We start from the raw sequence: 57,671 nt of genomic DNA on the forward strand, positions 1-57,671 counted from the left end.
GCCCTCGGGACAAAGTGTCTCGAAGTTGTTACTTGTCAAGTTCCTGCTTTTTCGGGGCTTTTGCCAGCTCCGGCGGCTGTTTTTCTTTCCAGTCATCCAGCAGGGACATAATCTGTTCTTTCATTTTAGCGGGAGTGACCTCCTTGCCAAAATACTTTTCCAGTTCCGCAGTAGAAATAATCACGCCTCGATCCTCCTTTTTCTGTTCTGATAAGATGCCGTCAATGACATCGCCGTTGAGCTTGCCTTCCTTATCCAGCTCCCGGAGCCGTTTAGCTTGGGCCAGCGAGGGCGAAGCCTGCTCCCCGTCAATGGAAACGGCAATAAGCCTCTGATTTTTCGGTTTGATGTAGGACAGTTCCACGGCAGGCATAAAGCCCATATTTTTATCGTCTACCTTATCCAGAAGCTCCGGCACAAGAGAGTTGAGCCGCAAGTAGCGCATGACCTTTTTATAGTTCATCTCATGCGCCTCGCCCACAATCTCAACCGAGCGTTTTCCAACATCGCCTTCCGCAACGCCTTTCAGCCGCCCGCCCTGATGCTTAATGTCCTCAACCTCAAGTTCCAGCAGCGCGGCCAATTCACTGGGGAGCATCCCGTCACGCTGCTTGTTGCTGTCCTTCATGGCCTGCACCGCTTCGTGGTCGGTCATTTCACGGACAATAAAGGGCATTTCCTCCAGCCCCGCCAGTTCACTGCCGTGGGTACGGCGATGGCCCGCTACAATTTCATAGCCGTTTCCGTCTTTCTCCGGGCGGGCAAGACCGGGAACCATTACACCGTTTACGCGGATAGAAGCAACGATTTCCTGCATCTTCGCATCGTCCCGTACCTTAAAGGGGTGCGGACGGAATGTGTGAAACGGATGAACCTCGGAAAGTTTCAGATAAACCAGCTTGCCTTCCTCAACCGGGCGGGGCGGTGTAGTCGGCTCGGGAGCTGTCTGTTCCGCAACAGTCTCCTTCGGTGCCGTATCTTGTGCGGGCTTAATGGGCTCCTTGGCATCCGGAGCCTTTCCATCACTTCGGGACACTTTGTCTCGTTTAGACGGTTTGAGCTTGTCAAGGGCCGCCTTATCCGCCTTGGGTGGGCGGCCCTTGCGGGCCCCAGCCGATTTCTCCGCTTTCTGATTTTCAGTCGCGGCCTTTTCCGCTTTCGGCGGACGGCCACGGCGCGGCTTTTTCGGCTCCTCTGTATTGGCGGGCTGCGGTGTTTCTCCGGGGGCTGCCGCCTCCGGCGTTTCGGGTGTTTCCGCCTTTTCGACTTCGGCGCGGGCGTTCTGTCTCTTTTCTGCCATAAGCTCATTGATTTTGTCAAAGGACACAACCACATCGCCGGGCTCAGGTATGGCAGGCCCGGTCTGTTCCTGCTGGGGCTCAGACGCTGTGGCCTGTTCGGGTGTGGTGATAGGCTCGGCAGCCTCCGGGGAAGTATTCTCCGCAGGGCCCGTATTCAATTTTTCATCGGCCATTTACGATCCTCCTTTTCGTTAAAGTTGCACAAATTTGAACGCTAAAATTTTGTAGTTATTTTTGTGCCTCCTTTCCGTCTATCCACGCAAAAAAACCGCCCGTTTTTCATGCCGGACGGCTTTTTGCGTAATGTGATAGATCAAATATTATTTTTTCTGGTTTGTAGGCTCCGAAAAGCCTTGTATTTACAGTGTTCCTAATAGGAAGTAATCATAGTACTTTGGTCTTAAAAGCTTAAATTCGTGTTGCCATCATTTTTCTGAATATTATAATAGCTATTACAACCCATGCAATATTTCAATTTATTAAACCTATTTCATTTTTGGGAGGTAGCTCAATGGATAAGCAAAAAAGTAATGACAAGGGCCAATTTAAAAGTAATTTTGGTTTCTTGATGGCTGCTGTAGGATCGGCTGTCGGTCTGGGCAACTTGTGGGGTTTTCCATATAAGATGGGAAATGGCGGAGGTTTCGCCTTCTTAATCTTATATCTGTTAATGGCTATATTTATCGGCTATCCTTGTATGCTGGGAGAGTTCTCCATCGGCAGAAAAGGACAGAAGGCGGCCATTGGTTCTTACGAAAAGTTAGATAAACGATTCACCTTTAATGGTTGGATTGCGACAATCGTACCATTTTTCCTGCTGACATTCTACTGTGTCCTTGGCGGATACGTACTGAAGTACTTGTTAGCAAATATCGGTGACATCTTCGGCGCAGGCTGGGGTGTCAATGGAGCTGACAGTGGAACGTACTTCGGCGCTTTCGTCGGCAGCGGCGCTCCTGCGTTGATCTTTACAGCCATCTACATCATCGTTACAGTCCTCATCGTAATGGGAGGTGTATCAGGCGGCATCGAAAAATTCTGTACAATCGCCATGCCTGGCCTGGCCATACTGTTAATTATTACTGTAATCAGAAGCTGTACCCTTCCTGGCGCAGCAGAAGGATTGGAATTCATCTTCAAGCCGAATTTTGAAGTATTTAAAGGAACCGGCTGGATCACAGTGCTGGCTTCCGCCGGAGGACAGATTTTCTTCTCCTTATCCCTCGCATCTGCCTGTATGATCGTTTACGGATCGTACTTAGACAAGAAAGAAAACCTGGAAAAGAACGCGATTTTAGTTCCAATTATGGACACTACCGTTGCATTGCTGGCAGCACTGGCTACCATTCCTGCAACCTTTGCCGCTGGCATGGAACCTGCCGCCGGACCTGGAATGCTCTTTGTAACACTGCAGACGGTGTTTAACTCCATGGGTTCAGCTGGTCCAATCTTCGGCACGATTTTCTACCTGCTGGTACTCTTTGCAGCACTGACTTCTTCTATCGGTATGTTAGAAGGTGCGGTTTCCGCCTTCATGGATCGAGCCATCGACAAAGGAAAGAAACCAAGCAGGGCAAAGATCAGCTGGTCCATTATCGCAATTACAACGATCGGCTCTATCATCGTTGCAATTGACGCCCTGGGCGCAGGACCTCTGCCAAAACCTTTCGGTCTCGGTACTTGGTTAGATGCTTTTGATCTATTTGCAGAAGGCTTCATGATGCCAGGCGGCTGTCTGATTATGACCATCATCTTGGGGTGGATTCATCCGAACTACATAGATGATGAAGTCAGACTCAGCAGCGGTTACAAGTCAAAAGCATTCGTCAACTTCTGTCTGAAATGGATTGCACCAATATTCCTGGTATTTATCCTAGTTGGCCAGATGAACAGTTTCTTTGCTTTTGGCTGGTTCTAAACCTTAAATCTTACCTAATAAGATTAAATAAATGCAATCAAGGACGATGACCTCGCGGATGCGAGGTTGTTGTCCTTTTTGATAGATAAATAACAAACTCGGCATAAATTGTGAAGAGACAACAAATAACCGTGCACTTTTTGTAATTATCTGATAATTTTGTATTTTAAATGTATACATGTTGACACTTATCTCTAAGAAGGATTATAATACAGTAAGAAATAAATTATTATTTTTGATGCATTTATTTAATCTTATTAGGAGGTAGTTCAATGGAACAGAACAAAGGCAAATTTAACAGTACCTTTGGATTCCTGATGGCATCCATCGGTTCAGCTGTTGGCCTAGGCAACTTATGGGGTTTCCCATACAAAATGGGCGCAAGCGGCGGCTTCGCATTTTTACTTATTTATCTCATTTTAGCAGTCTTTGTCGGTTATCCACTCATTCTGGGTGAGATTACCTTAGGTCGTAAGACTGGCAAAGCGGCAATCGAAGCATACAGAGATTGCGACAAACGCTTTACAATCAACGGATGGTTTGAGACACTCGTACCATTCTTCTTGATTTGTTTCTACTGCACAATGGGCGGCTATGTAATCAAATACATGATCGCGAATTTAGGCGACATCTTCGGCGCAAGCTGGGGTACCGGACGCGTTGATGCAAACGCATTCTTTGGCGGATTTATCAGCAGCGGTATGCCGGCAATCTTATTCGGCGTATTCTTCCTGGTTCTGACCGTACTCATCGTCATCGGCGGTGTATCCGGCGGTATCGAGAAGTTCTCCAAGATCGCTATGCCGGCACTGTTCATCATGCTGGTCATCGTCGTTATTAGAAGCTGCACCCTTCCGGGCGCAGGCGCTGGATTAGAATTTATGTTCAAACCGAACTTCGAGGTATTCAAAGGACTAGGCTGGCTGAAAGTTCTAGGTGCAGCAGGAAGCCAGATGTTCTTCTCACTTTCCCTCGCATCAGGCTGTCTCATCGCTTATGGTTCTTACCTGGGCAAAGACTCCAACATGGAGCAGAATGCAGTCATCATCCCTGTTGCAGATACAGTAGTAGCAGTATTAGCAGGTATGGCAGTAATGCCGGCAGTATTCGCTTACGGCATCGAGCCAGGCGGCGGCCCTGGACTGCTCTTCGTATCCTTACAGGCAGTATTTGACAACATGGGAAGCACTGGTCCGATTTTCGGCTTCATCTTCTATGCACTAGTATTCTTCGCAGCACTGTCTTCCTCCATCGGCATGATGGAAGGCGGCATCTCCGCTATGATGGATGCGCAGCAGAAGAAGGGCAAGAAGGTCAACAGAACCATGCTGACTCTGATCATGGGCTTTGTCGCATTAGTCGGATCAACCATCGTATCTGCAGACGGACTGGGTTCAACGGGTATGTGGAATCCACTGCTTGCAACACTGGGAGCTGACTCAGGCAAGGTTTGGCTGGACGTATTTGACCTCTTCGCAGAAGGCTTGCTGATGCCTCTGGGCGGACTGCTGATGGCAATCATGTTCGGTTGGACCAGACGTAATTATCTGGCAGACGAAATCGAGCTCAGCGGTAAGTTCAAGAGTAAAGGATTTGTTGATGTCTGCTTCAGATATATCGGTCCTGTTTTCATGATCTTCATCTTCTTTGTACAGCTCAACTCCTTCTTCGCATTCACTGACAAGTTCTAAAATACATAGGAAAAGCTCTCAAAACGGGATTCCCAGAATCCCGCTTTTGTTTTGCCTCCACAGTCTCATAACAATAATTATGCATTTTTTGTTTTTGAAAACAAAATCAAATCGCAAATTTATGTATACATTGACAATTTTTTTCATTGTATGTATAATGATACTTACGAAATTATAATTGATTTGGTATTTGATTTTAGGAGGTAGTTCAATGGAACACAATAAGAAAGGCCAATGGGGCAGCAGCTTCGGCTTTCTGATGGCCGCAGTCGGCTCGGCTGTTGGCCTTGGTAACTTGTGGGGATTCCCATATAAGATGGGAATCAACGGTGGATTTGCATTCTTGCTGATCTACATCATCTTGGTAGTGCTTGTCGGTGTCATCATCTGTTTGGCAGAATTATCATTGGGACGTAAATCCGGCAAAGGCGTCGTCGGCGCTTACGAATCCATCGACAAGAAATTCGGTTTTGTCGGCTGGTTCGGCTGGATTTCACCGCTGCTCATTTTAGGATTCTATACAATGCTGGGCGGCTATTGTATCAAATACGCTATCGCCAACCTGGGCGATCTGTTCCATGCCGGCTGGGGCGTGGGAGATGCGGATAGCGGCGAATTTTTCTCAGCCTTCTACGGCGACCAATTACAGACAGCTATCTTTACTGTAATTTTTGTCCTGCTCACTGTATTAATCGTAAGGGGCGGCGTGTCAGAAGGCATTGAACGATTTTCTACTATCGCCATGCCCGCTTTATTCGTGTTGCTGGTTATCGTAATTGTGAGAAGCGTTACCCTAGAGGGTGCTTCTGAAGGCCTTTCCTTCATGTTCAAACCAAACTTCGAGGTATTCAAAGGAAGCGGTTGGATCAACGTTCTGGCATCAGCCGGCGGACAGATGTTCTTCTCTTTATCCCTCGGTATGGGCATCACCGTTACTTACGGTTCCTATATGAAGAAAAGTGAAAACTTGGAGCAGAACGCACTTCTGATTCCAATCGCAGATACGATTATCGCAATTATGGCAGGTTTGGCCATCATGCCGGCAGTTTTCGCTTCCGGTCTTGATCCTGGACAGGGGCCTGGATTGCTTTTCGTAACATTGCAGACTGTATTCCAGGCTATGGGTTCAGCTGGTCCAATCTTCGGATTCCTGCTCTACTTCCTGGTATTTATCGCAGCCATTACATCGTCCATCGCCCTGCTGGAGGCAGTCGGCTCAGTGGTCATGGACAAGCAGATTGAAAAAGGCAAAAGACCTAACAGAAATCTGGTCACCCTTGGCATGGGCGCAATTGTCGCAGTCGAAGCGATTTTGATTTCCCTTGACGGATTGGGTTCCAACGGATTCCCACAGTTTTTCAAACAGGATACTTGGCTGGACGCCTTCGATCTGGTGTCAGAAGGGATTTTGATGCCGCTGGGTGCACTGCTCATGGCAATCATCTTCGGCTGGTTACGTCCAGGATATACCGATGATGAAATTGCAATGGACAGACACGGCTTTAAAATGAAGAACTACTTCCGTTTCTGTATCAAATGGATTGTACCGCCAATCATGCTGTTGGTATTGGCAGGACAGATTGATTCCTTCTTCAAACTAGAATGGTTCTCATAAACGCTGCATCATTCACTTGAATCGAAAGTACAACAAAGGGCGCAAGCCGCGACTGATTTCTCAGTCACGGCTTGCGCCCTCGTTATTTGAATTCAAGCATCTGTCTTCGGGAGTCAATAGCTCACCTGCTGGACAGAATAGTATGATAAGTCTTTTACTTCTCTGCCAGCTTTCGGTACCCTTCGTATTTTTCCTTCGCATCCTCTTCTGTCATGTCAAATAGTTTATCGGCGATTTGCGGGAATTCCTTGGCCAAGGAGGCATATCTGTTCTGCCCCATGATAAACTCTCGGAATGACTTTGTCGGCGCCTTAGAATCAAGTATAAACGGATTCTCCCCTCGCTTCTTCAGCTCAGGATGAAACCTGTACAAGTGCCAGTATCCAGCTTCCACTGCGTCTTTGATATTTTTCTGCGATTTGCCCATCCCTTCTTTGATACCGTGGTTGATGCAAGGCGCATAAGCGATAATCAGCGACGGTCCCTCATAGCTTTCGGCTTCTGCAATGGCTTTCATAAACTGGTTCTTGTCAGCGCCCATGCCTACCTGGGCGACGTAGACGTAACCGTAAGACATGGCCATCATGCCCAGATCTTTTTTCTTAATCTTCTTACCAGAAGCGGCAAACTTGGCAATCGCAGCGGCCGGCGTCGCCTTCGAAGCCTGACCGCCGGTGTTAGAGTAAACCTCCGTATCGAATACCAGGACGTTGATATTTTCCCCAGATGCCAGAACGTGGTCCAGTCCGCCATAACCGATGTCATAAGCCCAGCCGTCGCCGCCTACTGCCCAGATGGATTTTTTAACTAGATAGTCTTGATCCTGCACGATTCTGTCACAAAGCTGCACGATGACAGGGTCCTTGCTCTGAAGATGCTCTACTGCTTCAATCACTTTGTCGCTGACTCTTCTGGACTCTTCACCGTTGTCCTTATATTCCAGCCAGTCGTTTAAGGCCTTCCTCAACGTATCGTCGATATCCAGCTCCAGCAAGCGCTTCATATTCTGTTCAATTTTCTCCCTCATCTGCTTTGTTGCGAGAACCATGCCGTAGCCGAATTCCGCATTATCCTCAAAGAGAGAATTTGCCCAAGCCGGTCCTCTGCCCTTTTCATCCTTGCAATACGGCATCGACGGCGCAGATGCACCCCAGATGGAAGAACATCCTGTGGCATTGGCGATCATCATGCGGTCTCCGAAGAGCTGCGTGATGACCTTGAGATACGGCGTTTCACCACAGCCTGCACAGGCGCCGGAAAACTCAAAGTATGGCATGGAGAATTGACTGCCTTTGACCGACTTCTGCTCAATGGACAGCTGTTTTTTACGCACAGTCGTAGCATATTCCCAGTTAGAGGCTTCCTTGACTTCCTCGTCAAAAGTCACCATCTTCAGCGCCTTATCTTTTGCCGGACAGATATCCGCACAGTTTCCACAACCCATGCAGTCGAGAGCAGAAAGCTGCATTCTGTAATGCAGACCTGCAAGACCGGCCCCTTTCGCTTCAATCGTCTCAAAAGCTGTCGGTGCGGCGTCTTTCTCCTTATCGCTGAGCAGTACCGGACGGATTGCCGCGTGAGGGCATACGAAAGAACACTGGTTGCACTGTATACATTTTGTCCGATCCCACCGCGGCAGATACGCGGCGACACCGCGCTTTTCGTATCTGCTGGTTCCCAGAGGAAACGCGCCGTCGGCTCTGTCCACAAATTTGCTTACAGGCAGACTGTCGCCCTCCTGACGACTCATGGGCACTAAAATTTCCTCGATAAATTTCGGCAGCTTCTGGTTCTCTCCTGCCGCATCTTTCGCATCAAGCCATGAGGCTGGAACTGCTACCTTCTGAATGGCGTTGATGCCCCGATCTACAGCCTTACAGTTCATCTCGATGACCCGCTGTCCCTTCTTACTGTAAGTCTTCTCGATACCTTCTTTTAGATACCGTATCGCGTCCTCCACGGGAATGACTTCTGTCAGCTTGAAAAAAGCGGCCTGCATAACCATATTGATTCTGCTGCCCAGACCGATTTCCTGCGCAATTTTTCCCGCATCTATGGTATAGAAGCTGATTTCCTTCTCAGCGAGATCCCTTTTCACCTTGGCCGGCAGTTTTTCTTCCATTTCCTCTGGCCCATGCAGGCTGTTGAGCAAAAATGTTCCGCCCTTTTTTAAATCCTTCAGCATATCGTACTGCCCCAGATAAGCCTGATTATGACAGGCCACAAAATCCGCCTGGTTAATAGAGTAAGCTGACTGTATCGGGCTGGTTCCAAATCTCAAGTGCGAAATCGTCACCCCGCCCGATTTCTTAGAATCGTAGGCAAAATATCCCTGGGCGTACAGGTCAGTCTGATCGCCGATAATTTTGATTGCCGTCTTGTTAGCGCCTACAGTGCCGTCAGATCCCAGTCCCCAGAACTTGCACTTGATGGTGCCCGCAGGTTCTCTGGAAAGATCAGCGTCGTAAGGAAGGGAAAGTCCGGTCACATCGTCTTCAATTCCTATTGTGAAGTGGTCCTTCGGACATGGCTGACAGAGATTAGCGTAGACGGCTTCTACCATGCCAGGTGTCACATCTTTTGAGCCGAGTCCATATCTGCCGCCATAAACTTCTATTCGATCCTTTTCATCGTACAGCATCGTTTTGACATCTTGGTAGAGAGGTTCACCCATGGCACCAGGCTCTTTCGTCCTGTCCAGAACAGCAATTTTCTTTACCGTCTCAGGCAGTACCTCCATAAAATAGTTCTTTACAAAAGGTCTGTACAATCTGACTTTGATCAGGCCGATCTTTCTGCCTTCTGCTGCCAGCTGATTCACCGACTCCTCGATGGTATCACAGGCTGAACCCATGGCCACAATGATATGTTCTGCATCGGCCGCGCCCACATAGTCAAAAGGTTTGTAAGACCTGCCTGTCAGCTGGCCGATCTTGTCCATGTATTCTACTACAATTTCCGGCAATGCATCGTAGTATTTGTTAGCGCTCTCTCTGGCCTGGAAAAAGATATCCGGGTTCTGCGCGGTGCCTCTGATGACAGGATGTGCAGGGTTGAGGGCTCTCTCCCTGAACTTTGTCACAGCGTCCTGGTCGATCAATTCTTTCAGGTCATCATATGCCAGGGCTTCGATTTTCTGTACTTCATGCGAGGTCCTGAAGCCGTCAAAAAAATGCAGGAAAGGAAGACTGCTTTTGATTGCAGCCAGATGCGCCACCGCACCTAAATCCATGGCTTCCTGCACGGAGCTTGAGGCCAGCATAGCAAAGCCTGTCTGCCGGGCTGCCATAACGTCCGAGTGATCTCCAAAGATACAGAGGGCATGGCTGGATACGGTCCTGGCCGCAACATGAAAAACGGCCGGAAGCATTTCTCCAGCAATCTTGTACATGTTGGGAATCATCAGCAGCAGCCCTTGGGATGCTGTATATGTAGTCGTCAGCGCGCCTGAAGATAGGGAGCCGTGCACCGTACCGGCAGCGCCGGCCTCAGATTGCATTTCAGCGACCCTGACGGTCTGTCCAAATATGTTCTTCTTTCCATATGCCGCCATTTCGTCAACGACTTCAGCCATCGTCGAGGACGGTGTAATCGGATAGATTGCCGCCACATCGGTAAAGGCATAGGATACCTCCGCTGCAGCCGTATTTCCATCCATTGTTCTCATTCTTTTTTTAGTCACAGTGTTTCCTCCAATTTTCTCTATATGTACAAAAAAGCAAACAATGGAAACACTTTAATACAATATCGCATCAATGTCAATATTGTATTTCAAATAATACAATATACATTTTTATACACAGCTTATACATCAATTGCACAAAAGCAAAAGCATGATGACACCCGGCACCCCTAAAATACCTACGGTCAGTGAATTCACCACGTTAATCGGTATCATGACCCCGATATTCATGCCAATGAAATTTATTACAATGATTAAAACTGCACCTAATACACTGTTGAGCAGAAGGCGCAGGATGACTTTCAGGGGCACCAGCAAAGCTTTTCCCAATAAAAATATCAAAATCAGTGCACCGCCAAAGGTCAAAAAAACTCCCATTTCCGTTCCCATATTACATCTCCTCCTGTGAAAACAGCCGACGCTGCTTCTAAAATAATTGGTACCTTGTATAAAATATGCCAAAGTGGAATAAAATAGAATTAAATAACTTTGAAGGATGTGATAATTTGAAACCTGATGAAGAATTAATCGTTACCTCAATAAAAAATGCCCGCTCTGAGCTGGAGCAGGCTGTTAATCTTTTCAATGAGATGACCGACTTCACCGCCATAGACTACGCTTCATACAATCTATTGGCAGTAAAGGCCAAATATTCATATTTGATGCAAATTGCAAAAGAAAAAGGATTATCGGTCGGATAAAAAGCGTGCACAACGAAACGATACAAACTTTGGAGGGCTGTACGCTACAGCTCTCTTCTTCCTTCCATAGCCTTGAGCAAGGTGACTTCGTCGGCGTATTCCAGATCGCCGCCCACAGGAATCCCGTTGGCAATTCGACTGACTTTGATGCCAGAAGGTTTTATCAGCCTGGCGATATACATGGCCGTGGCCTCGCCTTCAATATTAGGATTTGTCGCTAATATGATTTCTTTCACATCACTATCCTGCAGTCTGACGATAAGCTGCTTCAGATTGATATCTTCCGGGCCCACTCCGTCCATAGGTGAAATCGCCCCGTGAAGGACGTGATAAAGGCCGTCGAATTCCTTAATCCGCTCCATAGCCATGACATCTCTTGGGCTTTCCACCACGCAGATCACATCCTGCCTGCGTGTTTTATCCTCACAGATACTGCACGGGTCCTGATCCGTCAAATTTCCACAGACAGAACAGTACCGCATCGTCTGTTTTGCTTCTAAGATGGAGTGGGCCAAGGCCTCCGCTTCCTTATCTTCCATAGAGAGAATATGAAAAGCCAGCCTCTGGGCCGTCTTTCCGCCGACACCTGGAAGCTTGGACAGTTCATTGATCAATTTTCCTAAAGGTCTCGGATACTGTCTCATTATACTAGTCCTGGAATATTCAGTCCTCCCGTGATTTTGCCCATCTCTTCATTTGAAAGCTCTTCCATCTGTCTCATGCCTTCATTCACGGCAGCAACAATTAAGTCCTGCAGCATCTCTACATCATCAGGATCTACCACTTCTTTATCGATAGTCAGATCAGTAATCTCTTTTTTACCATTTACAGTTACGCTGACAGCGCCGCCGCCGGAAGTCGTGGTAATTTCTTTTTCTTCAATCTCAGCCTGCGCCGCTTCCATCTGACGCTGCATCGCCTGCATCTGCTGCAGCTGCTTCTGCATATTTCCTGCGCCGCCTCCGCCTGTCTTTGGCTTCTTGCCAGCTCTCATACCTTTTCCCATAATTATTTCCTCCTATTTATAATATATCAGTATTTTCATTCAACCTTTACATCGAGGCCCAATTTTGCACTGACCTCTTGCGCCAGATTCAGCACATCCTGATCCGGAGACGAATCTTCTCTCTGATTCTCCGTCCTGCAGACCAGCTTCAGTCTTCTGCCTACGATCTTCTCCATCAAATCACAGATATGCATCTGATTCGCTTCTACATATTGCTTCGTAAACTCGTTCTGCGCGATGATTTTGAACTCCTCACCGTTGATAGCCGCAAGAGTGGTTCCCGTCCTAATCAGGTTGAAGCTGCCCTTGAGCCCTTCTCCTTCTGCAAAGATTCTTGCCCAAACTTCCTCAAGATCATACTCGTTTCCATCAAAGTCCTTCGCCTCTGACTGCTGTGGGGCTCTCTCCGCTCCTGCCGGTCCTGTCTGTCCTGTGGGCTCCGCCGCTGGTTTTGCAGCCGTCGCCTTTTTGGGTCTGGCCGTCACCTGTGGTCTCCCCTGCGTCTGTGTCATCCTCGGTGCCGCCTGCGCTTCGGCCGAAATCCCCGAAGCGATGGTCACGATGGCCAGCTCTAGCAAAATTCTCGGCTGAGTCGAATACCTGGCGTCGTTGATGGTTCTTGAAAGGGTAACAATGCCGTGATTGATCTCATCCAGGGATACCTGATTACTCTGATTCCGCAGTTTTTCTATGTTTTCGCTAGACATGTTCAGCATGTCCTCAGCGTTTTTGATATACTTGGTGATGAGCAGACTTCTATAATGGCTCATCCAGTCCTTCATCAGCTGCTTGACGTCTTTGCCTTCCTGCAGCGCTTCGTCCAGAAGAACCAAAGCACCGGCTACATCGTGAAGAGAAACTCTATCCGTCAAATCCAGAAAAAATTCTTCAGATACTGTACCTAGAAACTCCAAGACTGTATCTCGGTCAAGTTCTTTCTCTCCGCCGGCCAGGCACTGATCCAAAATACTCAGTCCATCTCTGACAGAGCCGTCGGCATTGGCGGCCAGCAAACGCAGTGCGCTGTCAGTAACCTGCACTCCTTTTTCGCTGCAAATGCGGCTCATATGGTCGATCAGGACTTTCTCCGGCACGCGTTTAAAGTCGAGGCGCATACATCTTGACAGAATCGTCTGCGGCAGCTTCTGAGGGTCGGTTGTCGCCAAAATGAACATGACATTCTCCGGCGGTTCCTCCAAGGTCTTCAGCAGCGCATTGAACGCACCTGTAGACAGCATATGGACTTCATCTATGATATATACTTTCTTTCTGCCCACAGCAGGGGGGTATTTGACACTTTCCCTCAGTTCCCTGATATTGTCCACGCCGTTGTTGGATGCCGCGTCGATCTCCACCACGTCCATGAAGGTACCTTCTTTGATAGCGATACAGTTTGCACAGTGTCCGCAAGGCCTGTCCTCATCATCCAGACAGTTGACTGCCTTCGCCAGAATTCTCGCTGTCGTCGTCTTGCCCGTTCCTCTAGTCCCGCAGAACAGATAAGCGTGACTGACTGAATCCGTAGCTATTTGATTCTTTAAGATTCTTACGATATGGTCCTGCCCGATAACTTCGGAAAAAATCTCCGGCCTCTGGGCTCTATATAACGCAGTGTACACTGGCATTCCTCCCTTAAAAAGCTGTTCCTTTATGATGCGTCTATGTTCAGAGACGATTTGCAATTGGTCCGAGTTCGGACTAAGTGCGAATGTCTCAAGGTGCACATATCTTTCTAATAAGACTCAAGACGCCTATTTTCCTATGTAATACAAAATTGCCCTTTAATAGCTCCGCAGGTGTTGGAGAAGGCTGATCTGCGGCACATAAGAACTTCCGCTTATTGCTGCTTCCTTCCGGACCTGACAAGGTTCACGGCATCTCATTGCGCAGGACCCAAACCATACCAGGCGAAGCTATTAAAGGGCAATATTTAATTTGTCATACATATTATTATATTGTTTTTGCGAGGCTATGTCAAGAAATGTTTCATGAGAATTATTTTCGTCTGCTTCAAAAATGATACTGTCTCAAGTTAGTGAAAAAAAAATTGTTCTGGGTGACATCTGGTTATAATAGTTACAATAACCTTACGCTTTTTTGGTATATCCGCGCATCCCTGCGTAACCGGACTGCCGTCAGAAGAATTCACCAGGGGGTATATCAGGATTCGGTTACTTTTCGTACTAATTTCTCTATTTCAAAGGCCGTCCCCAGTCCGTAAAAATAACCAGAAGCAGTGCATTTATAGATTTTGTAAGCAATTCCGGCCGTTTCCCGGCAGAATGGCCTTCCACGCGCTGTTGCGTTACGCGAAACATTTGGCAAAGCATCAAAAAACCTAACTGTAATGTAAAGACAGCCTGGTGCATACCCCTCTCCCGTATATAGCAGGGCAAGCCAATGAGCAAATCCGCTTTCATTTTCGTTATTTTTCGTTTTACTTGCACATTTTTGGATTATTGTAAACCAATCCGCCTTCATTTTTAAATTTCGACTTCTTGCTTGCGCGCAGGAGGATAGAGTCTGTATAATGGTGTAAATTAAAAAAATAGAGCACATATCTATTAAATCGGTTAAAATGTTAATAACGACAAAAACAAAACCGGAGGTAATAGATATGGCTCAGATTAATTTTACACTAGAATACGATTTTTTGGTAGGGCTTTTTAAAGATTCGAAGGAAGAGGCCTTTGCAAAAATCATGGAGGAAATCCTGAACCAGACCCTGCTGGCCGAATCAAGGCAGCAGCTGGGCGCTGAGCGCTATGAACGCAGCGACGGACGCAGTGATTACAGGAACGGGAGCCGTATACGAAGCCTTACGACAAGGATCGGGAAGATCCAGCTGGAAGTGCCCAGGCACAGGGACCTCCCCTTCAAAACGGTCCTTTTTGACCAGTACAAGCGGAATGAGCAGGGCCTGATCCTTTCCATGATGGAGATGGTGGTCCAGGGTGTCTCGACGCGCAACGTGCAGAAGATAACCCAGCAGCTGTGCGGCGAATCCTTCTCAAAATCAGCCGTCTCGGAAATGTGCCGGGAGCTTGACGGGCCAGTGAAGAAATTCCGTGACAGGCCCCTTGGCACCAGCTGCCCGTTCGTCATGGCGGATGCAATCTACATAAAGGTGCGGGAGGAACAGCGCATCGTTTCCAAGGCGGTGCTCATCGCAGTGGGGATCAATCCGGGCGGCCGCAAGGAGGTCCTGGGATTTGACGTATGCGGGGCGGAGACGGAAGGGACATGGAGGGACTTCTTCACAGGGCTGAAGGACAGGGGCCTGTCGGGGGTGGACATGGTGGTCTCCGATGCGCACAAGGGGCTGCGGAAGGCTGCCGGGGAAAGCTTCGAGGGGAGCACGTGGCAGAGGTGCCAGGTCCATTTCCTACGCAGCCTGATGGACGCCACGCCAAAGAAATACCAGCAGGGCCTGTCAAGCGAGCTGCGCGAGATGTTCACCGCACCCAGCATAAAGATGGCACGCGGGAAGAGGGACTCGATCATTGCAGATTATGCGGATGTGGCAGGAAAGGCAGTGGAGCTGCTGAGCGAGGGCTTCGAGGACGCGATGGCGGTGATGAACCTCCCCAGCAAATACAGGGTTTCACTGAGGACGGGCAACATCATCGAGAGGGAGAACCGGGAGATACGCAGGAGGGAGAAGGTCATCGGGATCTTCCCGAATCGTGAGTCTGCCCTCAGGCTGATAGGCGCCGTCCTGCTTGACGACCACAATGACTGGTCATCATCGCAGAAGCTCTTTGATATGACGGAGTATTATGAAATGAAGAAGCTTACAGCCCGATAAGCTGTAGTGTTGTTAACTTCGCAGGCGGCAAATGCCGCCTGCATATACCGATATTAATTTACACACAAATTTGGACTTGACTCGCAGGAGCAGAATTCGCATAGTTTCGAAGCGGTTTGCCCTTTTTGAGGGCCGATTTCGAAAAAAAAATTGTAATTTACTGTACTGTATAGAAGATTTTGGATCAGAAACCAGGAATCTGCAAAGGGAGTGGTGCCGGTAAATCCGTAAAAATCAAAAATGAAGGCGGAAACATGGGTGCGGGCGCCGTTTTGTGCCATCAGCGGCCGCTTTTTGAAATATGAAGGCGCGCTGATTTATTTCCTTAGATATTTCAATTTGTATAGGCGCTAATGTCTTTTTTTGAGGTCATAATACGCATCCAGAGGACTTGCTATTTTTCCGAAATCATAAGGCTTCGGTGTGATCGTGTTTTTTGCTTTTCAAATGTTACCCCATTCCTATGCCACGCTACGTAAAATCGACTAATTTATATTTTATAAAAATCAGTCGCAAATTATTGTAAATTTCAGTTTCTGCGCCACCTGATGCGCATCTCCTCTTCAGCAATGATAATCCTGCCCTCCTCGTGGAGCTTTGCCAGCATAGTTTTGATGGTGCAGCCGTTGAGACAGTATTGGCCCAGGTTAAAGGCCAAATCATATTTCTCGAAGAGCGCCGCCATCAGATCGTCAAAGGCCAGACCGTCCCCGCCGCAGAGTGCCTCTACGTCATTCATGGTGTCCAATGTATTTTTGATATTAGCCTCTGCCAGAGGAACGATATCCTCACATGGAGCGGCGTGAGAAGGGATGAACAGAGCAGCCGACAATCCCTTTACCATCTCCAAGGTCGCAAGATAGCTTCCTACGTCAAAGATGTGGGAGATTCGATACTTGTCCAGAGTCTCCTGCCCCATCAGGCAGTCTGCCAGAAAGACAACGTCGTCGTCAGTGCGGATGCCGAACTGTCCGTCAGAATGGCCTGGCAGGCTTATGACCGATAGACCCTGTGGCAGCACCTCCTCCGTCAGCTCCAGCGCCTGACATTCCTTTGCCATCAAAAATTTATTCTGCAGTTCCTTTGGCGGATAAGCGCCGAAGAGAAATGCCGGTTCCAGCAGCGGTCTTTTGATAAAGGCGAGGTCGCTGCCTGCACCGTAAATCTTGCAGCCCGTCCTCTGCTGCAGCAACTGGTTTCCGCCGATGTGATCCGCATGAAAGTGCGTATTGATGATCATGGACAATTTCCAGCCCTGCCCCTCGATCGCTTTCAGCGCTTTCTTTCCCGCATCCTTGTCGTTGCCGCTGTCGATGAGACAGACCTCCGACTCGTTGATCCTGTAAAGTCCCATCTTCGCAGGACATTCTATGTAATAGGTCTTTTCTCCAACCTGAACCAATTCGTACATGTTATTTCACCACCTTATATAGCTCATCCGCTTCCGGCGGGGCAATCTCAATCTGCCGATCTCCATCGACCAGGTACAGTCCCTTCTCTTTCTCGCAGACCTGTCCGATACAGCTCACTTCGATACCGCCCTTCTGAATTGCCGCCATCAGCCGTTCTGTTTTTGCCTCTGGCGCAACGATGAGCATGCAGCCGCTGGAAATCAATCTCAGCCAGTTGATGTCAAAGTGCTCTGCGATTTTGATCGTTACGGGATCTGCCGCCACCTGCTCTTTCCACACCTGGCAGCCCAGCCCTGCAATGTGGCACATCTCCCAGACCGCGCCCAGGATACCGCCTTCTGTTACATCGTGCATGCCGGAAGTGCCGATCTCGCCGGCAATGAGGCCTTCCTTCACAACACTGACCTGATCGAGCAATGCTTTGGCGCTCACCAGTTCTTCATCGGTCAGCACTCCCGAAAGCTCCTCTTCAAAATCAGAGGCGATGATCCCTGTCCCCTCCAAGCCCGCCGTCTTGGTCATTAGGATGTAATCCCCTGGCTTCATGTTATGGGCGCTCTGAGAGTCCCCTGCCAGACCTCTGCCGATGGCCGTGGAGACGATGACGGGCTGATTCACCGCCGCTGTTATTTCGGTATGGCCGCCGATAATCTCGACGCCAACTTTTTCTGCAGCCGCTCCCGCCTGCGCCATAATCATAGAAATGTCCTCTTCTGTCGTCCCCTCTGGAAGCATCACCGTCAAAGTGATGCCAAGAGGTTCTATGCCATTGCTGGCAATATCGTTGCAGGAAATGTGGATTGCCAGTCTGCCGATATCATTGATCGCCGCCGTAATCGGGTCGGTGGAGACCACACACTCATATTTGCCGTAGTCGATGACCGCACAGTCTTCACCGATACCGGCCCTCGTTTTGACTTCCGGCCTCTTGTATTTGATTTTGTCGATGACAATCTTCTGCAGCATGTTACTGTCGAGTTTTCCTACTTTAAGCATTTTCTATCTCTCCCGTTTCCAGCCATCTCTTTATGGTTTCTTCATCTATAATTGGAATGTTCAATTCTTTTGCTTTTTTGTTCTTTCCCGTACCGGACTGCAGATCGTTGTTGATCAGATATCCTGTCTTTGTGCTGACGGAGCCGGACACTTTTCCTCCAGCCTTTTCAATTTCTGCTTTGAGCGCATCCCTGTTCTCATAATGATTGAGGGAACCCGTAATGACAAAGGTGATGCCGTCTAGGAAGTCCGCAGTCTCTTCCTCCGTCTCGTCCAGACGGACTACTTTGACGATGTCGTCTACGATCTTCTTTTTCGACGGATTGCCAAAGTAGGCGACAAAGGCGCTTGCCATGATATCACCGATGCCGTCGATGTCAACCAGTTCTTCCTGGGTTAAGGTGACAATCTTCTCCCACTTTCTGTGGCAGGCTCTTGCAATCAGACGAGCGTTTGCCACGCCGATTCCTGGAATACCCAGCGCGTATAACAGCCGTTCCGGCGTAGTGTCCTTCGCTTTCTCCACAGAAGCTTTCAAATTCTCGAAGGACTTTTCACCAAATCCTTCCATCTCCGTTATCTCTTCCTGGAAGCGTTCTACATGAAAGACGTCGGCCAGTTCCTTAATCAGCCCTTTGGCAATCAGTTTCTCGATGGTGGCCTCAGAAAGGCCGTCGATGTTCATCGCGTCTCTCGACACGAACAGGGTAAAGCTCTTGATCTGCTTCGCCAGACATTCCGGATTGGTGCAGAAAAGTGTCTCCACACCGTTATCATTTCTAATCTCCGCCTTGTGCTGACAGACTGGACAACTGTCCGGCACATGGATGCTGTTACTTGCAGTCAGGTTTTCTGCAATCTGCGGAATGATCATATTGGCTTTGTAGACTGTGATGCGATCCCCCAGGCCCAGCTTCAGATCCCGCATGACGCTGATATTGTGCACCGAAGCGCGGCTGACCGTCGTCCCTTCCAGCTCCACCGGATCAAAGATGGCCACAGGATTGATCAGACCTGTTCTGGAAGCGCTCCACTCCATCTCTTTCAGAATCGTCTCCGCCAATTGATCCCGCCATTTGAAGGCGATGGAATCCCGTGGGAATTTTGCCGTACTTCCCAGACTCTGACTGTACAGAATATCGTCAAAGGTCAGCACCAGCCCGTCAGACGGCACATCGTTATTTTCGATGGCTTTTTCGAAGTATTCCACCGCCTCGATAACGTTATCAGCGGTGACGGTTCTGAACTCTACGATATCAAACCCCTGGCTCTGCAGCCATAGCATCTGCTTCTCTCTGCTGTTTTCAAAGTCGATGTTTCCCGCTTCTACCAAACTGAACGCGAAGAAATTGACGTTTCTCTTGGCAGTAATCTCATTGTTCAGCTGCCTGACGGAGCCGCTGCAGAGGTTCCTCGGATTTTTGTATTTCGCCTCCGCATCTGGAATGGACGCGTTGATTCTCTCAAACTGGCTGTATGTGATGACTGCCTCGCCCCGCAGGACCAGCCGTCCGTCAAAGGGAATCTCCACCGGTACGTTAGCAAAGACCTTGGCATTGTTGGTGATGACCTCGCCAACTTCACCGTTGCCTCTGGTCAACGCCTTGACGAGGGTGCCGCCCTCATAAGTCAGAACAATGGTCAGCCCGTCCAGCTTCCAGGAAAGAAGACCTTTTTGATTTCCCAGCCAATCGCGCAGCGCCTCCCGATCCTTGGTCTTATCCAGGGACAGCATGCGGCTTGCATGCTGTTCCTTTGGCAGATCAGATAGCACTTCATAGCCCACGTTCTGGGTAGGACTGCCTGCCATGATGATGCCCGTCTCCCGCTCAAGCTCTGCAAGCTCGTCATAGAGCTTGTCATATTCAAAGTTAGACATGATCTCTTCTGCGTTGTGGTAATAGGCCTTGGCCGCCTGATTCAAAAGTTCTATTTTTTCCTTAATTAAAGACTTCTTGTCTTCCATATGCACTACCTTCCAAATTTGTATATTCAATATTATTGTCGCCATACAGAGCCGCTTTATACCATGACTATTCCTCTAAAAATAGAATCGCAAGACATGATTCAATGATTTCTGCCTTGCGGCAACGCCGTAAAATCGTGAAATCATTATACCATGACTATTCCTTTAAAAATGGAATCGAAAGTCATGATGCAATGATGATTCCGCTAAAGCTTTTTTAATGGCGCGATGCCTTTCGCCATCTTCTTCTGACCTGCCGCATCGAAAATAACAGTCAAAGTCTTGCCGTCCTGGTCGATAATCAGTCCCTCGCCGAATTTTGCGTGGCGCACTTTGTCACCGACAGCAAATTCCTCATCGCCGGCAGACGCGTTGGCTTTTGTCGCCGCCTTAGCATATCGCAGAGAGTCGTAAGGCTTCGGACTCTCTTTTGCTGCAAATCCATCGAAAGAACCTGTGGAGACGCCCAGGCCGGAGTCTCTGGTCTTTCTCACATAAACTGCATCGCCATCGAGCAGACGCTTATCCAATTCTCGCAGGAACTGAGATTCTCTAGTGTATTCAGTACGGCCATACAGCGTCCGCACAGATGCGCTGCAGAGGATCAGCGTCTCCTTGGCGCGGGTCATGCCCACATAACAGAGCCTGCGCTCCTCCTCCATCTTGTCACTGCTGTCAAAGGCCTTGTGTCCCGGAAAGAGGCCGTCCTCCAGTCCCGGCAGGAATACCACAGGAAATTCCAGTCCTTTGGCGCTGTGCATGGTCATCAAAACCACGGCATCCTGGTTGGCATCGTGATTATCGACTTCCGCCATCAGCGTGATCTTTTCCATGAACTCTTCAATATTGGGCTTGTCAGCCTGTTCTTCATAATCGTAAATAACCGATTTAAATTCCATCAAGTTCTCAATACGCCCTTCCGCTTCCACCGTATTGGCATCTTCAAGGGCTTTCATATAACCAGTCTTCACCAGTAAATTATCGTAGATATCCGAAACTCTCAAATTGTCTCTCTCATCGCGGCAGAGATTGATGCACTCCACCATGTTTTTGACACCGCTGTAGGCTTTGCCCGGCAAAGTGTCCAGCACCTCTTCATCAGAAAGGGCCTGCAGCAGACTTTCCCCGCGTACATTGGCATAAGCCTGGATTTTTTCTACCGACTTATCACCCATGCCTCTCTTTGGTTCATTGATAACACGTCTCAGGGAAAGATCGTCATAAGGGTTGACCACCAGTCTCATGTAGGCCATCATGTCCTTGATTTCTTTTCTGTCATAATAGCGCAGGCCGGAAAGTACCCTGTAGGGGATGTCCCGCTGCGTCAAGGCCTCTTCAAAATGCCTGGATTGGGCGTTGGTTCTGTAGAGAATGGCAAAGTCGCTGTACTTCTTGTCGCGTCCTTTCAGCAGGTCAATTTCCTGTGCCACGTACCTGGCTTCGTCTTTCTCCGTATCGGCTCTATAATACTTGATTTTGTCCCCGTCTTCTCTGTCCGTCCACAGCTTCTTGCCTTTTCTGCCGCGGTTGTTTTCGATGACGGAATGGGCTGCCGCCAAAATATTGCCGACAGACCTGTAGTTCTGTTCCAGCTTAATAACCTTGGCCTCCGGGAAATCCTTCTCAAAGTCCAGGATATTCCTGATATCGGCACCCCTCCACTGATAAATGCACTGGTCATCGTCACCCACAACACACAGATTATGGTGACCTTCCGCCAGCATCTTAATCAGCTTGTACTGGATATGGTTGGTGTCCTGATATTCGTCCACCATGATGTATTGGAATTTTCTCTGATATCTAAGTAAAATCGCTTCGTCCTGCTCAAAGAGTCTGACCGTGTTCAGCAGCAGGTCGTCAAAGTCCATGGCGTTGTTCTTCTTCAGTTCGTCTTCGTAGGCTTTGAAGACGCTGTAGATCACCTTAGTCTTATAATTATCCTCTACCGCATCGCGATATTCGTCAGCCGACACCGCTTTTTCCTTATAATCGCTGATAATGCTGAGAAGGTACGGCGCGCTGAACTCCTTGTCGTTAATCCCCTGCTCTTTGAGGATGTTCTTGACGATGGTCTTCTGATCTGTCCCGTCGTAGATGACAAAATTGTGGTCGTAGCCGATGACCTCGCAGTTGTAGCGAAGCATGCGAAGGCACATGGCGTGGAACGTCATGATCCACATGTCGTCACATCTGCCTACCAATTCTTCCACTCTGCTTCTCATCTCTCCGGCAGCCTTGTTGGTAAAAGTCACCGCCAAAATATGATAGGAAGGAATTCCCTGTTCTATCATATACGCAATACGTTCCGTCATGGTGCTGGTCTTGCCAGATCCTGCCCCAGCCAGGATCAGAAGCGGCCCCTCCACCTGCATTGCGGCTCTTCTCTGTTTCTCATTCAATCTCTCTAAGCTCATCTATATTCATTTCTCCTTCGTCTTTTTCCGCATTCTATTTTAACACAAAATGTGATGGGGTGCTATGACATTCTGCCTTTTGAGGGGAAACCGGCAAATCTGCCATAAAAGCTTGGTTTTTGATTATTTCAGGCACTTCTTTGAAAAATCAAGCCTATATTTCAACAAATTTACCAAAAAAAGTAAATAAACGCAATAGTATAGAAAGATATATCATAATTATATTTTGTAAAAAATGAGAGATTTGAGCAGAATTGAGTTCAGTGATTGCCTTTTTGCTGCCTGGGGAGTCTGAAAAAAACTGAAATCTGCCATAAAAACCTCTAAATTACGAATTTCGGGCACTTTTGGATGATAGCAAGATGCCAAGATACAGCATGGCCAGTTGTATCTCCTTAAAATACAACGATTCTAAGATAAAAAAAGAGCCGCCAATCTAACGGCAGGCAGCCCCTTTTCGCTTATTGATGTATTACTTCTTAGCCCTTCCCAAGAGACGCAGCAGATACAGGAACAGGTTGATGAAGTCCAGGTATAGCTGCAGGGCAGAGAATATGGACGCCCGTGCCAGCATTGCCTGATCACCCTGATAGCAGTTGTAATAGGTGCGAATCTTCTGGGTGTCATAGGCCGTGAAACCTAAGAATACTGCAATACCGACCAGACACACAATCCTGTCAAAATCTCCCAAATCCAGGAACAAGGATAGAAGTCCGCAGGCGATCAGGAAAAGCAAACCGCTTATCAAAATAGGACGCATACGAGAGAGGTCCTTCTTGGTGACATGTCCGTACACCGCCATGATGCCAAAGTACGCCGCCGTCATCGCAAAGATCAGAATCAGGCGCATCATCTCGTACATCAGGAAATAGGCGGAGAACACCACGCCGTTCAGCACCGCATAAACGAAGAAGAGCACCCGTGCCGTACTCACCTGCAGCTTCTGAATGCGGGCCGAAAGAATCAAAACGACTGCAAGTTCCGCCACCAGCAGCACAATCTGCACATAAGGAATCGCGAAGATAAAGATGATGGCTCCTGTATAATAGCCAAAGAATGCCACGGCAAAGGTGGTCAGAAGGCCCAGAAACATCCACTGAAAGGTCTTGGTGGTATAAGCTCCCACACTGTCTCCCATATTTTCTTCATATCGCTTGTCATAATCAAATTCATTTTCACGCATAGTTATTATACCTCCATTTTGGTCAGTATATCATATTTTGTCCACACTGTCCATTGCCAGCTGGCTGCAGATCGTATCAAGTTGCTATGCCCCTATTTGTTGATAAAGTTCCGCTGAAGTTTTCCCTAATCATACCATACGTTTAACCTCTTTCCCTAAGTAAGTGTAATGAAAGTACTTCAGATTAACAGAATGAGAATGGCAAACTACAAGAACAAATTCAGAGAACAATGAAAAGCCGTGAAGTGCCCTTTACTCTTAAATCTTTCTAGCAAGAGGCGGAGGGAAACCGATTTTTAACGCTCTCCCTCCGCCAATAGTATGTCGGAGTTTTATTTATACTGCGGCATTTTGCTCATCCTCTGCCAGCATTCTATCCATCTCGTCCACAATACTTTCTTTCCCGAGAGCTTTCCACAGAATACCGCCTGCAATGCCGCCTACAATGGCTGGAACAAGCCACGGAAATCCGGACTCAGCCAGAGGGATTGCCGCAACGAGGTTATCAATGGCGCTGATGCGCAAAGAGATCAGGCCATTTGTAACAGCTACGGAATACGCACGATAGAGTCCAAAAACCAAAGCCATCAGAATGGACCCCTTCCATACTCCGTCATTTGGAATTAATTTCTTACAAACACCGAGAACGGTCAGCGTCATATACATTGGGAATAAGAAGTTAAACAGCGGCCCTGAAAGCCGGATGATAAAGCTTACTCCAGTCGATGCAACCAGCATAATCGCAATAGAAAGGGCCAGGGCAGCGATTCGATATGGAATCTTATCTTTTGACAGCATGTTAATCCAATCTGCTGCTGTAGCAATCATGCCTGCGGCGGTTGTAAAGCAAGCAAAAATGATTGCCAGAGAAAGAACCACAATGCCTCCATATCCAGCCAGTCTTCTGACTAATCCGACAAGCAGAACGGTATTTTCCGTGTCAGGGGCAAAGTATTTTGTGCCTGTAGCGCCGAGATAACAGAGGCCGGCATAGATGACGAACAGGAGGACAAAAGCGACCGCGATTACCCGAAATAGAATCTTTTTCTGCTCTCTGCCCGGTTTATAGCCTTTTGCATTCAGGGTGGTAATAAAGATGCCTGCGCAGACAATACCCGTTCCAACATCTCCTGTATTAATTGCAGTCAAAAACGCGTTGGTAAAAGGACTGTCTGTCACGCCTCCCGAAGGTCTTCCCAGGGGGTTGATGATTGTCAGAACCACAATAATCAGCAAGCAGATTAAAAGGGCCGGCGTGATAAATTTACCAATATTGTCCATGACGCTGGATTTACTGCTGGCAATCAAAAACGCGATGCCGAAGAAAATCAGAAGAAAAATCCACTTTGAAATAGGAGGTAATTCGGGCAGAATACCCATAAGTCCGATTTCGTATGCTACACCGCCGCACCTTGGAATAGTTCCAAAGGTTACGGCCATAACGCCCACTACCATGCAGAGTATGTGAAGCTTAGCATGTACGTGAGAAGTAATGTCCTGAATCTTTGTGCCCGTGTTGCCCACTGCGGCTACAGCCAGCATCGGAAATAAAATGCCGGAAAGGGCAAGCCCTATAGCCGCAGGGATTACTTTTGCACCGGACACGAGACCGATCTGCGGCGGGAACACCAGATTTCCAGCTCCAAAAAATACGGCAAACATGGCGAAGCCAACTACCAGACTGTCTTTTAAAACTTTCTTATCGTTCATCGTTATCATTCCTTTCTTGATTTATATGACTCTCAAATAAGTGCGTTTCTCAATAAAAACGCAAAAGTTATGCCAAAGCTAAAAGTGTCGGCGCAAAAACACTTTCAGGATATTTTTCATATATTTTCAAAAATTCAAATAATAAAATTTTTATAATATAAAATTAATTTTATATTATAAAGAAATTCTCGAGATGCAAAAAGCCGTCCTAATGGATTCAAACCATCAGGACGGCATCTCGCCGTATATTCGTTTAAAAAGTGCTTGTCATCCACTCTGCGCTGGATGCACAGGTGCGACTCTCTATGGTCATGGTTACATCTGGTCTGCAATAGGTTTTGATGCTTGAGAGAACGGCCCGCATATCCATCGTCCCAACGTCCAATGGACCATGAAGATCCTCTTTGCCATTGTTGTTGTGAAGGTGCAGATGGCCGATCATCGGCCCCAGAATGCGAATCCAGTCGTGGATATCGAAGTCCTCGCACGTAACCGCATTGGCATGTCCCACATCCAGACAGAGCTGAATCCGGGGATCGTCTAAGTCTTCGATGATTTCTTTTATCATCAGCGGCTCCTCCTCAAACACGTTCTCTATATAAATGATAAAATCCGCAGGCTTGTCTTTCATAAATTCTTTCCAGAAGTAATGGGATTTTTCCTTGTGCCATTCCTTGAAGTATAGCAAAGGCATGTGTCCCGAGTGAACGACCATTTTCTTGATCCCCAGTTTCTCAGCCACAGCGTGGGCTTCGTTCAGCCTGGTCAGCCCCAGCTCCACAGCTCTGTGGTCAATGGAGGCAGGAATGATCTCGGTAAAAGGTCCGTGGATGATAGCCTTGTCAGCTCCAGAGGCTGTAATCTCTCGCTTCATCTCTTCCATGGTGTCTCTGACTTTCTCTGGGTCCAGGTTTTCTGAAATACATAAATCGTTGAGCTCAATATTAAAGCCATTCTCACGAATCACATCTATCGCATTCTCTGAAAAGGTGGCCACATATATCTGATCTTTCATATGCTTCCTTTCTGTGCCGCGGAAGAAATAATTTCCCTCTGACAAAAAATGATTTGAGGCAGGGTGACGAATCCTGCCTCAATTATGAAAAAAGAATGAAAAGCTCGGTTATCCGTCCACCTATAAAAAACGTAGAAATGGCGGAATCAAAGATTCCTATTTCCACATGTCGCCTGCAAGGGACAACTCTTCGCAAGGTACGTTCTTTGAAACATACGGAAATCCGTCCTTCGGACGATATTTCCTATGTTATAAAAAAGGACTGTGGATAACCCACAGCCCGTATTTGCTGTTCTTGCAACTCTCTAGTCCAGTTCACCGCCGGAATAGAAATAATTTTATGCAGGTCTCCTGGCTCTGGGATCGTCGCTTCATCTGCCTTCCCAGATAATCCAGTGGCATATGAGATGAAACTCCTCCATTACAGTGGCGGGACCGCACAGGCATCTAACCTGTTTCCCTCTTAGCCTTTTATCCATACAGATAAAAGGAACATAAAATTGTATTGATTTACTATTTCATTATATTGCAGATTGTCCCCAAAGTCAAACCTTTTCGCGCAGAGTTTTATGGAATTCCATCAGTTTTTCCATCATGTGATCGTAGTTCTCTCTCTTATGCGGGACCATGCAGCCGCTGCAGTCTTTGACGCCGTTATCCAGATAGAGGAAGTTGCCGCCGCAGTCCCTGCCCATGGCATAAAGCGGGCAATAGCAGAAAATACAGTTATAATTTTCTTCATCTACTGTTCTGTGACAGGGAAAGTACTCGCAGCTTTTGTGACTAAAAAATTTGTATTCCGACGCGTCTTCACAGAACCCCTTATCATTGATTCCGTATAAGCAGTAGCACTCGTAGCTCTCCCCCATATAGATCCAAACATTTTCCCCCATTTCGATGTGTTCATCAAAGACCAAATCCGGAATAAAGAGCTTGATTGACGTTCTTTTCTTCCCCTTTAGAACGAGTCCTTCTTTCGTGGGATATGCGTCAAACTCTTCAATTTTCTGTCTCAGATTTTCGATTCCAGTCTCTTTGGAGAAGTTGTCAACAAATTCGTCGACATTTGCATAGATCACATTGTTGGGATTCTTAAACCAACTCAGATTCATAATATGTAATCTCCTTTCAAAAAAAAGACTGCAGCCAAGGCCACAGTCCGTATTATACTGATCATCGATTTTCCTAATCGGTTCTCCGCCGCAAGGAAACATTCTATGCAGGTCTCCTGGCTCTGGAATCTGCGTCTCATCCGCCTTCCCAGTGATAACCAGTGGCATATACGATGAAACTCCTCCATTACAGTGGCGGGACCGCGCAGGATTTACACCTGCTTCCCTCTTAGCTTCTCCAAGGCGGAGAAGAACATAGAACGCAACTATTCAGTTCTTACAGAGATTAGTATATCAGTATCAAAAATTCTTGTCAATATGCTCCGATAAAAGATTCGTCATGCTGTGCGCGCATCTCCATGTGTTTATCGTTTGTTCTGTTCAATCCTCCAGGGAAATAATGAAATACGCACAATGTGTGGTAATTATCGAATTTCTATGACCGATCTGCTGCCAAAGTCCATTATCTCTCCCAAATCAAACTCTAGCTTCTGCTTAAATACCGGACCGTCTACAGCAATCGTATGATACTCCCCATTTTCACCGCATAAGTCGATTCCATGTGCAGCCATGACTTCCGCAGTTTCATCACTTAAGGCTTTACCCAAAAGTTCTTTGGGCAGCAATTGATTATTCACAGACTTGATGATGCAGCAGAATCCCTTATCAATAATTTCTTTGACGACTGCGCTGCGGCCTTGCTGCCAAAGGGGAAATTCCGCTTTGATTCCTGCATTTTCACAGCGCGCCTCACACCACTGCCGGTTATTCTCGATGTCGATATCTCCGAACCCTGCGATTTCTGCGCCTCGTTTTTTGGCCTCTGCCAATCCTTTTTCAAAGGCTATGTGATATTCCTCTCCCTTTGATGGACACAATATCAAGGGAATGTCCAAGGCTTTTGAAAACTTGTCCAAAAGCTTGTAGTCGGCACCGTGGAACCAGGATCGATCCAGTTCCTCGTTGACCATGACCAAAAGGCCCACAGGTTCGTTGCCCGCCTCTATTAACTTGTACAAAGCAAGGGTGCTGTCCTTGCCGCAGCTGTATGACATTACAAATTTCATCTTCCAAATCTCTCCGTTCCTGACTGCTTTTCTTTCAAGTATATCAGCAGCAAAAAAACTGGTCAAGGGATTTCATTTTTTTAAATTCTAATATCACCGTTGAGGTATCTTATGTTATAAAAATGAGAGACAGTCCGATAGTCTGTCTCTCGTTTTAAACAATTGCTATTTTGCCGTTCTGTAAACTGCATTCGACCACTTGGTATAGACCTTTTTCCCATCAATGGTCCGATAGCCTCTCACTTTATAGTAATATCTAGTTCCCTTCTTTAAGTTCTTCGTATTCTTATATGAATGCTTTTTCGTCGTCATGTATTTTTTGAAGCCGGTCGTCTTTTTCATCGAACGGTATACCTGGTAGCCGTCCACCTTGTAACCTGCAGACTTTTTCCAGCTTACCCTGATATAACCCTTCCCGCTTACAGCGGAGGCTTTGACCGTCGTCTTCTTTACACCAACATCTACAGAATTAGCTTTTGCCGTTCTGATTCCCAGGTTGGACCACTTGGTATAATAGGTCTTACCTTCAATCTTGCGGTATCCTCTCACCTTGTAGTAGTACCTTGTACCTTTCTTCAAATTAGCTTCATTCCTATATGACGTCTTCTTGGTCGTGTCGTACTTCTTGAACCCTGTCGTTTTTTTGGTCGACCTGTAAATCTGATAGCCGTCCACCTTGTAACCCTTGGATTTGGTCCAGGTCAGCGTAATGTAGCGCTTTGCCGCCGTGGTCTTCAGTTTTAGGGTAGTATCTTGAACACCTTTCTTAATGCGTTCTGTCTTCTCTTCGTCTGTTTCTTCGCCCTGCGCTTTAATTGCTGCATCAATTACCGATTCTTCCGCGACCACAAACGCTGACAGATGATTCGTCTCAAATTGGTAGTAGGATTTAGTATCTACGGTAACAACCTTACCCTCTATCTTTGAGAGTTTCCCCTCATCGCTCATGTAAGCTGCTGCCAGGTTTTTACCCTTCAGTTTCTCCGGTATTGGCAGGCTAAGTTTCAGTTTATTTTCTCCAAAGCGCTTAATCTGCTTATCGCCAGACAAGATAGTCACTTCCGTAATTGCTGCATCTTCGCCCAACAACGCCTTCTGTTCATCAGTAGCTTTTTTCTTTTCGAGAACAATCTTTATTGTCGTGCCTTCCCCTGCGGTTGCCACTGCTTTCATGGTCTTTCTATCCAAACTTACGTTACCAGCAGGTGTTACCACGTTAAGATCTGCATCGGTCTTGTCTGCAATCTCTGCCAAGGACGCCTTTGGAAGCTCCAAAGAAATCTTGTCAGCGTTTTCTGCTCCTACAACATGAAGCTTGATGCTCGTCGCCTCATTTTTTGTCGCAGACTCGATCAACTTGTCGATAGCAGAGGATGTAATTGTAGAAGAAGCCTCACCGTCTTTAACCGTGGATGTTATATCCTGGGATACCGTCGGTTTGTCCGCTTCCTGCCACTTATCAGAACCTTCTTCTTTCGTGTAGTCGTCTGTGTAGTGGAAGACGATGTGATCGTTGTTACTCAAATATTGTTCAGCAACGCCTAATTCTGAATGGTGTCCATTTAACGTATACATCCAGCCGGAATTTTTTCCATTAGTAAGTTCCGATAATTTTACATTATTTTTTGTAACGCTACTGATATAAACCGTACCCGAGTTTGTATTGTATTCATAAGTCATATTGTTTTCTGACAGGGCTTTTTTGAATACGTCCCACACTGTCGTGTTCTGGTCGACGGTATACGTTGTATCAGGAATCCACGTCGTCAAACCTCCTCCAGATAAAGTATGGGTCTGTCCGTTATCACCATGCGCAGTATCACCTTTGAGTGTAAATGTAACTTGGACTTGTTTCGGTTCCTTATATAGCACTGTAATATGATATGTCGTCTGTGCTGCACCATATTTTACAGTTATTTCCTTTGACCCTATTGTTTTACTGTCAAATCCGGAGAACCGGACCTTTGAAACGTCTAATGCTTCGGTTTTTCCAGAAAGATAGGTTGCCATTACCATTATACCATCTGAAGTGAAGCTGTCCCCAACATAATAGCTGTCTTTATATCCCTCAACTGCAATGTCTGTAACAAAATCTTCTCCAGAAAATGCTGGATACAAATCACCTTGTTTCCAGTTTCCAAAGCTATATTTTCCTTCATTTAGTTTTTTTAGAACCGTACCGTCCCCAAACTCCTTGGTTGTGGCTTTGGTGCATACATTTTCTGCCTTGAATTCATAGTCAATACCATATTTAATGCCGTCCTCAGTGCCATCGTTAAAAATTATCTTTTCAATTTCGCCGATGCCCTTGCTGACACCGCACAAGTCCAGGTAATAATTGTTATCGACATTTTGATATCTATTATAGCTTTTCAGAAAACCGATAATCCCACCAACGTGTTCCATATTGCCATCTGTAATCGTGATAGTTCCATAGAAGTGGTTATTCGCAATTGAGCCACTACCATTACTCCAACACTGTTCACAACCTGGTTCTGTTCCTAGTATACCGCCCACGGCTCCTTTACCCACAATGTCAGCTTCAACATAGCAATTCTGCACTGAAACAACGGGTGTATTTGGCGCAGATGGAGCATAATAACCTGATCCAATAATTCCGCCTGCATATTTAACGCTATCTGGAGCAGTAAGACTGCCCAGAAATGCAGAATTCTTTATGACGCAATCTCCCATGGACTGTCCTTTTGATCCGACTAATCCGCCTGTGCCATGCACATCAGCAGAACTTGTACAGTTAAGGACCTGACCATTTAAGTCTCCGACAAAAGAAGCGCCGGAACACGAAACGCCTTCCTCAATTGTTGAGTTTTTAATTGTAACACGATTTGCTCCAGATCCACTGCCTCTTAAAAAGCCATAGCTGCTAGTCTTCGTTCCTTTTAAAAGTGTTACATTATCAACAATAACGGTCCAAGGGGTAACCCCTATTTTAGAGTCCCCATCCTCTCCATAATCACCGAAGAATTTATTTATTAACCCGCAGCCCTTTATGTTTGCCCCTTTTATTTTTAAATTCTTTATCGTTGCCTTGCGAACATATCCAAAGACCGTTTCTCCGCCGTCTGGAACGGTGATGGTGTGACCATCTCCATCGAAGGTTGCCATAAACGGATTTACGTTTTTGCCCCCCTGTGTAGGATCCTCTCCTGCTACATCTGCGCCTTTCAAATCACCCATTGGTTTCCAATCATCAGGTAAAATTATGTCATTAGTAAGCTTAATGTACTTTCCTTCCAACCCATATCCTGATTCAACTATATCTTTCACATTTAACAAATCAGCAACATTGGTGATTCTAAAAGGGTCCTGGCTCGTCCCCGTCCCTGTAAGCTTCTCTATGCCAGGAATCGCTGTAACATCAACTCTAGCTGTATTACTTATAAGGTCCGCAGTGTCATCACCCAAAGTACTTGATACAGCGCAATAATAATAGAAAGTTCCTACTGTTGATGTAGGTATAGTATAAGTAGACTGATTTGCACCATCAGCTTTAATGCCCCCTGAATTGCTGTTCTCAGTATTTATATACCACTGATAACTTAGTTTTGCCCCCCTATCTGGTGATGCCGCCTCTATGGACAAGGTATGTTCTGTACCCTCAACAATGCTCGCAGGTTCCGGCTGGGTTTTAATCTGTGGAGGTGAGGCATAAGTTGGGTTTACAGTGACTTTAAAAGTGTCGCTATTTGTATCATACTTTACACCATTTACGGTGTTGGTAACTTTGCAAAAATAAAAAGTCGTTCCAGCATACTCTGCGGGAGGAATATAGGTGCTTTCTGTAGCACCGGTTATGATAATTCCAGACTTGTTATTATCCATATTTGATGAATACCACTGATAAGTTAAATTTGATAGTTTTGGAGCAGATGCAGTCACCTCGAGCGTTGTCTGTTTTCCCTTATCTACAGAATGCTCGCGCTGATTAATTATAACTTTCGGGGCATAATCGGTATTATCGACAATAAACGTGTATTCCGAGGAAACTACATTCGTATTTTCTTCCGTATAAGCAACTTGAAGTTTCAGAACTTTATCTCCGTTCTCGTTTTTTTCAAATTTTGTCTCTAGTGTTTCGCCGCTGTTCTTACACTTGTCGCCAACTTGATACGTAGTTTTCTGAGATGTATATAAGGTAGGTGTGACTGAAACACTTTCTAAAATATCCGTTGCCATTACAGAATAAGTATATTGCCCCTCTGAAATAGCTGGCGCTATAGCCACAGCGCTGCCTTTTTCATCTTTTATTTCGATAGATTTCAAAGTTACCTGTCGCTTTATCGTAACGCTATAGGTAACAGTCTGATTGTCAACAAAGGCACCATCTTCGTTTTGTTTCCCGACCTTTAATGTAAGGTTAACCTCGGAACCCAGTTTATTCATTATTTGCGTCATAAGATTCACAGAAGATTTCTTCGAAGCCGTTACGCTGCCTTTTGAAGCAGGTACTTTCTTGGAAAAGTCCTCTCCGTTGACATATACTTGATACTTCAAGTCATCCGCAACACTTCCTGCGAAAGTGATGTCCATCCACAGAGTATTCGCTTTATCCGGTAAAGCGATCTTATAATCTTTACTGCTAGAATCAAATTGATAATTTAAATACTGCAGGTCCCCGGCCTTTGATCTTCTGAACTCTATATTTGCGATACTGCCTTCTGCAATATTTTGTGTATTATCAAATCCAAAGACCCAAGTAGGGAACATTCCTACTATCAGTATTAATATTAACATAATCGGCAGAAACGGAGTCCTTACTTTTTCTCTATAATATCTACTCATTTTTTACTCCAAACTTAAGAATTAATAAAATGCAACCAGTGGGAGTCCTCTGTATAAGAGAATTCCCACTAGCAATTATTTTTTTCTAGTTAAATTAATCTACTTTGCTGGTGCAGGTTCAGCATTTGGGATCGGTGACGTAACGGAGAAGTTGTCCGTACGAGTTGTGTTGTAATCAAATACAACCTGGGATGTATCTGCTAAAGAATAGCTGTTAGCATATGAAGCAGCAGGGGTATTGGAACCATTGATATACAAATTCCAAGAATCTCCTTGCCAGTAATACTCATAATATGTTACTGTATTACCGTCTTTATCTGTGCCTTCATAGCTTCTTACAAAGTAATATTTTCCCGCATCTCCACTCATTCCGTCATAAGTAGTAAAATACAAGCCTTCGTGGCCTGCCCATGATGTATCCCAACCATAAGCAACTTGTGATGCATCAAAGGATCCATAGAAATTCGTGTACGCCTGCATTAAAGCATCTGCTGCAGTGTAGCCTGCTGGCTGCGTGATTCCAGCAGGAACTGTATAAAGATGACCTGACGCACCTACATTTGCTGCAATCTGTGCATCTGTTACAGTTTCATCAATATATGTTTCACCATACATTTGAATTTTTACGTTTACACTTCCATCTGTTGCAAACGATGTCGTCGTCATAGCAAACATCATTGCCATTGTCATTACCATTGCCATCATAATGGCAATGACTCTTCTTGAACGTTTTTTAGTCATTTTTGACCTCCTTTGTCTTCCAGAGCAAAATGCTCTTTCTACGTTATCAAAGAACCTCAACGAAATTGCTGCGGTTCTGCTAAAGAGTGGCCACTCTTTTTATATGTAAGCAATCCCCCTTACGTGGACTGTTACACAAACCCAATAAATTTTTTGCTGATGCAGATTCTGTTCACATCAGTTTTTCTTTTCTGCATTATCTGAATCGAGAGTAATGGCAGTGAGTCTGCCATTTTTCACAATAATTCTAACCCCCCCCCCCCGGAGATTTTTCTGATGGTCTCTATCAATTCTTTTTCTTCTGGCGTTACTGTTACCATTTCTTTTCTTTCCATAGTACTACCTTCCTTTTCACCTTGCCAAAACAAAAAGGACTATGACAAAATAGTCACAGCCCGTATTAACTGACAGTCTCATTCCCTCCTCATTGGTTCTCCGCCAACTAGGAATCGTATTATGCAGGTCTCCTGACTTACGAATCATCGTCTCTTACCGCCCTTCCCAAAACTGACTTGTCCTCCGGACATTCAATTTTCAGTGGGTGGCTTTGCCGTGGAAAGAGACTCCTCGTTTACAGTGGCGGGACCGTGCAGGACTCTCACCTGCTTCCCTCTTAGCTCCTCCTTAAGAGGAGAACATAAAACGCTATATTTAATTATTTTGCGTCAAATTGTGCGAAAAAGTACACTTTTTAAGACTACATAATTAGCGAAAGATATCATGAACTTTTTCATCTATGTCCTCATTCTATCATCATATACACATAAAATCAACACCATTTTTCGTCGAATCATCTCCTGTCGAATAGGTACTAAAAAGTGTACTTTTTCGGACAAATTATGCGTACTCTTTCAAGCGACTGTAAAATGTTGATTTACTCATACCGCTGAGCTGTAATGCCTCACTCAGGGGTATCTTTTTTTGCTTAAAGAGGAACGCAAGTTCATCAAAGCCGTCCATTAATTTTCGTGGTCGGCCAAACTGCACGCCTCTGGCAAGAGCTGCGTCAATGCCCTCTCGCTGTCGCTGCCGGATATTCTGCCTTTCATTTTCCGATACAAAAGACAACACCTGAAGAACCAAATCTGATATAAAGGTACCTAACAAATCCTTGCATTGTGTCGTATCTAAGAGCGGCATGTCTATAATCTTGATGTCCGCTTTTTTCTCCCTGGTGATAATTCTCCATTGATCCATGATTTCCTCATAGTCTCTTCCTAATCGGTCAATGCTTTTGATAATAATTAAATCGTTCTCCTTAATTGTATTCATCAGATGCAAATAAGCCGGTCTGTTAAAATCTTTTCCCGATTGTTTATCGATAAAAATATGTCCTTTAGGGATTTCAAAGTTTTCCAGCGCAATCAACTGTCGATCCTCATTTTGATCTCTTGCCGATACTCTCACATACCCATACAAATCACCTGACGTATATTCATTCATATGATCACACCTCCTTGGTGCTATTATTTTTAACAATTATATACGAAAGATTCATTTTTTATATGTATGGTATTCCTGTAGAATCACTTTATTTTAACATTTAAAAGGCGAAAAACATGTCGAAAAATGTCGCAGAAGCTTAAAACTTTAATAATTCAGATAAAATTATATGGTAGAGCATGTACAAACAGGAAGCAAATACGGACTGCAATAAAAATTCGCAGTCCGTATTTGCTGTGATAACACCTGTTGGCCAGATTAATCGGTATATCAGCTATTTAATTCATATCGTATAATGGACTTTCGCCCTTTACAAACCGATCATAGGCTGTCATAGCGTAATATGCCTGCTCCGTTGCCATACAGTTTATCTCGTCCTCTCCATCTGTATGGTAGAAGCCTCCATTGCCATCGTAGTAAGACAACAACGCGTCCAGTACAGTATGTCCCTCTTTTATAAATCGCTTATCCGTTTTTAGATCTATCCTTAAAGAGGAGAGAGCAACAATGATCTGACAACAACTTTCTGATGATCTGCCTCCCATGCTGGAAAAGCCTCCGTCTCCTTCTTGAATCGATGAAATTAGTGTTAAGCCCTTGTCAACAGCACTTTTCACCCGATCAAGCACGGCCTGATCGACTTCATCAATCTTATCTGCCGTCTTGAGGTAATATGGCGCTAACGCCTGTAATGCCATACCGGTCATATCCGCATCGCCAGAAGACGATGCAATATCCCAGCCACCGTCGGACAGCTGACCATCTAAAATTGCTTCAATGAGACGCTGCCTGGTGGTTTGTGTTTCATCATTCCTTTTTACAGGAATTTGATAACTTCCACTATCATAAGCGATCAATGCCCAAATCGGACCATTGATTCCCTGCCTGCAGACATCTTTCATGTCAGTTAGTTTTTCTAAAAGATTATATCCACTGACGTTTTTCACATCCGCTTTCACCGCGGTCAGTCCCAAAATAATTCTGGAATACTCCGTATACTTGTATCCTGTTCTAGTATGTAATACGCCGCCGCATTTTTTCACATAACTTCCGACATTCTTAACATAAGAATCAAAATATCCGTCTTCCGCGGTAAAATCTCCCCTGGCCAGCCCGATTACCGCCCATTCGCCGCCAATGGACCCCGGAACAGGGTCTGTGACTATGCTGTAGAGGTTTTTCCCCGTCTCCGCCAGAGGCTTTTCATAGTCTGCGGAGATTTCCTGACAGCCGCATAAAAGCAGCAGGCACAAAATGAGGCAAATCGTTGTAATTCTTTTGTCCATCTCTCTTTTCATAGAATACTATTTCACTTTCGCCAGTTTGACGGCAGACCATTTACCATAATACTTAACGCCATTGATGGTCTTATAAGCTCTTACTTTATAATAATAGGTCTTCTTTGAAGTCAGCGAAGTGTTTATATATTTTGCGGAAGAAGTCGTTTTTTTGATAGTATAGGTACCGCCTTTGCTCGTAGCTCTGCTGACCTGATAACCTGTTGCCCCAGAAACTTTCTTCCAGCTTACAGTGACTTTTTTCTTTCCTGCTGTCGTTTTTACGCTGCTGACCTTGCTTGCTTTAATGGACTTCTTTGCAGCGTTGTTTTTTGCTGAGACTGCTTTACTGTTCACTTTGATGTCCACTGTCGTGAAGATTGGTTCCGCGTCTCCCTCATCGTTGTACATAGAATACGGATAGTAGATGGTCAGATCATTCTGCCCTTCAATAATTGCCTCCGTAGAACAGGTTACATAGTCAGAAATATCTCTCGTCAATCCGTTTGCTAAATTGACGGTGACTTTAATACCGCTCAGGTTCCCTTTGTCTCCAATGTCATAGGTAGTCTGGCTCGGTTTCTTAGTCACTTTGATGCTTTCAATCTTACTGCCCAAAGCCATGATATGAGCAGAGTCATTCTTGAAGTATATAGTTCCATATTCATCTACAATCGGACTGCAGATCGCATACTGTGCCTGGGCACCTTTTGGTGTGAAGAGAATGTCCGCACAAGACTCGTCCTCGCCTTCAATATAGTCCGTTGAAATGCGTTCCACCTTTTTCTGTCCAGGTTTGTCTTTAATAATCCTCAGCTTACCAGGGGTATAGTTATCAAAGAAATATACATAGACAGAGCCATCTGCAGATTCATATCCTGTTGATACTAATCCGCTAGTCTGTGGATAACCCATAGTCATGGCCTGATAAGCAATCTCCCATTTGTTCAGGTCAATAACCGTTATATTATGTCCGGAATATTTGGAGAACTGCCCCGTTCCTGCAACACCTACATAAGCGCGTCCATTATATACCGATGGCGTAGACGTACTCATCCCGCCCAGTTCTACAGATTTTAAATCACTGATTTTGCCGGCAGCAGAGACTTTTACAGAGTAAAAAGTTCCGCCCTTAGATGCAAAATAATACCGATCTGTAGCTTTATCATAGGCCACATTACTTCTGATATCACCATTGAGCCCGGATTCTTTGTCCAGCAGTTTTCCGGTTTTTGGATTGAAGCAGAGCAAGTTAGAAGTCTGTGAATCATAACCGCTTTCGCCGTCGTCAGTGCCTACCAGTACAAAGTTCTTAGAAGCATAGCAGCCAGCCCAATAGAAACCGCCTTTTACGGTATAGGTCCATTTAGCTTTTTTTGCTTCAGTAGTTTTCTTGCTGTCAGGGTCTGTCGTCGTCAGGCATACAAAGTTGGCATCTCTGGTTTCTGCTCCCCAAAAGCCGGCATAGACGCAGCCGTCGTAATAAGTAATTGTGGTGTTAGGCTGTCCTCCCAATTCGTCTTTGTAAACCCAAATTGACTTCAAAGTCTTAGCATTAAATGCTTGAATGGTTCCATTGGACAGAGCCACATAAATCCTCCCGTTGGCATAGGTCGGCGGGCAGATGCTAAAGGATGATGCAGCTACTAGATCTCCCTTGTTTGCAACTTTTCCGCTAATGGCATCCATCTTCACTAATTCTTTGCCTGCATTAAAATATAGGTAGCCGTCGACCAGAATCGGAACGCCTGGCGCCGCAGATCCCCATCCAGATCCTTTTTTCGTCGCCCAATACAGCATAGCTTTAGAGGCCTCCTTGGGTACCTTCGCATTTGTCACTGCATTATTTTCTGCATTTCCTCTAAAATTGGTCCAGTCGGATTTGATTACCTTTCCTGGATCTGCTGCCGCTGATACATTCACAGTAAATGAAAAAATCAACGCTACGCACAGCACTAGAACCGACAGTTTCCTAACTGTCTTTTTTCTTTCTTTCATGCTTTTCTCCTCTCTTATACAATCTAATTTTTTTATTTATACATAGAGCGAGTTGTGTTACACAGTCTCGTTGCTCTTTTGTAACAGTTCTTCTGCTGTAAACTGCCTCTTCATAAATCTTTGCCACATCTGCAAACTGTGCAGCAATTTCCTCCCCGGCAACAGAAATTACTTCAGTCTCATATGATGGCAATGGCATGTTTTTTCGTGTCAGCCCTTCCTTTGACAAACGTTTGAGAATGTAGCGAGTCATAGTCTGTACAGCTTTTTTGTTATTCTTTATATGGATCCCTTTCCGCAAACGAAATTTCTTTCTCAGCATCACCACGATGATTAAAATGAAAAGTAATAACATGCATAATAATCCGATGACAATGAAAAGGGCATGCTCAGAAAGTTCCACTTCAGGAACAATTGTCTTTTTTTCCTCGTGTTTTCGTTGCTTTTCCTTCTGATTTTTATGGTCGTCTCCGTCAGATCCCGTATAGGCAAGATTGTCGTCACTGCCCATAACGCCAATGTACGGTCCCGTCGTCTCAAAGGGGATAAAGCCTAAACCGTCCTCATAGTATTCCATCCATGCATGGGCATGAGACTGATCAATTTTTAAAGGCTGTCCTGCTTTCACATCTTTGATATCATCTGGCGTAATCAGATAACCTTCAACATATCTGGCAGGAATGCCGTAGTATCTAAACATCAAGGCTGCTGCAGTGGCAAAATGAATAGAGTAACCGCACTTTTCTGCCATAAACACTTCAAAGAAATCGCCTTCAGACTGGCGGTATGTCGTATTTTCATCATATTCAAAGGAACCTAGTACCTTCAAAACAACCGCTTTAACCTGTGCTGCCGATAATTTCTTTTTTTTACCCAACACCTCTTCTAAGCGTTTTTCCGTATTGTAATTTAACTCTGTAAAACAGTCGTATGTAAAATCTCTATAACTGCTCTCACTGAGCAAATATTCTCTCAGCCTTTTTGAATTTTCGCTTTCATGTATTCTCTGTTTATAAGAATTCGCATTCTTTACTTTGTTTTTCGTCACAGACAGACTGTACTGCTTGACCTTTCCATTGTCGGACTGAAACCGGTTGTCTCCTATTACCGGTAAAAGCTCGGCAGGTTTATTTTCTGTCTCATAAGGCAGCAGCAGGTATCTGGATTTTCCTGGAGAGAAATCAATGGTCATCTTGCATCTCTCCTGTTTTTCTAATGCACCTGTTGCTGCGGTAATTTGTCCGTACCCGTAAAAGGCTTTTTCGTGTAACCAGTAAAAGATATCGTTATAGTCACTCAGCTTTCTGTTGTCTATTAAAGTCCAGCCTGTTCCTGTATAGACTTCCCCCGAGTAGCCCTTAAGGTAATACGACTCAGGCTCTGACATGGTGATTGTAAATGCCGTATCTTTTGATAACTTAAATTCCTGTAAGTTACTAAAATCACCTTGTGGCAGGGCCGTGACCGCATGTTCATTCTGCCGGAGCCTGTCCCAGGGACTGGTCAGCGCCGTCCCCTTTGTCAAGTAAGAACCGCCCGCTGCCAATACGAGAATGACGCAGACTGACACTGCCAGCCGCATAAGCTTTCCCGTTTTCTGCGATAGGAGCCAGAAGACGGTGACTACCCAGATCAGATAGAAGGTTGCCGCAAGATACCATGGATTATCATAAAAAACAGTCTGCAATGCCGTTATTGCCAGTAACAATGCGATAAAAACAGGCCACAATCGAAATCTGACCGCCGCCCAAATCGCTGTCATAAAACCGAATAACGCCATAATCGTAATTAGAACAAATACAAGGCTGCTTCCTTCTGGTTCTGTAAAGTAATCGTGTACGAGAGGATAAACCGTTGTAATATGGTGCAAAACCAGATTTAAGAATTCCCCAAAGCTGCTCGGCAGGCTCCAGGTGCCCATCAGCATGCGCAAAGAGGTAATGAGAAAAACCAGGCCTAATAAAAAACCCATTGCTATATCTTTTCTCTTTCTGGCCCGTCCTGCCTCATATTTAATTGCTAAATCGATATTTTTATATTCTGTCATGATTGATAATCACCAATCCAGGAATCTCCTGGCATCCTGTTTCTTCATAAAATTTGTCGTTCACACTGTGCCTGCCCGACACTGCTGTCGTACCTAAAAGTTCCCCTAATATTTCTATCAAGTTATCTGCACTATTGATTTCATAGTTGCGAAAGACGTTCTCCTTGTAATCCATCCAACCTAGCTGGTGTTTTGTACCAGCGTCGACTAACAACTCCGAGAGGGAGATTGTAAAAGCACAAACTGCATCGGCCATTTGCTTCCGTTCCTCATCCCCTGCATCAAAGCAGGTCTCCATTAAAATCTGTGTCGAATTTTTAATAGGCAGCCCCGGGTCTCTGACCATGATTCGATCCAGCTTGTAAGATAATTTCCAGTGAATGCTTTTCATACGATCACCTTCTTTATAATCCCTGATAGAAAAAGTTTCACTGGGATCAAATCCCGCCTTCTCCTCGGAGTAATCGATTCCCTCCATATCTGGTATATTGATTACTTCCTCTGTCAAATCTATATCGACAGCCTGCGGCACCATCAACACAGCTTTCTTTTCTTCACATTTCTTTCGAAAACCAATTAATCCCAAACTATCCCATATCATACACTCTTTGAGTTTAATTTCTATCTTGCCACAATACTTACTCTTCATTTGTATGGAGACATGTCCGTCACAGCCTTTCGCACAAGCTGCCAGACATTTGATTTCTTCTACATCAGCTGTTAGCTTATTTTCACAGAGTACATGCCCGCGGCACATGATAAAAGGCAAGATGCCGTTATAGCGGAAACGTATTCTGCATTCTCCAGAATTGCCTCCGTCTGTCGAACTCTCAGCTTCCAGCAAAATAGTTATGTTACTGGCTAGAAAACGAGAGGCTGCGGCTGACAGGGGAATCAACAGCAACGTAAGCCCTAATAATATCAAAAGAAAAGGATCCGTACGAAAAAAGCAAACTCCACCTAAAAGAAGCGCCCACATCCCATAAATCAATTTATTCCTAATCATTTATGCTCCCATAGTCCAGGTTCAATTACTTCATTTTCCAGTACTTCCTGCAAGATATCTTTTTCCTGTTTGTCCGAAATTCTCGCCTTTGACCCTAGCAGAATCCTATGTCCACATACGTCAAAGAAAACGTCGCACACATCCTGTGGAACTACGTAGTCTCGTCCTAATACAAAAGCTCTTGCTTTTGCCATTCTCAATACGGCCAGAGCTCCTCTTGGGCTGACGCCAAGAGATACCATAGAATGCTCTCTGGTTGCTGCCGCTAATCGGGTGATATAATTGAGTATTTTTTCATCTACATAGGTATTCCGCACATCTTGCTGCATGGCTAAAATTTCTTCTGTGGTTACAACCTCCCTAACGCCATCTATCGGATTGGCCTTCTGTCTGCCTCGTAAAATCTCAATCTGACTTTCAAAATCAGGGTATCCCATCTCCATTCTGACTAAAAAACGATCCAACTGCGCATTGGGCAACAGCTGTGTTCCCGCCGCACCAGCCGGGTTTTGGGTGGCGATAACCATAAATGGCGAGGGCAGCAAGTGACTGATTCCATCTACTGTCATTTGTCCTTCTTCCATAACCTCCAGTAATGCCGACTGCGTCTTACTGGAAGTCCTGTTAATTTCGTCTGCCAAAAATAGGTTGCAGGATACCGCTCCTTCTTTATATTCAAATTGACCGTTTTCTTTGTTATACATAGAAAAGCCGACAATGTCGGATGGCACGACGTCAGGAGTAAACTGCGTTCTGTTATAAGACAGACCCAGTGCCTTGCTGAAAGCCAACGCCAGGGTCGTTTTCCCCACCCCCGGCACATCTTCGATTAAAATATGCCCTTCTGCCAGAAGCGCCATTAACACTCTGGCAATCTTATCGTCTTTACCTATGATTACTTTCTTAATTTCATTTAAAATTTCGTTGATTTTATTGTTCATTTTTCACCACTCTCTTCCATAATTCTGTAACAATCCATCGGTAGTTTGTGAGGCACTGGCGCCGCCAATATCTTTTCCATAAGCCAAGGTAAACCTGATTCTCACAACATCTCCATTTTCTACATAACTTCTGCCAAAACCGATTGTCGGATAAATATTGTTGATGGAATACATCCAGCCTGCCCCTTGACAAAAGTCAAACTCACCAAGACAATTCAGCGATTCATAATTATGAATGTTATAGGTCAAGCCGTCTTCATCTAGTTTTTTAATCAGCGAACCTGGAATCTTATAGCCTTTGATCATATTTTTTTTCTGTATCTTCGCCAGGTAAAAGTCTTTATCTATGCTGCCGGTAAATTGGTAAGTATAGCCGTTTGCAGTTAAAAACTCATCTATAACGGCGGACAATGGTTTTCCTGACTCCACTTCCATTTTCATTGGCGAAATCAGATACTTTAAGCCGATTGTTCCGGCTTCCAGACTTATGGTAATCCTCGCCTTACCAGATTTATAGTAAATGGTATAGACCTTTGTTACCGTGTACTGATAGGAATCCTTTACTTTAATTCTGACAGTATTTGCGCCTACTTTCAGCTGCACTGAATATGTCTGACGCCCCATCTCTCCTATATAATCAGCATGCTTGCCGTTGACCGTCACTTCCATATTGCTGTAAGACAGCGGTTTTCCTCTGTAATTTGTCACCCAAACATCAAAATTTACAGTCTTGTTGGAATAAGAAGCTTCGTTTTTTAGAGTCGTATTAATGATAGGTCTTTTCTTTTTCGGAGTCGAACCCTCCGGTCTCTTATAGGTAATTTTCTTATTATATGTATGAACTTCTCCCGAGTCGTCTTTATATTTAATTTGAATGATTGTCGTACCCTGGGTACTCAGATATACGGAATAAACACCGTTTATCAGCTTCAGCCAGCTCTCCTTTCCTGCGCCGGTGATAGCTTTGGCATAGATGATCTGATTGGGGTCGTCTATACCGATTTCTTTCATCAAATCTTCTACCGAGAGGCTTTCTTCTACATATGCATCCTCTGGTAAATCTGTATATTCATCGGGGCTTTCCGGTTTATTCGGCTTGCCCCCGTTATTCTCATCGTTATTGTCTTTATCTGGATCGTTATGATCTTTATCATTCTTATCTTTGTCTGTATCTTCCTTCGCGTCACCCTGTTGTGCTTTATTTTCCTCTTGCCCCTTTTGAATTTTTTCTTCCTTTTTTTTCTGTCCCTGCGTTATTTTATTTTCTAAGTTATTATTCTTGCTTTTTTGCTCCAGGTGAATCGTTTCAGAAAGGGAAGATTCAGGGCTGACATCCGCAGCCTGTTCAGCGAGAGCTGGTCGCGGAGCAGTCCTGCCGTGTGTAGTTATTGCAATTACCATCACACCTGAGAAGATGACGATTGCCAATATAATTAAAATATTTCTCAGCATAGACTTCTTCATTCCTCATCTTCCTTTCCTAAAACATCTTTGATTACTGTATTCGTCTTCTTCGCAAAGCACCTAATCCAATGACGCCTGCAACACCAGCTAATATTACAATTGTAACAACTGGATTCGCTTTTACTACATCGGCGATAATTTTGAAAATAGTTACATCTTTCTCATCGTCTTTACCGTCTTTTTGATTAGGAGCGTTGGTAGATTCCAGACTTTCGCCTTGCTCTGGCGTGTCAGTCTTCTGCACGCTAGCTTTACTGTCGTTTGGATTCAGCTGCGCTGTCAGTGATCCGCCAGAAGGGGTTGTATTGCTCCCAGTGCCTGATCCGCTGCCGCCGTGACCGGGGTTCACAGTTCCACCACCCGGTGTATCACCACCGCCTGGCCCATCGCCACCGCCTGGTCCATCGCCACCGCCTGGTCCATCGCCGCCGCCTGGTTCATCGCCACCGCCTGGTTCGTCGCCGCCGCCTGGTTCGATGACAGGGTCCTTTATTTCTGTCTTCTCACATTGAAAGGCAACTGTTACATCTGTTTGATCAGTAGTAAAAGCAAAGCTTTCGCCAGCCTTTACTGCTGGATCTCCGCTGCCTGAAATATTTACCTTTGCCGAGTACACATACTTGTACTTGACACCATTTTCAACTTTGACTTCGTCGTCTTTGGCCACAGCGTGTACCGTCACCGTCGTGTCAAGAGGTACGAACAATTCGTTAGCTGAAGTTGATTTCTTCTGTACGCCTTTTGCAGTAGCTGCAAGAGACGCTGATCCGTATTCTGGATTTTCTATTGAGAGGGAAAGCATGTAATACAGAGGCAGACCTAACTCAGGATACTTTTCCTTTTCATTTTGCGTCCAGTTTTTTTCTGCATCCGCTTTCATCTCGTAGGCTACCTTGCCGCTCTCAAAATCCTCACTTTGCATTTTTTTCGCACCGTTGTCTGCAAATCCATCAGGCGCGCTTAGAGCGTCGTTTTTAAATCCATAATAGGAATTTTTTGCTGCATTGGCCGTTCCCAGCGTACCGCCGCTCAACGCACCTATATTTGTTGCGGTGCTAGGAACACTGATATCGCCATAAGAATAACAATCGGTCAGGCTCCATGCCTGTCCCGCCAGGCCGCCAATGTACTTCGCTCCAATTCCTGTGACTTTAATCGATCCTGTGTTATAGCAATTTTCTAAGGTAACAGCATACGCCTGACTATAAGAATACGGTGCGCCATAAAGGCCGCCGATTCCGCTTGCTTTGTCGCCAGATGACATCACATGAATATCTCCAGTGTTTACACAATCGATGAAGAAAGCTTTTTGTGTAGATACAGAATTTCCTGATCCTAACAATCCGCCTACGGCACAGCCACCGGGTATGCTTTTTATCGTAATGTCCGCATGGTTTTCACAGCCTACAAATTTGCCGTTACCGTAAGCGACAATACCGCCTACGCCGAGGGCGGTCGCACTGCTTCCCTGTCCTGGCGCACCATAAGATATAATTTCTGCGCCTTCCTCAATGATACAATTTAGGGCCGTGACCTCAGCAGGCGTCCCACCGCTTCTTGCTAAAGCCAGCATGCCGCCAACTAATTCATTTCCGCTAATAATACTTCCACTTTCAATTCTGCAATTTACTAATTCAAGATTTGTGAAGCCTCCGTATAGAAAAGCAGAAAAAGTATCGTACATTTTACCCTGAAAACTTACATTCTCAACTCTTACAACACCTTTGCTTCCAGCATACATTGCCAGAGCACAATTTAAATTGTTGCTGCTTTCTACCTGAATCTTCAAGTTTTTTACCGTTGCAACGGTGTCATTTGAACCAGCATTTATAGATCCGAACAATGGCTCTGTCTGATTGTTATTCAGCGTAATCTTGTGTCCATTTCCATCAAAGCTGCCTGCAAAATAGGTAGTTCCCGCATCTCTCCAAGAGTAGGTGCCGATTGGAGTCCAGCCCTGAGGAAGACGGATGTCGTTTGTCAGCTTAAAAAATTTACCGCTGCAATGGTTATTGGTATTCGCGTTGACATAGTCTCTGATTCTCTCCAAAGTTCCCAAGTCAGGAATTTCAATGGCATCTTCCTCCGAATCGCCGTGATTCGTAATCAGTTCTTCAAAGGTATCAGTCTCGTTCCAATTTGCAGTAACTGTCAGGTCAGAGTCTATGTCTGCATTGTCCCAAGGTAAGCCGTTAGATATCCATCCTGCAAATTCATATACGACAGAACCCGCATCATCCTTCTGCGGCAACGGAACATCAGCTACAGCGTCTCCACCTTTTACAATCCTCTGCAGCCTTGTAATTTTCTGCTCATTTACGTTAAAATAGCCGCCATTGGCATCAAAAGTCACAACGTACTCAGGAGGCACATAATCGGGAGTTCCCGGTACACCTGCCCCTTCAGAGAGCCATCCAGCGTATACCCTTACATTGGACGTAAGAGGCTGGGAAAAATCATACAGAATGGTACATTCTTTATCCTGGAACCATCCTCGGAAACTGTAGTTTGGCCGCAATAAATCAGAGCCCGGCAAAGGCAATACAGGATTTCCAGCCCTAATCGTCTGACTTTTCTCACTTAAATCAGCCAGGAATTTTCCGCCGTTTCCATCAAAGATAATGGTAGCATAAGCATCCTCGTCAGTCAGCCAACCTGCATACAGTGTTTTAGACTCCTTTACTAGCGATGTGAAATCATAAGGAATGGTGCACTCCTGATCCTCATACCAACCAGTAAATTCATAATAGCCATTTTGCGGCGCAGCCGGTTTTGTAACTCTTTCGCCTGCTTTTACTGTCTTTGTCACCGATGGCAATCCATCAGCTCCCTCTATTTTAAATAAGCCGCCGCCTGCATCAAAGGTTATTACGCAATCCTGATCAGGATTCTCCGGTAATAGTGTAAAACCAACGTTAACTGTCAAGTCCGCCCCACTATCCGGTGTAGTAAATGCTAAGTTTGAGTCTGCCCCATCACCATGCGTGATGGTTACATCAACGCCGCCGCCATTGCTATTCTTTACGGAATAGGTGTCCAGAGTGTATCCGTCAGCAGGGCTTACAGTGAGAACTAGGTTTGTCCCTTTCGCAATATATAGTTCTCCAGCATCTGCGCCATTGTATGTAATAGCATTCAGCAGACCTTCTGGCATATCCGTATTATCTGCCGCGGCCGTTACTTTATATACCGGTCGATGGGCCTCATCAGCAAAGACTGGATATCCGTTACCCTGTGCCCAAACGCCTTTACGTTCCCCGGAAAGACCACCATCCAATAGATACGCCGCTTTTCCGCTTTCAAAGTCAAGTTTGGCAATTGACTGTGTGTTTGCACCGTCGGCTACACTTGCCGCAGCCTCCATTGTTTCCATTTCCGTTTTAATCGTAGCTGCGCTTACTGATGCTGTTGCAATTTTATAAGTGCCCGTTTCAGACAAATAATAGCTGTCTTCGTTATAACTAAAATTTGCTCCGGAAATTGCGGCAATTTTTTCTTCGGAGGCTCCGATTATCGTTCCCGCACTATAACAACTGATACAGTGCCCATATAACCCGGTTCCACCCGTGCTGTTTCTGCCGGAGATGCCGCCTACGTAGGTATTCGCATTGCCGCTGGCTACGATACCTGCATTATAGCAGTAGCTTACATAAGTGTATTTGGTGCCTGACGCATATTGAAACGATCCATCTACGTAACCTGCCACCCCACCGAGGTAAGTACCTTCGCTGACTACAATTCCTTCATTCCAGCAATACTTTACAGCATAGTTTTTGCTGACGGCTCCTGTCGTCTGACCAAGTACGCCTCCAGTGTAAGTTCCGCTGCCGGTAACAGCGCCTGCGTTATAACAACGTTCAACCCGAAGCGCATCTGCACCCAGCGTACCGATTACACCGCCGGTCGGTGTTTTTCCAGCAGTCTGTGAGACGCTTCCCAAGTTTGCACAGTCAACGATGGTTGCACAAGTTCCGGCGTTACCAATTATTCCGGCAGTATTTGTACCGGAACCCGTAACTGAACCGTCCTCCTCGTTATAACAACTCTGCAAAGTAACGTAACCGGAGTTTGCCTGTCCAACAATGCCAGCCGTAAAATTCTTATTGCTTCCTGTGTTCTCAACAATGCCGCTGTTCTTACAGTTAGACAATTCTGCCGGCGCGGCGGCACTGGAAGATACCATCCCCACAATACCAGCTACATGAGTGCCTGCGCCTTTGACAGTTCCTCGATTCTGGCAATCGTTAAACAACGACTGTGAAGTGACTCTTCCAGCAATGCCTCCAGTGTAGTTATTGCCACCCGTAACAGAGGCTTCATTGTAACATACATTGAACTGTACGCCTGTCGTTGTAGATCCGTCAACAAATCCGACAATTCCACCAGCGTCTGTCCCTGTAGAAGTAACGTCCGCCTGATTTGTTACATACTCAAATACCGCATCGCCTGTAGCGTATCCGCTAATTCCCCCTACATACTGTCTTGCTGACACGCTCCCTGCTACAGTCAGATTTTTTATCACGCCACTGACACCACCAAAGAACCCTTGACATGTTGCAGTTGGATCATTGATGGACAGACCTGTAATTTCCTGTCCATCCCCCTCAAAAGTTCCTGCGAACAAATGATCTTTGTTTCCTATCGGTGTCCATGGCTGGCTTTCCAGATCCAGGGAATTTTTAAGCCGTACCGTTTTGCCTGAAAAATCATTTCCTTTGTTTACAAGCGAAGCCAATGCTTTTAGATCGTCGCTGTTTACTACATCAAAAATGTCTTCGTCTGCATAGACGGTCCCTGCGTTGTCTATGTCCGCTTGTAGATCGCTCACTGTCGTGTTGGCCGACTCTGTCGGCCCACCATTTTCAGGGATTGCGCCATCAGGATCTCCTGATGTATCGTCAGGTGTTTTTCCTTCTGAAGTCTCCCTTCCTGGGAGCAGATTATCATCGTTAGAGCCTTCCTTCAGACCATCTCCACCGCTGATACTATCGTCTGACACAATTTCTTTGTCCCCACCAGCTTTTCCAATCCCATTCTCGCCGCTGTCATCTGCAAATGCAACGAATGAAAACTGTGTCATGACCACCATCATGCATAAGACGATGGCAAGAAGTCTTCGTTTCTTTCTCAAAAATATTCCTCCTTTAAAATATTATTTATATTAATATCCTTAGAAGTTAATTAGATATAATATACATCTCCCCAGTCTCCGGATCCTCGTAAACGGTTCCTTTTGACTTATATTGATCTGTCATTGCTTTCTCCTGTACCGATTCCTTTAGATTGTCTACCTTCTGTAAATCTTCCTTGTCCACTTGCTGAATATTACTGATATCTACTTTCCAGAATGTAATGATAGCAATCATTAACGCGCAGGCAAATACTAGCATCACATCGACCAGATTGGCTACGTTCTCCATCGGATTAATATCCTCTCTGTTGTAGCGGTTTTCTCTCCCGCCGCGCAATCCTTTTCTATTTCCTAACATCAGGCGCAACCTCCTCTAATATACACTCCATAATGGATTCAAGGCTGACCATATAACCGTTGTACCAACGCTTTCTAATGGAGGAAATAACCAAAGCGATACTGGCGCCTAACATTCCAGCAATGGTCGTATCAAAGGCAATTCCAATGGAAGAGGCCAAAGTTGCTGTATCACCCTTTCCTAGGGCAACGATTCCCGGACCTAAAGGAATCAAAGTTCCAAGCAGACCAAACATTGGACCCAATTTTGCTACTAAGTCGGTGATTGAGATTGTTTTTTCATACTTCTCTTGTTCTGTCGCCAGCAATCGTTCTGCTAATGCCTCAAGAGAGGGTCTCGCCATGTCTTTAGAATCAATTAGCTCAAATAGAGCCTGTTTTTGCCGGTTTAATAACATACTGCCTTCTATCGTCTCCCTAATATGTTCTTTGCCGCCATGGTGGATCTTGCGTAAGAGTTTTGGCACATCCTCTTTCATTTTTTTTCGTTCCTTAAATGTTTCCACCAGAATGTCACCGACCTGCCACAGTGCTACAATAATCAATGCAATCAATACGATAAGACACGGCATTAGAATCGTCTGTCCTATCACATGTAACGTTGAACTTAAATATGCTTTCATGTTTCCTCCTCGTCTTTTTCACATCAAAAAAGGTTCCTTATTTAAGACCTCGTTAAAAGTTTTAAATAAGGAACCTCCAGTTTTCTGGTCAGTTCCAGCCTGATATGAAATGGTTTAATCGTGATTTATAGTTTTATACTTTTTTTTACCTCTTCTACCCGTATCGGTTTTCCGTCCGTTATAATCACTCTCACCTCACCGAATTGTAAGTTTCTTACAATCTCGATTAATGCTTTCTCCTGTGAGGAAAGCTTGATTGTCTCCATCTCTGCCATGGAATCTGACCTCCTTTCAAATAGCTAATCATAAATAAAAACAATAAAAAATCGAACTACAAAAATAGCTCGACCGTATTTAGGCTATATAGTCACTTCCTCTGATCCTCCGCCAGAACAAGTATATATTTTATGCATGTCTCCTGACTAATGATTCAGCACCTCTATTTTCCTTCCCGATACTTCAGTGGATAGCGTTTGCTTTAAATAAAGGTTCATCAATTACAGTGGCGGGACCGTGCAGGACTTGCACCTGCTTCCATCTTAGCTCCTTACAAGTAAGAAGAACATAAAATTCATATAAAATTTACATTTTCATTATATTATCGACAAATAAAAATGTCAATACTGAATCAGTAATCACCTTCCGAGTAAAACCTTTTTTCTATGTTTTACCCGGAAGGGAGTATACTGTTATATCATTATTTCGACAGGCTGTTATCGCCTACGTCTTTGCCCAGATCGCAAGTATAAACCCAGACGATCTTATCTCCGTCTTTCAGCGTGTATTCAGAACTTCCATAATTAGGGAAACTTCCATTGACCTTGTACATCCAGCCGCTTAACTTGCCGCCGTCAAACTCGTAGAGATAATTGATGCCCTCTACGTAATAGGAACCGTAAGTCGGCGTATACGACGACTCTACTTGAATATTTTTATTTCTGCATACCCTATTCAGTACATCATAGACTGTGCTGTCTTTTTTAACAGTAACCTTCGTGGTTGGCAGAATGGTTCCGTCTGATGGTACGTAAGCCTCCAGCGCCGGGTCCTCTAACTTTGATAAATCGTTGGCCAACGTGTCACATCTAATTTCTATGGAAACGGAGATTTTTTTCTCTTCCGGAATCGTTGCCGGTGAAGAACCGCCGCCGTTTCCCGTGTTGTTATTCTGATCGGAATCTTTTGAAGGGCCTCTTTCTTTCATTTCTTCAACGTCTTTTTCCGCTTTTTTAATATCCACCGTCTTCTTAGCGTCTTTGTGGATTTTTTTCGTCAGAACGACATAGTCTCCGCCTTCCTCAACAGAAAATGCCGCCTGCTGTGCCTTTAGGTCGATCTTCGCCTTGGATATGAACTCCAATTTGCCCTGCTTTAAATCGACTTTATATGCCCATCCTGTCGTTTTCTTCTCGCTGTAGATAGGAATAGAAACCTTAAGCGTGCATCCAAAGGAGCCTTGCTGGTAGAAAGAGAGCATCTGTCCCTGCAATGACAATTTGCGAAGAATATCATTAATCTGCTCGTAATACGGCCCCTTTTCCTTTGCTGTCAAATTAATTGTCACAGGCTTTTTTACATTTGCACCATCAAGGGTATAGGTCATCTCCTTCTTATCCTTGATCTCAGTCGTATACTCTTTTACTTCTTTTGATGCAGCTAGTTTCTCAACTACAGACTGTTCAACGACATCTCCGTTTTCCGCATTTTTAAATTCTTTTGTCTGGTCTTTCAAAGCTTCATAAGCCTCTTTTTTGTCGTTATACTCGCTGTCCTCAGATTTTGAAATCTGTTCGGCCGACTTAATCTGCTTTTCAAAAGCAAGCAGTGTGTACTGGGCGTACTGGCCTTTTTCATTTCCTGCGTTGTTCCGTTGAGCAGAGAGCAGTTCCTGAGCTGTTTTGATTTGATCCTGCAAAGAATCCGAGTAATCTGCCTTTTCAACGTTCATATCAAGAATCAGGTACACAGCCAGTGCGACGACAATCAGAATTACGGCAATGACGCGCAGCCGTTTGCGCTTCACTTTCTTTTCAAAATCCTTATCCATACTTATTTCACTTTAACCCTTTGCACCGTGCTGTAGCTACCATAAATTTTGTTGCCCTTGACATCTGTTTTGTAAGCTCTTACTTTTACGTAATATGTTTTACCTTTTTTCAAAGATTTTATCGTTTTTACCGTCGACGACTTGGAGGCAGCTATAGTCTTACTGCCGGTGAACTTGCTATTGGCCGCATATCTGATTTGGTACCCCTTTGCCCCGCTAATCTTTTTCCATTTAACCGTTACGGTCTTTGTTTTCGTCGATTTCAGCGAGATAATGACTGCTTTCTTTGGTTTAGAGATGGTCTTTCCGTCCGTCATGTCATATAACGAACGCTTTCCGTCGAGCAATCTGTCATAGGCCACTAACGTGTAATAGCCCTGTTCCGTAGCCATGGAATTGACCTCTGGCTTATATCCTGCTGTACTAGTATTTACATGGCGAAATCCGCCGCTGTTTTCATCGTAATAAGTCAGCAAAGCGTCGAGCACTGATTTTCCATTCCTAATAAAGCGATTGTCTTTGGTTGGATCAATCCCCAGAGCTGTCAGCCCTACGATCACCTGACAATTACTTTCTGCATTTTTCGTTCCCCATGAATCAAAACCGCCGTCAGCTTTCTGCATATCAGAGAGTACGGTCAGCGCTCTGCCTACGGCAGTTTTTACATCGCTTCGGTTCATATAGCCCGCTAAAGCCTGGATGGCCATACCGGTTATATCGCTGTCAGGCTTTTTTCCATCGAGAGAAAATCCGCCGCCTTCAATTTCCTGATCCAAAATTTCTTTGATCAGTAAATCTCTTGTCGTCTGTACTTCCACACTTTTTACGGTTGGAATTTCATACATATCACTGTCTAGCGCAATCAAAGCCCAGATCGGTCCGTTGATACCCTGCCATTTTACATTCTCAAAGTCTGCCAGTTTTTTCAGCAGATTGTAGCCGCCCACATTTCTTGGGTCTTTACCAATCGCGGTTACGGCTAAACACACTCTGGAATACTCTGTATATTTTCTCTTGTCCAGTATGCCCTTACACTTTTTTACTTCTTTGACTAAATTATTGTAATAAGTTTCATATGTAGAATCTTTAACGGCAGCGCCGCCTCTGGCCAGTCCGATGATATACCATTCATCACCATATCCAGGCTGTGACAGCTTTTTTATCATATAGTTCTCCGTTTTACGCATAGCTGTCTTATAAGACGTTCCTGTGCCGCCTGCGCCCCATGAAAAGCATGTCATAGACGACATGACCAAACAGAGGACAACGAGAAGCGATAAAATTTTTCTCTTCATTCTTTCCTACCTCATCTTTCTATTTTGCTTTCGCACTAACGATTTGAGACCATTTCGTATAAACAATTTTCTTGTCCATCATTCTATAGCCTCTCACTTTGTAGTAGTAACGGGTTCCCTTTTTTAAGCTGCTACTGTTCGTATATTTTTTAGCAGTGGTTTTACCAATGCTTCTATATACGCCGTCTTTTTTGACAGATCTATAAATCTGATATCCATCTGCCTTGTAACCTTTTGTCTTCTTCCAGGTCAGCGTTACCTTTCCTTTAGATGCCTTTGACTTTAAATGGGTTATCCTTGTTGCTTTCACACCGGCAGCCACCATGCTGTCCACAGTTATTTTGCAAATGGGCGCAATCAGCGGGGCATCCACATTGACGGCGGGGTTGCCTGCTGTATTCCAATCCGTTGCAGTTGTCGGTACGGTTCCTCTTGCAGAAAGATAATACGTTTTTCCTGCCTGAAAGGTATCTTTATCTAGTTGGATAATCACTTTACCGTCTTGGTCCGTTACTATGCCGTCCAATTTCTGAAATCCGTCTTCTGACACAATTCCCAGTTCTGCATTCGGAATGACCTGGGGATCTGCGTTTTGTGTCATCCCCATAAACCCTTGTAAGCACAGTGTAACAAAGCCTCCTGTGATCCCCGTAATTGCTGTCTTGCCAAAATAGGAAAAGTAGTCGGAGTAATATTTGTCATCTGCATTGACCGAGGCAATGATTCTGTCGCCGTTCTTCACAGGTTCAGATTTCACACCGCTTGTGATGGATAGGTTGTTGATAAAAAACAAAGTGTTGCTGGTTTCGATTCCCCATAGTTTGGAAACAAACTGGTCGCAGAGATATCCGTCCGGTTTATACTCCTCATGAAAAGCTTCCATGACAGCATCGATGGTCGTCATTCCATCAGCTGTCTTTACCTTCACTGGGACCTCAGCCATGACCTTACCGTCAGCCACTGCAATGTCTCCTTTTACGCTCATGGTAACGTAAATCGTTGCCGTTTTTTCGGCAGCCCCGTACGAGTCCTCTCTATTGAGGCCTACAAGGCTCATACAAGTAAACAGCATAAAGCCGATTAATACTACTGATGTAATGTGTTTGATCAGTTGGTTTGTTTTCATTCTCTTCCTCCTTAAGCAGCTCAAAAATAATAAAAAGAGCTGTGGTATTCCACAGCCCGTATTTACTGACATTAAAAAAGCTCCCACCGGTTTCCGCGCCGATAGAAGTTCTGTTCTATGCAGGTCTCCTGGCTTACGGGTCAGCGTTCGTTGTTATCCTTCCCGATATGATATCAGTGGATGGCACAGCCTTAACAAGAACTCTCCGTTTACAGTGGCGGGACCGCGCAGGACTTAAACCTGCTTCCCTCTTAGCTTCCCTCTTTGCGGGAAGAACATAGAACACGAAGTATTCAATTTATTCTATTATATTTCAAAAAATACCGCCTGTCAATCTAACGATATTTAGATTTTCTAGTACTCTTTACAAATCTCCGCTCATCTTTCTTTGACTATAAAAACTTAGGTCAAATAGAGAAAAGCTCCTTTGATAACACAAACCTATTGCAGAAGTTCTTTTACTGCTGTTATGCCTCCCGATTAACCAAAATACAAGAACCCGGGACTTGCCCGGGTTCCATATTCTTATCTGCTATTTTGCTGTTCTGATTGCTTTACTTGACCATTTGGTGTAGACTTTATCTCCTGCAATGGTCCTGTAGCCCCTCACCTTATAGTAATATCTGATTCCTTTTTTCAGGCCTTTGGTATTCTTGTAAGCAGTTTTCTTGGTCTTGAAGAAAGCCTTGGTGCCGTATCCGCTGTTTTTCTTAGTGGACCTGAACACTTCGTAGCCGTCCACCTTATACCCCTTAGACTTGGTCCAGGTCACGGTGATGTAGCCCCTGCCTGCCTTTGACTTCGCCTTCAGGGTGGTCTTCTTCACCCCTGCCTTTAGTCTGGCCTTCTTCTCTGCATCGGTCTCCTCGCTTCCCTGTGCCTTGATAGCTGCATCAATCTTGGATTCCTCTGCGATGACGAACTGGGACAGGTGTACTGTCTCGAACTGGTAATATGGCTTGCCATCGATGGTCACGACCTTACCACTCACCTTCTCCAGTTTATCATCATCAATGACAGCTGACGCCACATTCCTGTCTTTCAGCTGAGTCGGTACTGGCAGAAGCAGCTTCAGCTTATTTCCGCCAAAGCTTCTGATTTCTTTGCCGTTCGAAAGAAGGGTTACTTCTGTGACGGCTGTCGACTCGCCTAGAAGGACTTTTTGTTCATCCGTTGTCATCATCTTTTCAAAGACGATGACAACAGTCAATCCAGTTGCTGCCTTTGCAATCTCCGCCATAGTCTTTCTGTCCAGGGTCATCTCTCCTGCCGGTGTGATAATATTTAAAGATGCGTCTGTCTTTTCTGCGATCTCTGAAAGAGATGCTTTCGGCAGTTCCAGAGAAATCTTATCTGCTTTGTCTGCTCCAGTCACGCTTAGTTTTATGGCATCCGCTTCGTTCTTCACTGCTTCTTCAATCAGCTTGTTCATCTCCGTGCTATTGACAGCAGCAGAAGCTTCACCGTCTTTCACGATTGGTATCACATCCTGTGCGATTTCCGTCTCTTTGTCGCCCCAATTTCCGGCATCTGGATCCTGGGTATAGTCTCCCGTATAATACAGCTCAATTTTATCGCCGTCCTTCAGGTAACAGCTTCCCATATAAACATCAGGCAATTTGCCGTTGACCTTATAAAGCCAGCCGCTGTTAACAGAATCCGTATCGGAGAGTGTTGCTCCGGAAGGATCCGTAATAGAAGCCACATAGCTGCCTACTCCAGTATAGGTATAATGATTCTCAGACATAGCAGTCTTTACTACATCCCAGACGGTCGTCGTATCAGCATCAAGACCACCTACGGTATAGGACGGCATATTTTTAAAGCCCTTTACGCCTTTACCATCTATGGAGACGGAGGCTTTAATCTCTGACGGTGGGTTTGGATTGTCTGTTCCTGTGCTGCCTTTAACAGAAACCGTTGTAGAAACCGGCTGTTTGTAGAATTGCTGGAACTGCTGGTACTGAGAAGCTTTTGGAGTATCTTTATACTTTTCCCAATACTTTCCGAATTCACTGTGTGTCAGCACGCTGTCAATCTTCACCTGCGTGTTGTATTCCGGCTGTGATACTTCTAAGGTTTCATATTCAATTACCTTTGGCTTGCTAGTGCGGAATTCTCTCCATGTCTCGTTGAGGAACGGATCGTATCCCGGCAGATCATCTACTTCGATGCCGCCAAAAGTCAGGTTGATCACTCCTCTGACAAAATTCAGGGTACCGTCTTCCTTTTGGAGAATCTCTACAAACGGGTTCAAGTTTTCCGTTATCTCGTCCTTTGCAGTATTCTCGCCTTTGATGCCTTCCCAATAAGCACTTTCTTCCAACGCTGCCTTCATGAACGTTGCCCCGTCTTCTAATTCCTTTTCTGTCAAAGGTTTTACGGTCAGATAAAATGTTTTCTTTGCATATACGTCTTTATCATTTTTATATTTATGTATTGTAATCGTATATGCGACTTTCACTTCTTTCTGACCTGGCAGCGGACGATAGATCTCAGCGTGATAGCCGTTAAACTCCAGCACGTCTGTGTTTCCACTCTCCATCTTGACCTGGTAGTCCCAGCGATCCATAACGCCTTCATCCGTCAAAGTCTGTGGTGTCGGCATCTGAACGTCGCTAGTGACTGCATTGGTATCAATTGGCGCTTTCTTATCGACAAAGTCGCGCAGCAAGCCTTCGTATTTTTCCTCTAAGGTCTTCTGCATTTGTTCACTTGGATCTTCTGTCAGTGGTGCGATGTTAATTACGAAGTTTCTCGTCCCTGTCATCCACA

At 45.3% G+C, this 57,671-nt stretch carries 38 protein-coding genes, 1 other RNA gene and 5 riboswitches (1 of these 44 running past the window's edge); of the genes, 5 read left to right on the forward strand and 34 right to left on the reverse strand.

The annotated features are described in order from the left end of the window. Positions 1-28: 28 nt before the first annotated feature. Positions 29-1,459, reverse strand: a complete 1,431-nt coding sequence (locus BN6539_RS00020; RefSeq protein WP_330385039.1) for a ParB/RepB/Spo0J family partition protein — start codon at positions 1,457-1,459, stop codon at positions 29-31. A 353-nt stretch (positions 1,460-1,812) separates the two neighbouring features. On the opposite strand from BN6539_RS00020, the gene BN6539_RS00025 reads away from it, so the two are divergent. The 3 genes from BN6539_RS00025 to BN6539_RS00035 all read left to right on the forward strand — a co-directional run bounded on the left by BN6539_RS00025 (position 1,813) and on the right by BN6539_RS00035 (position 6,525). Further along, positions 1,813-3,219 (forward strand): sodium-dependent transporter, encoded by a 1,407-nt coding sequence (locus BN6539_RS00025; RefSeq protein ID WP_067532087.1) that lies wholly within the window; start codon positions 1,813-1,815, stop codon positions 3,217-3,219. 272 nt (positions 3,220-3,491) lie between these two features. Next, entirely contained in the window at positions 3,492-4,910 is a 1,419-nt protein-coding gene (locus BN6539_RS00030) for a sodium-dependent transporter (protein ID WP_067532088.1), read from the forward strand. A gap of 211 nt (positions 4,911-5,121) precedes the next feature. After that, positions 5,122-6,525, forward strand: coding sequence for a sodium-dependent transporter (locus BN6539_RS00035; protein ID WP_067532096.1), 1,404 nt, complete (start codon positions 5,122-5,124; stop codon positions 6,523-6,525). Between the two features lie 154 nt (positions 6,526-6,679). Here BN6539_RS00035 and nifJ read toward each other — a convergent pair whose 3' ends face one another. Both nifJ and BN6539_RS00045 read right to left on the reverse strand, forming a co-directional pair. Beyond that, on the reverse strand, positions 6,680-10,192 hold the full coding sequence (nifJ, locus tag BN6539_RS00040; RefSeq protein ID WP_067532220.1) for a pyruvate:ferredoxin (flavodoxin) oxidoreductase: 3,513 nt from the start codon (positions 10,190-10,192) through the stop codon (positions 6,680-6,682). Between the two features lie 144 nt (positions 10,193-10,336). Continuing rightward, positions 10,337-10,597: a pro-sigmaK processing inhibitor BofA family protein gene (locus BN6539_RS00045; RefSeq protein WP_067532099.1), complete on the reverse strand. Its 261-nt coding sequence runs from the start codon at positions 10,595-10,597 to the stop codon at positions 10,337-10,339. 116 nt (positions 10,598-10,713) lie between these two features. Here BN6539_RS00045 and BN6539_RS00050 point away from each other — a divergent pair, with 116 nt between their 5' ends. Beyond that, a complete protein-coding gene (locus tag BN6539_RS00050; RefSeq protein ID WP_067532102.1) occupies positions 10,714-10,908 on the forward strand; it encodes a DUF2508 family protein in 195 nt (64 codons plus the stop codon). A gap of 44 nt (positions 10,909-10,952) precedes the next feature. Here the strand turns inward: BN6539_RS00050 and recR are convergent, their stop codons facing one another. The 5 genes from recR to BN6539_RS00075 all read right to left on the reverse strand — a co-directional run bounded on the left by recR (position 10,953) and on the right by BN6539_RS00075 (position 14,395). Then, entirely contained in the window at positions 10,953-11,552 is a 600-nt protein-coding gene (gene recR / locus BN6539_RS00055) for a recombination mediator RecR (RefSeq protein ID WP_067532105.1), read from the reverse strand. After that, entirely contained in the window at positions 11,552-11,914 is a 363-nt protein-coding gene (locus BN6539_RS00060; protein WP_118336377.1) for a YbaB/EbfC family nucleoid-associated protein, read from the reverse strand. Before BN6539_RS00060 ends, recR begins: the two co-directional genes overlap by 1 nt. 35 nt (positions 11,915-11,949) lie before the next feature. Further along, on the reverse strand, positions 11,950-13,533 hold the full coding sequence (gene dnaX / locus BN6539_RS00065; RefSeq protein WP_067532106.1) for a DNA polymerase III subunit gamma/tau: 1,584 nt from the start codon (positions 13,531-13,533) through the stop codon (positions 11,950-11,952). A gap of 147 nt (positions 13,534-13,680) precedes the next feature. Further along, positions 13,681-13,870: signal recognition particle sRNA large type (gene ffs, locus BN6539_RS00070), an RNA gene on the reverse strand. Between the two features lie 204 nt (positions 13,871-14,074). Next, positions 14,075-14,395, reverse strand: coding sequence for a hypothetical protein (locus BN6539_RS00075; RefSeq protein WP_067532107.1), 321 nt, complete (start codon positions 14,393-14,395; stop codon positions 14,075-14,077). Positions 14,396-14,492: 97 nt separating this feature from the next. Between BN6539_RS00075 and BN6539_RS00080 the strand changes: the two genes are divergently transcribed. Beyond that, positions 14,493-15,722, forward strand: a complete 1,230-nt coding sequence (locus tag BN6539_RS00080) for an IS256 family transposase (RefSeq protein ID WP_242869354.1) — start codon at positions 14,493-14,495, stop codon at positions 15,720-15,722. A gap of 529 nt (positions 15,723-16,251) precedes the next feature. Here BN6539_RS00080 and BN6539_RS00085 read toward each other — a convergent pair. The 26 genes from BN6539_RS00085 to BN6539_RS00210 form a co-directional block, all read right to left on the reverse strand. Then, positions 16,252-17,133, reverse strand: coding sequence for an MBL fold metallo-hydrolase (locus BN6539_RS00085; protein ID WP_067532113.1), 882 nt, complete (start codon positions 17,131-17,133; stop codon positions 16,252-16,254). Between the two features lies 1 nt (position 17,134). Next, positions 17,135-18,130: an AIR synthase family protein gene (locus BN6539_RS00090; RefSeq protein WP_067532116.1), complete on the reverse strand. Its 996-nt coding sequence runs from the start codon at positions 18,128-18,130 to the stop codon at positions 17,135-17,137. Further along, a complete protein-coding gene (gene ligA / locus BN6539_RS00095) occupies positions 18,123-20,096 on the reverse strand; it encodes an NAD-dependent DNA ligase LigA (RefSeq protein ID WP_067532119.1) in 1,974 nt (657 codons plus the stop codon). The genes BN6539_RS00090 and ligA overlap by 8 nt, the downstream gene beginning before the upstream one ends. 206 nt (positions 20,097-20,302) lie before the next feature. Next, a complete protein-coding gene (locus tag BN6539_RS00100) occupies positions 20,303-22,510 on the reverse strand; it encodes an ATP-dependent helicase (RefSeq protein ID WP_067532122.1) in 2,208 nt (735 codons plus the stop codon). A gap of 472 nt (positions 22,511-22,982) precedes the next feature. Then, entirely contained in the window at positions 22,983-23,693 is a 711-nt protein-coding gene (locus BN6539_RS00105) for a Bax inhibitor-1/YccA family protein (RefSeq protein WP_067532125.1), read from the reverse strand. A 336-nt stretch (positions 23,694-24,029) separates the two neighbouring features. Then, the gene (locus BN6539_RS00110; protein WP_067532128.1) at positions 24,030-25,403 is read right to left on the reverse strand and encodes a branched-chain amino acid transport system II carrier protein; all 1,374 of its coding nucleotides are present in this window, start codon (positions 25,401-25,403) and stop codon (positions 24,030-24,032) included. Between the two features lie 253 nt (positions 25,404-25,656). Beyond that, on the reverse strand, positions 25,657-26,418 hold the full coding sequence (locus BN6539_RS00115) for a sugar phosphate isomerase/epimerase family protein (protein WP_067532131.1): 762 nt from the start codon (positions 26,416-26,418) through the stop codon (positions 25,657-25,659). 324 nt (positions 26,419-26,742) lie between these two features. Next, positions 26,743-26,931, reverse strand: a riboswitch (cobalamin riboswitch). A gap of 32 nt (positions 26,932-26,963) precedes the next feature. Next, positions 26,964-27,530: a cysteine-rich small domain-containing protein gene (locus BN6539_RS23370; RefSeq protein WP_330385041.1), complete on the reverse strand. Its 567-nt coding sequence runs from the start codon at positions 27,528-27,530 to the stop codon at positions 26,964-26,966. A gap of 89 nt (positions 27,531-27,619) precedes the next feature. After that, positions 27,620-27,804: riboswitch (cobalamin riboswitch) on the reverse strand. Positions 27,805-27,955: 151 nt separating this feature from the next. Next, a complete protein-coding gene (locus BN6539_RS00125) occupies positions 27,956-28,597 on the reverse strand; it encodes a Dph6-related ATP pyrophosphatase (RefSeq protein ID WP_067532230.1) in 642 nt (213 codons plus the stop codon). Positions 28,598-28,762: 165 nt separating this feature from the next. Then, on the reverse strand, positions 28,763-33,400 hold the full coding sequence (locus tag BN6539_RS00130) for a bacterial Ig-like domain-containing protein (RefSeq protein ID WP_067532134.1): 4,638 nt from the start codon (positions 33,398-33,400) through the stop codon (positions 28,763-28,765). A 99-nt stretch (positions 33,401-33,499) separates the two neighbouring features. Continuing rightward, the gene (locus BN6539_RS00135) at positions 33,500-34,141 is read right to left on the reverse strand and encodes a hypothetical protein (RefSeq protein ID WP_067532138.1); all 642 of its coding nucleotides are present in this window, start codon (positions 34,139-34,141) and stop codon (positions 33,500-33,502) included. A 440-nt stretch (positions 34,142-34,581) separates the two neighbouring features. Beyond that, positions 34,582-34,797, reverse strand: a riboswitch (cobalamin riboswitch). 181 nt (positions 34,798-34,978) lie between these two features. Further along, positions 34,979-35,584, reverse strand: a complete 606-nt coding sequence (locus tag BN6539_RS00140) for a recombinase family protein (protein ID WP_067532141.1) — start codon at positions 35,582-35,584, stop codon at positions 34,979-34,981. Between the two features lie 278 nt (positions 35,585-35,862). Continuing rightward, a complete protein-coding gene (locus BN6539_RS00145; RefSeq protein ID WP_067532144.1) occupies positions 35,863-36,882 on the reverse strand; it encodes a prenyltransferase/squalene oxidase repeat-containing protein in 1,020 nt (339 codons plus the stop codon). A gap of 6 nt (positions 36,883-36,888) precedes the next feature. Further along, a complete protein-coding gene (locus BN6539_RS00150; RefSeq protein WP_067532150.1) occupies positions 36,889-38,859 on the reverse strand; it encodes an outer membrane protein assembly factor BamB family protein in 1,971 nt (656 codons plus the stop codon). Next, a complete protein-coding gene (locus BN6539_RS00155; protein WP_067532152.1) occupies positions 38,834-40,906 on the reverse strand; it encodes a transglutaminase family protein in 2,073 nt (690 codons plus the stop codon). The genes BN6539_RS00150 and BN6539_RS00155 overlap by 26 nt, the downstream gene beginning before the upstream one ends. Next, positions 40,893-41,912, reverse strand: a complete 1,020-nt coding sequence (locus BN6539_RS00160; RefSeq protein ID WP_067532154.1) for a DUF58 domain-containing protein — start codon at positions 41,910-41,912, stop codon at positions 40,893-40,895. Before BN6539_RS00160 ends, BN6539_RS00155 begins: the two co-directional genes overlap by 14 nt. Then, positions 41,909-42,853, reverse strand: a complete 945-nt coding sequence (locus tag BN6539_RS00165; protein WP_067532156.1) for an AAA family ATPase — start codon at positions 42,851-42,853, stop codon at positions 41,909-41,911. Before BN6539_RS00165 ends, BN6539_RS00160 begins: the two co-directional genes overlap by 4 nt. A 3-nt stretch (positions 42,854-42,856) precedes the next feature. Continuing rightward, a complete protein-coding gene (locus BN6539_RS00170; protein ID WP_067532159.1) occupies positions 42,857-44,317 on the reverse strand; it encodes a DUF4430 domain-containing protein in 1,461 nt (486 codons plus the stop codon). A 31-nt stretch (positions 44,318-44,348) separates the two neighbouring features. After that, the gene (locus BN6539_RS00175) at positions 44,349-49,448 is read right to left on the reverse strand and encodes an InlB B-repeat-containing protein (RefSeq protein ID WP_067532167.1); all 5,100 of its coding nucleotides are present in this window, start codon (positions 49,446-49,448) and stop codon (positions 44,349-44,351) included. A gap of 46 nt (positions 49,449-49,494) precedes the next feature. Then, positions 49,495-49,806: a DUF2149 domain-containing protein gene (locus tag BN6539_RS00180; protein ID WP_082907266.1), complete on the reverse strand. Its 312-nt coding sequence runs from the start codon at positions 49,804-49,806 to the stop codon at positions 49,495-49,497. Continuing rightward, the gene (locus BN6539_RS00185) at positions 49,793-50,428 is read right to left on the reverse strand and encodes a MotA/TolQ/ExbB proton channel family protein (protein ID WP_067532170.1); all 636 of its coding nucleotides are present in this window, start codon (positions 50,426-50,428) and stop codon (positions 49,793-49,795) included. Before BN6539_RS00185 ends, BN6539_RS00180 begins: the two co-directional genes overlap by 14 nt. A 125-nt stretch (positions 50,429-50,553) precedes the next feature. Further along, positions 50,554-50,703 carry a DUF2292 domain-containing protein gene (locus BN6539_RS00190; RefSeq protein WP_197492868.1) on the reverse strand — a complete coding sequence of 50 codons (150 nt, stop codon included), beginning with the start codon at positions 50,701-50,703 and terminating at the stop codon, positions 50,554-50,556. A gap of 116 nt (positions 50,704-50,819) precedes the next feature. Next, positions 50,820-51,011: riboswitch (cobalamin riboswitch) on the reverse strand. Between the two features lie 114 nt (positions 51,012-51,125). Beyond that, on the reverse strand, positions 51,126-52,475 hold the full coding sequence (locus tag BN6539_RS00195; RefSeq protein WP_067532173.1) for a DUF4430 domain-containing protein: 1,350 nt from the start codon (positions 52,473-52,475) through the stop codon (positions 51,126-51,128). Positions 52,476-52,477: 2 nt separating this feature from the next. Next, positions 52,478-53,770 carry a fibronectin type III domain-containing protein gene (locus BN6539_RS00200; RefSeq protein ID WP_067532175.1) on the reverse strand — a complete coding sequence of 431 codons (1,293 nt, stop codon included), beginning with the start codon at positions 53,768-53,770 and terminating at the stop codon, positions 52,478-52,480. Positions 53,771-53,789: 19 nt separating this feature from the next. Further along, positions 53,790-54,896, reverse strand: coding sequence for a fibronectin type III domain-containing protein (locus BN6539_RS00205; RefSeq protein ID WP_067532179.1), 1,107 nt, complete (start codon positions 54,894-54,896; stop codon positions 53,790-53,792). Between the two features lie 101 nt (positions 54,897-54,997). Then, a riboswitch (cobalamin riboswitch) is annotated at positions 54,998-55,192 on the reverse strand. 236 nt (positions 55,193-55,428) lie between these two features. Then, positions 55,429-57,671 carry the final stretch of an immunoglobulin-like domain-containing protein gene (locus BN6539_RS00210; protein ID WP_067532182.1) on the reverse strand. Its footprint extends 6,271 nt past the window's final position, so 2,243 of the gene's 8,514 nt are visible here — the last part of the coding sequence; its start codon lies off the right edge, out of view; its stop codon occupies positions 55,429-55,431.

This window comes from Emergencia timonensis (assembly GCF_900086585.1).
Lineage (GTDB): Bacteria > Bacillota > Clostridia > Peptostreptococcales > Anaerovoracaceae > Senimuribacter > Senimuribacter timonensis.

Coding starts and splice junctions, on each gene's coding strand:
- recR (WP_067532105.1), bottom strand. CDS start 11,552: ATGAGACAGTATCCGAGACCTTTAGGAAAATTGATCAATGAACTGTCC.
- ligA (WP_067532119.1), bottom strand. CDS start 20,096: ATGGAAGACAAGAAGTCTTTAATTAAGGAAAAAATAGAACTTTTGAAT.
- BN6539_RS00150 (WP_067532150.1), bottom strand. CDS start 38,859: ATGAAAGAAAGAAAAAAGACAGTTAGGAAACTGTCGGTTCTAGTGCTG.
- BN6539_RS00125 (WP_067532230.1), bottom strand. CDS start 28,597: ATGAAATTTGTAATGTCATACAGCTGCGGCAAGGACAGCACCCTTGCT.
- BN6539_RS00200 (WP_067532175.1), bottom strand. CDS start 53,770: ATGAAGAGAAAAATTTTATCGCTTCTCGTTGTCCTCTGTTTGGTCATG.
- BN6539_RS00140 (WP_067532141.1), bottom strand. CDS start 35,584: ATGAATGAATATACGTCAGGTGATTTGTATGGGTATGTGAGAGTATCG.
- BN6539_RS00205 (WP_067532179.1), bottom strand. CDS start 54,896: ATGAAAACAAACCAACTGATCAAACACATTACATCAGTAGTATTAATC.
- BN6539_RS00025 (WP_067532087.1), top strand. CDS start 1,813: ATGGATAAGCAAAAAAGTAATGACAAGGGCCAATTTAAAAGTAATTTT.
- BN6539_RS23370 (WP_330385041.1), bottom strand. CDS start 27,530: ATGAATCTGAGTTGGTTTAAGAATCCCAACAATGTGATCTATGCAAAT.
- BN6539_RS00190 (WP_197492868.1), bottom strand. CDS start 50,703: ATGGCAGAGATGGAGACAATCAAGCTTTCCTCACAGGAGAAAGCATTA.
- BN6539_RS00045 (WP_067532099.1), bottom strand. CDS start 10,597: ATGGGAACGGAAATGGGAGTTTTTTTGACCTTTGGCGGTGCACTGATT.
- BN6539_RS00105 (WP_067532125.1), bottom strand. CDS start 23,693: ATGCGTGAAAATGAATTTGATTATGACAAGCGATATGAAGAAAATATG.
- BN6539_RS00115 (WP_067532131.1), bottom strand. CDS start 26,418: ATGAAAGATCAGATATATGTGGCCACCTTTTCAGAGAATGCGATAGAT.
- BN6539_RS00075 (WP_067532107.1), bottom strand. CDS start 14,395: ATGAAGGCGGATTGGTTTACAATAATCCAAAAATGTGCAAGTAAAACG.
- BN6539_RS00030 (WP_067532088.1), top strand. CDS start 3,492: ATGGAACAGAACAAAGGCAAATTTAACAGTACCTTTGGATTCCTGATG.
- BN6539_RS00180 (WP_082907266.1), bottom strand. CDS start 49,806: ATGTTAGGAAATAGAAAAGGATTGCGCGGCGGGAGAGAAAACCGCTAC.
- BN6539_RS00160 (WP_067532154.1), bottom strand. CDS start 41,912: ATGATTAGGAATAAATTGATTTATGGGATGTGGGCGCTTCTTTTAGGT.
- BN6539_RS00170 (WP_067532159.1), bottom strand. CDS start 44,317: ATGAAGAAGTCTATGCTGAGAAATATTTTAATTATATTGGCAATCGTC.
- BN6539_RS00185 (WP_067532170.1), bottom strand. CDS start 50,428: ATGAAAGCATATTTAAGTTCAACGTTACATGTGATAGGACAGACGATT.
- BN6539_RS00165 (WP_067532156.1), bottom strand. CDS start 42,853: ATGAACAATAAAATCAACGAAATTTTAAATGAAATTAAGAAAGTAATC.
- BN6539_RS00145 (WP_067532144.1), bottom strand. CDS start 36,882: ATGAAAAGAGAGATGGACAAAAGAATTACAACGATTTGCCTCATTTTG.
- nifJ (WP_067532220.1), bottom strand. CDS start 10,192: ATGAGAACAATGGATGGAAATACGGCTGCAGCGGAGGTATCCTATGCC.
- BN6539_RS00135 (WP_067532138.1), bottom strand. CDS start 34,141: ATGACTAAAAAACGTTCAAGAAGAGTCATTGCCATTATGATGGCAATG.
- BN6539_RS00085 (WP_067532113.1), bottom strand. CDS start 17,133: ATGTACGAATTGGTTCAGGTTGGAGAAAAGACCTATTACATAGAATGT.
- BN6539_RS00195 (WP_067532173.1), bottom strand. CDS start 52,475: ATGGATAAGGATTTTGAAAAGAAAGTGAAGCGCAAACGGCTGCGCGTC.
- BN6539_RS00090 (WP_067532116.1), bottom strand. CDS start 18,130: ATGCTTAAAGTAGGAAAACTCGACAGTAACATGCTGCAGAAGATTGTC.
- BN6539_RS00100 (WP_067532122.1), bottom strand. CDS start 22,510: ATGAGCTTAGAGAGATTGAATGAGAAACAGAGAAGAGCCGCAATGCAG.
- BN6539_RS00035 (WP_067532096.1), top strand. CDS start 5,122: ATGGAACACAATAAGAAAGGCCAATGGGGCAGCAGCTTCGGCTTTCTG.
- BN6539_RS00080 (WP_242869354.1), top strand. CDS start 14,493: ATGTTAATAACGACAAAAACAAAACCGGAGGTAATAGATATGGCTCAG.
- BN6539_RS00110 (WP_067532128.1), bottom strand. CDS start 25,403: ATGAACGATAAGAAAGTTTTAAAAGACAGTCTGGTAGTTGGCTTCGCC.
- BN6539_RS00155 (WP_067532152.1), bottom strand. CDS start 40,906: ATGACAGAATATAAAAATATCGATTTAGCAATTAAATATGAGGCAGGA.
- BN6539_RS00130 (WP_067532134.1), bottom strand. CDS start 33,400: ATGAGTAGATATTATAGAGAAAAAGTAAGGACTCCGTTTCTGCCGATT.
- BN6539_RS00060 (WP_118336377.1), bottom strand. CDS start 11,914: ATGGGAAAAGGTATGAGAGCTGGCAAGAAGCCAAAGACAGGCGGAGGC.